The organism is Actinoplanes sp. NPDC049668 (genome assembly GCF_044465445.1).
Lineage (GTDB): Bacteria > Actinomycetota > Actinomycetes > Mycobacteriales > Micromonosporaceae > Actinoplanes.
Map to the genome: position 1 here is coordinate 957,414 of NZ_JBITLR010000003.1, position 57,671 is coordinate 1,015,084.

46 protein-coding genes (2 of these 46 cut by a window edge) are annotated in these 57,671 nt (G+C 69.2%); 21 read left to right on the top strand and 25 right to left on the bottom strand.

Annotation, left to right across the window (positions count from 1 at the left end; translation table 11 throughout):
* On the top strand, positions 1–774 hold the 3' portion of the coding sequence (locus tag ACIBSW_RS17120) for an ABC transporter ATP-binding protein (RefSeq protein ID WP_354724055.1). It extends 1,053 nt beyond the left edge of the window; only the last 774 of its 1,827 coding nucleotides appear in the window; its start codon lies beyond the left edge, outside the window; the stop codon is at positions 772–774.
* Between the two features lie 35 nt (positions 775–809).
* Here ACIBSW_RS17120 and ACIBSW_RS17125 read toward each other — a convergent pair whose 3' ends face one another.
* The 4 genes from ACIBSW_RS17125 to ACIBSW_RS17140 all read right to left on the bottom strand — a co-directional run bounded on the left by ACIBSW_RS17125 (position 810) and on the right by ACIBSW_RS17140 (position 4,196).
* Positions 810–1,607 carry a hypothetical protein gene (locus ACIBSW_RS17125; RefSeq protein ID WP_354724057.1) on the bottom strand — a complete coding sequence of 266 codons (798 nt, stop codon included), beginning with the start codon at positions 1,605–1,607 and terminating at the stop codon, positions 810–812.
* A gap of 156 nt (positions 1,608–1,763) precedes the next feature.
* A complete protein-coding gene (locus ACIBSW_RS17130; protein WP_354724059.1) occupies positions 1,764–2,321 on the bottom strand; it encodes a hypothetical protein in 558 nt (185 codons plus the stop codon).
* Between the two features lie 241 nt (positions 2,322–2,562).
* Complete coding sequence (locus tag ACIBSW_RS17135) at positions 2,563–3,702, bottom strand: hypothetical protein (protein ID WP_354724061.1); 1,140 nt, start codon at positions 3,700–3,702, stop codon at positions 2,563–2,565.
* Positions 3,699–4,196 (bottom strand): SigE family RNA polymerase sigma factor, encoded by a 498-nt coding sequence (locus tag ACIBSW_RS17140; protein WP_354724063.1) that lies wholly within the window; start codon positions 4,194–4,196, stop codon positions 3,699–3,701. The genes ACIBSW_RS17135 and ACIBSW_RS17140 overlap by 4 nt, the downstream gene beginning before the upstream one ends.
* Positions 4,197–4,534: 338 nt before the next feature.
* Here ACIBSW_RS17140 and ACIBSW_RS17145 point away from each other — a divergent pair, with 338 nt between their 5' ends.
* The 4 genes from ACIBSW_RS17145 (at position 4,535) to ACIBSW_RS17160 (ending at position 12,838) form a co-directional block, all read left to right on the top strand.
* Entirely contained in the window at positions 4,535–7,183 is a 2,649-nt protein-coding gene (locus ACIBSW_RS17145) for a LuxR C-terminal-related transcriptional regulator (RefSeq protein ID WP_354724065.1), read from the top strand.
* Positions 7,184–7,377: 194 nt separating this feature from the next.
* The gene (locus tag ACIBSW_RS17150) at positions 7,378–8,499 is read left to right on the top strand and encodes a TetR-like C-terminal domain-containing protein (protein ID WP_354724067.1); all 1,122 of its coding nucleotides are present in this window, start codon (positions 7,378–7,380) and stop codon (positions 8,497–8,499) included.
* Positions 8,500–8,708: 209 nt separating this feature from the next.
* Positions 8,709–10,823: a fibronectin type III domain-containing protein gene (locus ACIBSW_RS17155; protein WP_354724069.1), complete on the top strand. Its 2,115-nt coding sequence runs from the start codon at positions 8,709–8,711 to the stop codon at positions 10,821–10,823.
* Positions 10,824–12,499: 1,676 nt separating this feature from the next.
* Entirely contained in the window at positions 12,500–12,838 is a 339-nt protein-coding gene (locus ACIBSW_RS17160; protein ID WP_404799354.1) for a patatin-like phospholipase family protein, read from the top strand.
* Between the two features lie 98 nt (positions 12,839–12,936).
* Here the strand turns inward: ACIBSW_RS17160 and ACIBSW_RS17165 are convergent, their stop codons facing one another.
* The 10 genes from ACIBSW_RS17165 to ACIBSW_RS17210 form a co-directional block, all read right to left on the bottom strand.
* Entirely contained in the window at positions 12,937–14,238 is a 1,302-nt protein-coding gene (locus tag ACIBSW_RS17165) for a ricin-type beta-trefoil lectin domain protein (RefSeq protein WP_354724619.1), read from the bottom strand.
* Between the two features lie 758 nt (positions 14,239–14,996).
* Positions 14,997–15,470 carry a hypothetical protein gene (locus ACIBSW_RS17170; protein WP_354724620.1) on the bottom strand — a complete coding sequence of 158 codons (474 nt, stop codon included), beginning with the start codon at positions 15,468–15,470 and terminating at the stop codon, positions 14,997–14,999.
* Between the two features lie 972 nt (positions 15,471–16,442).
* Complete coding sequence (locus ACIBSW_RS17175; protein WP_354724622.1) at positions 16,443–16,658, bottom strand: hypothetical protein; 216 nt, start codon at positions 16,656–16,658, stop codon at positions 16,443–16,445.
* Between the two features lie 231 nt (positions 16,659–16,889).
* Entirely contained in the window at positions 16,890–17,606 is a 717-nt protein-coding gene (locus ACIBSW_RS17180; protein ID WP_354724624.1) for a hypothetical protein, read from the bottom strand.
* Between the two features lie 89 nt (positions 17,607–17,695).
* Complete coding sequence (locus tag ACIBSW_RS17185; RefSeq protein WP_354724626.1) at positions 17,696–18,037, bottom strand: hypothetical protein; 342 nt, start codon at positions 18,035–18,037, stop codon at positions 17,696–17,698.
* Positions 18,038–18,306: 269 nt separating this feature from the next.
* A complete protein-coding gene (locus ACIBSW_RS17190) occupies positions 18,307–18,804 on the bottom strand; it encodes an NUDIX hydrolase (protein ID WP_354724628.1) in 498 nt (165 codons plus the stop codon).
* A gap of 88 nt (positions 18,805–18,892) precedes the next feature.
* Positions 18,893–19,546, bottom strand: coding sequence for a response regulator transcription factor (locus ACIBSW_RS17195; protein WP_354724630.1), 654 nt, complete (start codon positions 19,544–19,546; stop codon positions 18,893–18,895).
* Positions 19,543–20,727, bottom strand: coding sequence for a histidine kinase (locus ACIBSW_RS17200; protein WP_354724632.1), 1,185 nt, complete (start codon positions 20,725–20,727; stop codon positions 19,543–19,545). The genes ACIBSW_RS17195 and ACIBSW_RS17200 overlap by 4 nt, the downstream gene beginning before the upstream one ends.
* Positions 20,728–20,750: 23 nt before the next feature.
* The gene (locus ACIBSW_RS17205; protein ID WP_354724634.1) at positions 20,751–21,530 is read right to left on the bottom strand and encodes a hypothetical protein; all 780 of its coding nucleotides are present in this window, start codon (positions 21,528–21,530) and stop codon (positions 20,751–20,753) included.
* Positions 21,527–22,444: an ATP-binding cassette domain-containing protein gene (locus ACIBSW_RS17210; RefSeq protein WP_354724636.1), complete on the bottom strand. Its 918-nt coding sequence runs from the start codon at positions 22,442–22,444 to the stop codon at positions 21,527–21,529. Before ACIBSW_RS17210 ends, ACIBSW_RS17205 begins: the two co-directional genes overlap by 4 nt.
* A 377-nt stretch (positions 22,445–22,821) precedes the next feature.
* Here ACIBSW_RS17210 and ACIBSW_RS17215 point away from each other — a divergent pair, with 377 nt between their 5' ends.
* The gene (locus ACIBSW_RS17215) at positions 22,822–23,292 is read left to right on the top strand and encodes an RDD family protein (protein WP_354724638.1); all 471 of its coding nucleotides are present in this window, start codon (positions 22,822–22,824) and stop codon (positions 23,290–23,292) included.
* Between the two features lie 96 nt (positions 23,293–23,388).
* Here ACIBSW_RS17215 and ACIBSW_RS17220 read toward each other — a convergent pair whose 3' ends face one another.
* The 4 genes from ACIBSW_RS17220 to ACIBSW_RS17235 all read right to left on the bottom strand — a co-directional run bounded on the left by ACIBSW_RS17220 (position 23,389) and on the right by ACIBSW_RS17235 (position 32,138).
* On the bottom strand, positions 23,389–24,594 hold the full coding sequence (locus tag ACIBSW_RS17220) for a hypothetical protein (protein ID WP_354724640.1): 1,206 nt from the start codon (positions 24,592–24,594) through the stop codon (positions 23,389–23,391).
* A gap of 101 nt (positions 24,595–24,695) precedes the next feature.
* On the bottom strand, positions 24,696–27,482 hold the full coding sequence (locus ACIBSW_RS17225) for a fibronectin type III domain-containing protein (protein ID WP_354724642.1): 2,787 nt from the start codon (positions 27,480–27,482) through the stop codon (positions 24,696–24,698).
* Between the two features lie 236 nt (positions 27,483–27,718).
* Positions 27,719–30,754, bottom strand: coding sequence for a lectin (locus ACIBSW_RS17230; RefSeq protein ID WP_354724644.1), 3,036 nt, complete (start codon positions 30,752–30,754; stop codon positions 27,719–27,721).
* A 97-nt stretch (positions 30,755–30,851) separates the two neighbouring features.
* Positions 30,852–32,138 carry a glycoside hydrolase family 76 protein gene (locus ACIBSW_RS17235; protein ID WP_354724646.1) on the bottom strand — a complete coding sequence of 429 codons (1,287 nt, stop codon included), beginning with the start codon at positions 32,136–32,138 and terminating at the stop codon, positions 30,852–30,854.
* A gap of 331 nt (positions 32,139–32,469) precedes the next feature.
* Between ACIBSW_RS17235 and ACIBSW_RS17240 the strand changes: the two genes are divergently transcribed.
* The 7 genes from ACIBSW_RS17240 to ACIBSW_RS17270 all read left to right on the top strand — a co-directional run bounded on the left by ACIBSW_RS17240 (position 32,470) and on the right by ACIBSW_RS17270 (position 40,327).
* Positions 32,470–33,681 (top strand): cysteine desulfurase-like protein, encoded by a 1,212-nt coding sequence (locus ACIBSW_RS17240; protein ID WP_354724648.1) that lies wholly within the window; start codon positions 32,470–32,472, stop codon positions 33,679–33,681.
* A 4-nt stretch (positions 33,682–33,685) separates the two neighbouring features.
* Positions 33,686–35,155, top strand: a complete 1,470-nt coding sequence (locus ACIBSW_RS17245; RefSeq protein WP_354724649.1) for an alpha/beta fold hydrolase — start codon at positions 33,686–33,688, stop codon at positions 35,153–35,155.
* Between the two features lie 140 nt (positions 35,156–35,295).
* Positions 35,296–36,132: a CPBP family intramembrane glutamic endopeptidase gene (locus tag ACIBSW_RS17250; RefSeq protein WP_354724651.1), complete on the top strand. Its 837-nt coding sequence runs from the start codon at positions 35,296–35,298 to the stop codon at positions 36,130–36,132.
* Positions 36,129–37,283: a histidine kinase gene (locus tag ACIBSW_RS17255; protein WP_354724653.1), complete on the top strand. Its 1,155-nt coding sequence runs from the start codon at positions 36,129–36,131 to the stop codon at positions 37,281–37,283. Before ACIBSW_RS17250 ends, ACIBSW_RS17255 begins: the two co-directional genes overlap by 4 nt.
* Positions 37,280–37,939, top strand: a complete 660-nt coding sequence (locus tag ACIBSW_RS17260) for a response regulator transcription factor (protein ID WP_354724655.1) — start codon at positions 37,280–37,282, stop codon at positions 37,937–37,939. The genes ACIBSW_RS17255 and ACIBSW_RS17260 overlap by 4 nt, the downstream gene beginning before the upstream one ends.
* Positions 37,940–38,061: 122 nt before the next feature.
* Positions 38,062–39,789, top strand: coding sequence for a hypothetical protein (locus ACIBSW_RS17265; protein ID WP_354724657.1), 1,728 nt, complete (start codon positions 38,062–38,064; stop codon positions 39,787–39,789).
* Positions 39,790–39,832: 43 nt separating this feature from the next.
* Complete coding sequence (locus ACIBSW_RS17270) at positions 39,833–40,327, top strand: hypothetical protein (protein WP_354724659.1); 495 nt, start codon at positions 39,833–39,835, stop codon at positions 40,325–40,327.
* A 24-nt stretch (positions 40,328–40,351) separates the two neighbouring features.
* Here ACIBSW_RS17270 and ACIBSW_RS17275 read toward each other — a convergent pair whose 3' ends face one another.
* Positions 40,352–41,014 carry a hypothetical protein gene (locus tag ACIBSW_RS17275; protein WP_354724661.1) on the bottom strand — a complete coding sequence of 221 codons (663 nt, stop codon included), beginning with the start codon at positions 41,012–41,014 and terminating at the stop codon, positions 40,352–40,354.
* Positions 41,011–41,430: a hypothetical protein gene (locus tag ACIBSW_RS17280; RefSeq protein ID WP_354724663.1), complete on the bottom strand. Its 420-nt coding sequence runs from the start codon at positions 41,428–41,430 to the stop codon at positions 41,011–41,013. Before ACIBSW_RS17280 ends, ACIBSW_RS17275 begins: the two co-directional genes overlap by 4 nt.
* A 63-nt stretch (positions 41,431–41,493) precedes the next feature.
* Between ACIBSW_RS17280 and ACIBSW_RS17285 the strand changes: the two genes are divergently transcribed.
* Positions 41,494–45,222, top strand: a complete 3,729-nt coding sequence (locus ACIBSW_RS17285) for a S8 family serine peptidase (RefSeq protein WP_404799355.1) — start codon at positions 41,494–41,496, stop codon at positions 45,220–45,222.
* Between the two features lie 79 nt (positions 45,223–45,301).
* Positions 45,302–46,264 carry a helix-turn-helix domain-containing protein gene (locus tag ACIBSW_RS17290; protein WP_354726976.1) on the top strand — a complete coding sequence of 321 codons (963 nt, stop codon included), beginning with the start codon at positions 45,302–45,304 and terminating at the stop codon, positions 46,262–46,264.
* Positions 46,265–46,299: 35 nt separating this feature from the next.
* Here the strand turns inward: ACIBSW_RS17290 and ACIBSW_RS17295 are convergent, their stop codons facing one another.
* The 3 genes from ACIBSW_RS17295 to ACIBSW_RS17305 form a co-directional block, all read right to left on the bottom strand.
* Positions 46,300–47,550, bottom strand: a complete 1,251-nt coding sequence (locus tag ACIBSW_RS17295; RefSeq protein ID WP_354726978.1) for a DUF2254 domain-containing protein — start codon at positions 47,548–47,550, stop codon at positions 46,300–46,302.
* 15 nt (positions 47,551–47,565) lie between these two features.
* Complete coding sequence (locus ACIBSW_RS17300; RefSeq protein WP_354727017.1) at positions 47,566–48,909, bottom strand: Dyp-type peroxidase; 1,344 nt, start codon at positions 48,907–48,909, stop codon at positions 47,566–47,568.
* 90 nt (positions 48,910–48,999) lie between these two features.
* Complete coding sequence (locus tag ACIBSW_RS17305) at positions 49,000–49,578, bottom strand: hypothetical protein (protein ID WP_354726980.1); 579 nt, start codon at positions 49,576–49,578, stop codon at positions 49,000–49,002.
* 242 nt (positions 49,579–49,820) lie between these two features.
* On the opposite strand from ACIBSW_RS17305, the gene ACIBSW_RS17310 reads away from it, so the two are divergent.
* From ACIBSW_RS17310 to ACIBSW_RS17320, 3 genes are all read left to right on the top strand, one after another.
* Complete coding sequence (locus ACIBSW_RS17310; RefSeq protein WP_354726982.1) at positions 49,821–50,957, top strand: catalase family protein; 1,137 nt, start codon at positions 49,821–49,823, stop codon at positions 50,955–50,957.
* A gap of 93 nt (positions 50,958–51,050) precedes the next feature.
* Positions 51,051–51,728: a GAP family protein gene (locus tag ACIBSW_RS17315; protein WP_354726983.1), complete on the top strand. Its 678-nt coding sequence runs from the start codon at positions 51,051–51,053 to the stop codon at positions 51,726–51,728.
* Between the two features lie 205 nt (positions 51,729–51,933).
* Complete coding sequence (locus ACIBSW_RS17320; RefSeq protein ID WP_354727019.1) at positions 51,934–52,731, top strand: helix-turn-helix transcriptional regulator; 798 nt, start codon at positions 51,934–51,936, stop codon at positions 52,729–52,731.
* A 15-nt stretch (positions 52,732–52,746) separates the two neighbouring features.
* Here the strand turns inward: ACIBSW_RS17320 and ACIBSW_RS17325 are convergent, their stop codons facing one another.
* Positions 52,747–52,953, bottom strand: coding sequence for a DUF397 domain-containing protein (locus ACIBSW_RS17325; protein ID WP_354726985.1), 207 nt, complete (start codon positions 52,951–52,953; stop codon positions 52,747–52,749).
* A 296-nt stretch (positions 52,954–53,249) separates the two neighbouring features.
* Between ACIBSW_RS17325 and ACIBSW_RS17330 the strand changes: the two genes are divergently transcribed.
* Positions 53,250–54,200 carry a GGDEF domain-containing protein gene (locus ACIBSW_RS17330; RefSeq protein WP_354726987.1) on the top strand — a complete coding sequence of 317 codons (951 nt, stop codon included), beginning with the start codon at positions 53,250–53,252 and terminating at the stop codon, positions 54,198–54,200.
* Positions 54,201–54,216: 16 nt separating this feature from the next.
* Here ACIBSW_RS17330 and ACIBSW_RS17335 read toward each other — a convergent pair whose 3' ends face one another.
* Complete coding sequence (locus ACIBSW_RS17335; protein WP_354726989.1) at positions 54,217–55,143, bottom strand: NADP-dependent oxidoreductase; 927 nt, start codon at positions 55,141–55,143, stop codon at positions 54,217–54,219.
* A 369-nt stretch (positions 55,144–55,512) separates the two neighbouring features.
* Here ACIBSW_RS17335 and ACIBSW_RS17340 point away from each other — a divergent pair, with 369 nt between their 5' ends.
* Positions 55,513–57,150, top strand: a complete 1,638-nt coding sequence (locus ACIBSW_RS17340) for an ATP-binding protein (protein ID WP_354726991.1) — start codon at positions 55,513–55,515, stop codon at positions 57,148–57,150.
* An 83-nt stretch (positions 57,151–57,233) separates the two neighbouring features.
* On the top strand, positions 57,234–57,671 hold the beginning of the coding sequence (locus ACIBSW_RS17345; protein ID WP_354726993.1) for an AAA domain-containing protein. 2,379 nt of this gene lie beyond the right edge of the window; the window shows 438 of its 2,817 coding nt (coding positions 1–438); it begins with the start codon at positions 57,234–57,236; the stop codon falls past the right edge of the window.

The window sequence follows — 57,671 nt, forward strand, 5'->3', positions numbered from 1 at the left end:
ACATTCGGGTACGGCGACGGCGCCGACGTGCTCCACGGGCTGAGCCTGCACCCCGTCGGCGGGGAACGGCTCGCCGTGGTCGGACCCTCCGGGGCCGGGAAGTCCACCATCGCGCGCCTGCTCGCGGGCATCGACCGCCCGCGGAGCGGGTCCGCGACACTGGGCGGCGTCCCGGTGTACGACATCGCGATCGAGAAGCTGCGCCGCCACGTCGTGCTGGTGACGCAGGAGCATTACGTGTTCACCGCGACGCTGCGCGACAACCTGATCCTGGCCGCGCCCGACGTCGACGACCGTACCCTGTTGGACGCGTTGCGACGCGTCGACGCGACGTGGGCGCTGCACGAAGGGCTCGACACGATGCTCGGCGACGAACACCGCAGATTGAGTACGGCCGAGGCACAGCAAGTCGCACTCGCTCGCGTGATCGTCGCCGACCCGGACATCGTGATCCTCGATGAGGCCACGGCCGGCATCGACCCCGCCAGCGCGGGCCACGTCGAGGCCGCCCTGGCGGCGGCCGTCGCCGGCCGCACCGTGATCTCGATCGCTCACCAGCTCCAGGCGGCGAGTTCGGCCGACCGGATCGCCGTAGTGGAAGGCGGGCGGGTCGTCGAGCAGGGCACGCACGCCGAACTGCTGGCCGCGGACGGGGTCTACGCGCGGCTCTGGCATGCGTGGCGAGGAGACGATCAAGCGGTCCGCTCGGTGCCGCTTCAGCAACTGTCTTCTCGCGATGCACTCGGTTCTCGCGCCGGAGCAGCCAACCGATAAGCCACGAAGCAGCGCCGGTGCGGTTTGCCCGGCGCTCAGCCTCGGGGCTTCGCGTCGAGCCCGAGCATCCTCCGAAACCGGGCGAAGTGCTCGAACGGGAAGCGACTGTGGTCGGTGTTGCGGTTGGAGTAGCAGCTATAGGCGCCACCGAACATCCAGCCGTGGGTGTCGGAGCGGGTCCAGGTGTAGTCGTCGTCCGGCGGCGCGATGACCATGTTCTCGGCGATCCGCCGCGCCTGCGCCGGGTCGAACACGTCCATCCGGACGAACTGCTCCGCCACCTGGGCGCGGTGCGCCTCCAGGCCCTCGGTGTCGCCGGATTCATGGCCGACGAACCGGCTCAGCAGCAGCATCGCCATGTCCGGCGAAACCGTGCACTCGTTGTCGGAATCCTCGTTCAGCTCGTAGGTCGACGGGTTGGCACGCATGTACGCCACCACTGCCTGCGCCTCCTCCCAGCGCAGGCACCACGGGTGCCACCGGGCCTGGTCCCAGTGGCCCATCTCGTACACGTAGCCGGTCCAGTCCTCCCAGGCGTCGGTGTCCTTCTCCGCGCCCTCGACCTCGTCGTCCACTTCCTCGTCGAGGTCGTCGTATTCGGCGGCGACATACAGGTTCAACTCGTGCAGGGCCACGTCGAACGACGCATCCAGCCGCAGACGGTACGGACCGGCGACCGGCATGAAGATTCGCACGCCCCCCTTGAGCTTCTTGTCAACACGCTCACCCGCCCGTTCGAAGTTGAATCCGTCCGCATCGTCGAAGGCGTACGCTCGCCAGAACCGACGCCTGGCCATCGCCGCTTCGAGCCGGTCACCAGGCTTCTTCGCCATCTCATCTCCCGAGGGGTAGCGGATTTCTCCGGGCATCATCCTGCAGCGCAGGTACGACCCGTCGGCGACGAGCAGGATCGAGGACAGCCGCCGACTACCTGGCGTTGCCAATGTGTGGCGCATGACCATCTGATGCGGGCGGCGCCGCGCGGCCCCTCAAAGGCGAGAGATCACTCTTTTGGCGAGGTCCGCCGTGAGGGCGATGTCGGCCTCGCGCTTCTGCGCGTCGGGCGCACCACCCATGTAGTTCCTCGTTATCTTGCCTACCTTGTCACCTTTGTAGAACACCACCGTGGTCTCCATCTCTTGCGAGGTGTCCGAGATCGCGCCGTCGCCGACCCCGCTCAGCGGCTTTTGATCTGGGGCTTCCTCTCGGAGCTCATCGAATTGTGTGGATCCGGACCGGCCGTCGTTCGTGACCCTCAACTCCAGCCAGGACTGGCCACCGTACGGCTTGAACCAGCAGGCCTGATCGTCAAGGAACAGTTCTGTGTGGTAGCCCTTGCCGTAGGTGTCCTTCGCCTCCACGTCCACCAGGTCGGCGGCCGTCAGGAGCTCGCATGCGCCGCCGGTTTCTCCCTCCCTCGCGGCGGCCGCGTCGGCGGCATCGGCCGCGCCGGATTCCGTCCCGGTGCCGTCCGCCGATCCGCAGCCGGTCACGACCAGCGTGGCCGTCAAGAGGGCGCTGAGAGCGGTGAGCTTGCCGTATTTCATATGCCATCTCCGATTTGTGCACGCTCAACTTCGCGGAGTGATCCATACCCGCGCGCCGACAGGTCGGCGCTGGCAGGACCCTAGGGCTGGCGACCTGCGATCGGGGATAGCGCAAATGACATATTCACCGCCCTGCGACCCGGCGATCACCCGTCGTAGCTGCCTGTGCGACTCACTTGATGGACTGTCGCACCGCCCGCATGTCCGGGCGGTGGCCGTGGTCGGCCGCTCCGGTCTGGTGCTACCACGTGGCAGGGTCATGGATCTGATCGGGGACGTACAGACCCCCGAGAATCTGCAACACTTCGGCCTGGCTGAAGGGGTTCTTTCGCGTCTCGACTTGAGCCGTGATTCGCAGTCCCTCGGCCCGCATGGTCCAGGAGAGGCCGTCGGGGCCGGCGGACACCTGGTACGGGCCGGCCTTCAGCGGCCCAGGACGGTCGGCGCCGCGCTCAGGGTACAGCTCGATGGAATTGGCCCTGATCTTCAGGCGACGTTGGCCGTCGACGACGGTCCGGGTTCCCTTCGCGAACAGACCCGGAGACTCCATGAGCTCGACATCGCAGTCCGATACGGTCCAGCCTGCCGGCAGGCTGGTGAGCCGGTACGGCAGCACGCACCGCCGCGCCTGGTGGAGATCGACCTGCTCGAGAATGTGCACCGCGCGCTGCCGACTGGCCGCTCGCACCTCGACGCGCGCCCACAGCCCCTCGACGGGTTGCCACTCGAACGCATACACCCGCTCCGGCAGGCCGTTGACCTTCTGCCCGGGTTTCGAGGTGCGCAAGGTCGCTGCGCGGCCCCCCAAGCTGATGTCGACCGGGGTGGCGGACTCCACGGTTTCAGTTCCGCTGGTCACCACCGGCGGCAGAGCCCTGAGGCTCTGCCGGGATTGTGCCAGCGCCACATACACCCGAAGGCTGGGGCTCATCAGGTGTACGGTCTCCAACCCGGGCCCGGAGGTCCAGGTGACCGCCTGCCCGGATGCTGCCGCCAGCGTGTCCACCGAGAAGTGCAGCAGCCCCGGATCGGTACCGACCAGATCGGGACCTTCGGCGGCACCGGGCTGCCCGTCCGCAGCCGGTAGTTTCGCGGGGTCGACGTCCAGAGGCCCGGACGGTGAAGGGCTCGGTGCCTGTGACGACGAAGGGTGCCGACCCGACGGCGTCGTCGACTGCTCTCGCGGCAGCCACACGGAGATGACCGCCACCCCGGCAACGGCAGCGGCTGCCAGCGCGACGGAGCCGGCGCGGCGCCGCGCCCGCAACCGCCGCCCCCTGGCCACCGCGGCGTGGAGCAACGGTTGCGGGTCGATCGGCGATCCGGCATCCGCATGCTGCCGCAGGCTCGCGGACAACGTCCGGTCGAGGTCGGCACTCATCGGCGATCTCCCATCGGCTCGTGAAACTGCGGTTGCAGACCCCGAAGCTTGTCCAGGGCGCGCTTGGCCTGGGTACGCACGGTGCCCTGCGAGCACTGCAGCAGCTCCGCAATGGTGGCGTCGTCGTAGTCCTCGTAGTAGCGCAGAATGATCACCGTGCGCTGCCGAGGCGACAGCCGATGCACCATCCGCCAGACCGCGTCGCGTTCGGCCGACTCCACGGCGCAGTCCCGGTCGTAGGCGCCGTCCGGCACGTCGGCCACGGCGACCTCCCGGCTGACCAGGCGGCGCCGCCAGGAACGATGCGCGTTGACGACCATCCGCCGCACGTAGAGGTCGGGTCGGTCCACCTTGCCGACCCGCCCCCATCGCACGTAGGCCCTGGCCAGCACCTCCTGCACCAGATCCTCGGCCCGGTGCTCGTCACCGGTCAGCAGGCGGGCAAAGCGCACCAACGCCACGCCCCGCACCAGCACGTATTCCTCGAAGGTCACGCCCTATGAAACGCACTCGCGAGGCCACCGCGTAGACACAACCACCCAACTTTTTCCGCGCCCCGCGACGCAGGAGGTCGAGAGCGAGCCTGCCCTGTCGACAAGAAGCACGACGACGTACCGCCCGGGCCAGCCAGCCCGGGAACACATCAGATCCAGAATGATCCAGATTGGAATGATTAAGGCAAGAACAGCGGCCGATGGTGATCGAGATTCAGATTCGGCGATCGAAGGGTCCGTTACCCTCCAACAGAGGATTGCGGCCGTTGTCGAGGTGATTTGGATCAGCCATGCGTGGTCGGCGGAGGCGGGTACCCCGAGGCAGGCCGGTGCTGCGGGTGGCGGACTCGCGCGGCCTGCTGGCGGCCAAGTTCGCCCGGCCGCAGATTCCGCCCGGCCTGGTCGTCCGCCAACGCCTGCTGGACCGGCTGGATGAGGCAGCTCGCGGCGAGGTCACGCTGATCGTCGCCGGGCCGGGCTACGGCAAGACCCTCCTGGTCGCGGCCTGGGCCGAGACCCGCCGCACGCCCGGGCCTGTCGCGTGGCTCTCGTTGGACCGCTACGACGACAGCCCTGCCGCCTTCTGGTCGTATTTCCTCGGTGCGTTGCGCAGCACCGGCGCCGTCCCCGATGACAACCCGCTCGCGTCGATCATTCCCGGGGTGCGCATCGACGAGGCGTTCGTGCGCCGGATCGCCCTCGGTATCGCCGAACTCCCCGACCCCGTTGTGCTCGTACTGGAAGACCTGCACGAGATCGTCAACCCGCAGGTGCTCCGGTCGCTGGCGTTCCTGCTGCGCCATCCCGTACGGCAGCTGCTGCTCGTGGTCACCACCCGCGAGGAGCATCCGACGCCGTTGCACCGGCCGCGGATCCGGCAGCGACTGGCGGAGATCCAGGCCGCGGAGCTGAGCTTCACCCTCGAAGAGGCCGCCGAGTTGCTGGCCGGACACCGCGTGCAGCTCACCGCGGCCGAGATCAGCACGCTTCTCAACCGGACCGAGGGTTGGGCGGTCGGCCTGGGACTCGCGGCGATGTTCCTGAGCCGGCGCGACGGCCAGGCCGGGCCTGACGAGTTCACCGGTACCGAGCGGACGGTCGCCGAGTACATGGCCCATGAGGTTCTGGCCGGTCAACCCGCGCAGGTGCGACGGTTCCTGCTGCTGACCTGCGTGGTCGACCGGGTGTGCGGTGACCTGGCCGACGCGCTCACCGAAGGATCACACGGCCAGCAGACCCTCGAGCGGCTGGCCGCCGAGAACGCGCTGGTGATCCGGCTGGGCTCGCAGCGCCCCTGGTTCCGCTACCACCCGCTGCTCACCGAGATGCTACGCCAGCAGCTGCTGGTGGAGGAGCCCGACCTGGTCCCGCGACTGCACGTGAAGGCGGCGCACTGGTTCGCCCAGGAGCAGGCGAGACTGTACGCGGTCAGCCACGCGGTGGCCGCCCGTGACTGGCCACTGGTCGGACACCTGGTGACGGTCGTGGCCGGCACCCGGATCCTCTCGGTCGAGCGTCGGCCGCTGATGGATCTCGTGGGCCAGGTGCCGGCCGCCCAGCTGTCCACATCTGCCGAACTTGCCCTGTGCGCCGCCTGGCTCGCTTTCGACCGCAAGGAGTTCGAGGCGATCCCGGGCCACCTGGCGCACGTACGGGCGTTACTTGTCCGGGAGGAGCCCGACCGGCGCAGGCCGACCGAGATCGTGGCGCGCACGTTCGACTCCGCGGCGGCTCGGGCGCAGGGCGACATGGTGGCGGTTGTCGAAGCCACCTCGGACGTGCTCGACCTGCTGTCGCAGGTCTCCCTCGCGCAGCTGCCGAGCGCGCCCGAGTACCGGGCGATCGCGGTCAACAACGGCGGCGTCGGGCTGTTCTGGCTTGGGCAACTCGGCCCTGCGGAGGCGCGCCTGCAGTCGGCGCTGACGCTCGCGGAGTCGGCCGCCGTGGAGCTCACCCAGCTCAACGCGATCACCCACCTGGCTCTGCTGCACGCCGAACAGGGCGACCTGCGAGACGCGGAAGACTTTGCGCAGCGCGGGCTCGACCTGGCGCACAAGCGGGGCTGGCCGTCGGCGCTCCAGCTCGTCCCGGCCTACCTGGCCCTGGCCCTGACTCACCTGGAGCGCAACGCCCTCGACGCGGCGTACACGGCAATCACGGATGGCCTCGCGGCCCAGCGGACGGAACCCGAGGCGGTCCAGTATTTCGCCTTCCGGATAGTCGAGGCACGGATTCTGCTCGCCCTTGGGCAGGCCGACGCGGCCCGGCTGATCACCAATCGGATAGGGCAGGAAATCGGCGCCCTCACAGCGGCGCCGCTCCTGCTCACCCAATGGTTGGCGATTGCGGAAGCACACATCGAGCTCGCGGCGAACAATCCCGGCGAGGTGGTCCGCCGGTTCGGTGACACCGGGAGCGAGAACCCGCACGCCCGGCTGCGGATCTGCGTAGCCCGGGCGCACCTCGCGCTCGACGACCCGAAGACCGCCGAGACCCTGCTGGCACCTCTCCACACGACGGCGCCCGACGTCGGCTCCGCAGTCGAGGCCTGGGTGGCCGCAGCTCTGGTGCAGGACGCCCTGCGGCAGAACAACCGTTCGGCCGACGCCTTCGCGCGGGCGGCAGCCCTCGCCGAACCGCAAGGCATCCGCCGACCCTTCCTCGGGGGCGAGCGCACCCGCATGCCCAATCTCATGGAACGCCATCAATGGCTTGCGCCGGAGAAGTCCGCCTTCGTCGCCGAATTGCTCGCCGACTCGACAGCGGATCCAGCCGGACCGGCCACCGCAACGGCAGAGGGCCTTACCGACCGGGAGTTGGACGTCCTGCGCTACCTCCCGACCATGCTGAGGAATCAGGACATCGCCGGCCAGCTGTACGTCTCGGTCAACACGGTGAAGGCACACCTGAGGTCGCTCTACCAGAAACTCGGCGTCACCCAGCGCCGCGAAGCCGTGGAACGAGCCCGACAACAAGGGCTCTTGTAACCCGAGATCCAAAGCCATGTCTCACTGCGCGCCGTTGCGTTGCGAGATCAGCGGACGCGATGAGCGCGACGGGTCAGTTGTCAGATCGCTTCGGTGAGTTCGGTGAACGCCGCGGCGACCCGTAGTGTCGGGCGGCATCGACTCCGAGTTCCTACGGGCCGCGGCGCAGATTCCGCCCGCTCTAGGCTGGACGCGTGGGCGATCGACCGGAAATGGACCCCGAGACCGAAGCCGCCATCGTCGAAGCAACCGCCGATGTCTTCGCCGCACTGTGGCGGCCTCAGATGTTCACGCTGTCCGACGTCGCCGAGCGGATCGGCATGGACTCCGACGAGCTCTACCGGCTCTGTCTGCGCCCGGACCTGCTGTATGCCGAGGCCGTGGGCCAGGAACGGTGGGTGAGCGAGGTTCCCGATCTCGGAGACACCAGGTCGGAGCTCTATCAGGCGTTGACCCAGTTGGTGGGCGGCTACCCGGCACAGTCCAGCTCGGCACGCACGCTGCTGCGCATGGCGCTTTCCGCCGGCAACGACCTCGACGGCATCGAGCGGATCCGGGAGCTGGGCGAACGCAAATGGCGCGGGGTCGTCATGACCGTGCTGGAGCGGGGAGTCGCCCGAGGCGATCTGCCGCCGGACACCGACGTCGAGGCAATCCTGGATGTTCTTGCCTGCGCGGTGACCTACCACAGCGTGTACAGCGTAGGACGGGAGAACTGGGCCACCATCGTGCGGATGCTGGCGGACATGGTGCTTTCCGCGGCGGCCCCAGTACGGCCGAATGAGCGATTGATGCACCAGCCGGTCACCATCTCGCCCGAGGTCGAGCGCGCGGTCCATTGGCTCAGCGAGATCCGGACGGGGGCGACGCTGAGCACTGCCGACGTGCCGCTTCACCTGATGACGCAGGCGCCGCGGAACAGGGCCATGCTCGGCGATTTCCCGGTGACCGTGGAAGCCAGTCTCCACTGTGACTTCTTTCCCAAGGTCGCCTCTGACGATCCGCTCTTCCGCGACTTCGACAATCGTGGCCGGCTGTCGGTCGGGGTACGGGTCTCGGCCGGCAAGGCGGACGTCCTGCCGCCTTCGCTGCAAGCGGACCGCGTCATATTGGTCCAGGGCGACGAGGTATGGGTGGCCTCGCTGGTCGAGCTCAGTCCGCACACCCGGACCGACCAGGAATTCTGGGCAATCGCGGAACTGGGCCCGCAGTGGGCGCCGGGTTCGCAGGTGGACGTCTGGGTTCGGCTGCGCACCGTGTACCGGGCTTTCGCCCTCGTCCGGCTGACCGACCAGGGCATCACGCACAGCGCGTAAGCCAGGTCGACCAGCCGCCGCAGGCTCGGCGTGCCTACTGATCCAGCAACGCAACAGACCCCTGCTGCCGCGCGCCCTATGGCGTCGGCCTCATTGATCACGAAAGGAGGTGCGCTTGAGCTCAACCCGAGGTTCGCCGCCGATCTACTGCCCGTACGGGAACCAACCGAGATGAGGGTTTGATGGGTGCAGGGCGGATGCTCACCAAGGTGAGCTTCGGATTGCTGGCAGGGGCGGTGACCGCTGTCGGCCTGCCCAGCGCGGCGGCGCTCGCGGCCGCGCCGGCGGCTCCGAAGAGCTTCACGGTCGCCCGCGCGGCCGACGACGTACGCAAGATCAACGTGTCGTGGAAGCCGGTCGTCGGCGCCGACCACTACGTCGTCGAGAGCACCGCCGGCAACGTCGAGTCGGTGATCAACGTGCCGGCCTCCGCGCTCAGCTACACCGTCGACGCGCCGGACACGTGCAGCTCGTACAAGATCCGCGTCGGTGCCGCCGACGCCGACGGCAACACCACCAGCACCACCTACTGGACGCTGAAGTCCCTCGCCCCGACCTACATCTCGGGCGTGACCAACGGCCGCGAGGACGACGGCACCACCGTCTGGGAGTCCTGGAAGGCGCCCTCGTGGGCCGGCGAGTCCCCGCTGACCGGCTACCACGTCGTGTTCTCCCGCGTCTCCGACGGCGTCGTGCTGTCCGACGAGATCGTCACCGACACCACCGTCCGGTTCCGCAACGTCGACCCGATGCGCTCCTACAACGTCTCCGTCACCACGGTGAACGCCTACGGCCAGTGCCTGCCGGCGAAGTCGACCGTCGAGCGGTTCCGCCCCGCCGACGTGAGCAACCTGGTCGTGCAGCGCCGCGCCGACGCCGCGAGCACCGTCGAGGTGCTGTGGACTCCGGTCACCACCGGCCCCACGCCCACCTACTACCTCATCTCCTACGGCCAGGACAAGATCACCAACTCGGTGAAGGTCGACGCCCCGGCCACCAAGGCCACCCTCAACCTCGACGTCGCCAAGTCCTGGATGATCGAGGTCAAGGCCTACAACGCCAACGGTGGCAGCAACGCCGTCAGCGCCTCCGTGCCGGTCTGGGCGTCGAGCGCGCCCGCGCCGACCGACCCGTCCGCCACGCCCGGTACCCCCGGCGAGGACTCGTCGACGACCACGACCACGGTGAACACCGGCTCGGACCGGACCCCGCCGACGATCACCACGATGCTGTCGCAGGCGTCGAAGAACGGCTGGTTCCGCGGCGCCGTCACGATCCACTTCAACTGCGCCGACAGCGGCAGCGCGATCAAGACCTGCCCGGCCGACCTGGTCGCCGACGGGGACGGCTACGGCCTGAAGTTCTCCGGCACCGCCGTCGACAACGCCGGCAACACCGCCACCATCACCCAGCCGCTGAACATCGACCAGACGGCCCCCGCGGTCACCTCCAAGGTCAACGGCGCCAAGAACGCCGACGGCTGGTACACCGCCGCGCCGTCGATCCACTACACCTGTGCCGACTCGGTCCCTGGCTACAGCGGCGTCTCCGTCAACATCTGCCCCACCGACATCACCGTCACCTCCGACGGCGCCAACCAGAAGATCACCGGCACCGCCTGGGACAAGGCCGGCAACACCGCCACCGACAGCGTGCTCGTCAACCTCGACCGGACCGCGCCGGTGATCAAGGCCTCCGTGACCGGCGGCGACACGAACGCCGACGGCTGGTACACCACCATCCCGACCATCCACTTCACCTGCACCGACACGGTCTCCGGCCTCACCACCTGCCCCGCCGACGTCAAGGTGACGACCAACGGCGCCGGCCAGAAGGTCACCGGCACCGCTGTCGACAAGGCCGGCAACGCCAGCACCGCGACGATCAGCGTCAACGTCGACCTGGCGGCCCGGGAAGACGCGGCCGTGTCGTACGACTCCACCTGCACGCTCGCCGTGGCGAAGTCCGCCAGCGCCTGCGGCGTCAAGTTCAGCGCGTCGACGGGCACCCGGATCAACCTGCCCGACGTGTTCGACGTCAAGCACGCCGAGTACCCGGAGGGCACCTACTGGTCCACGCAGGTCGCGGTGACGGTCACGAACGACACCGCCACCGCCCGGGAGTTCCGGGTGCGGTACCAGGACGTGCAGGACGGTGACCGGGTCTGGGTCGAGCGCGCCATCTTCACCGACGGACAGCCCGGCAACGTCGTCCCGGCCGGCGCCAGCCGGGTCATGGTGTTCGACGTCTGGTACAACGTCGTCTCCGACTCTTCGGACGTCCCGGACGACCTGACCCTGGACTTCGGGTACGAGTTGGCCTGACCGGAACCACCGAACCCCGCCCTCCTCGGAGGGCGGGGTTTCGCCGTTTTGCATGTAGTACAAACCTTTACAGTCCCGCAGAATTGCGGTGCGCAGGGCCGATTCTCCGGCAGCGATCACCGTAGGCGTATCCACTGTGTTGAGCTCGGACGTGTCGGCGCAGGACGTCAGCGACCGTCGCCGGGCTGGCGGCCCCAGCCGCGGATGCGAGCGTACGACAGCCCGGTTGTGCTGCAGCGTTCACCGAATTCACCCCAGCGATCCGACACCCGGCCCGGCGAGCCCCATCCCGCCCGCCGATCTCACAACGCGACAGAGCCGACCTGCCCGCGCCCTCCCAGGAGGGCCGGCCGAATGGGCTCAGATTGCTGCCGGAGGGTGCCGCATGTCCGGCGGGAAATGCGACCCGACGTTCGACGCGGCGCACTTCAACGCCTTGTTGGGCGTCACGGCAGGTGACAAGCTGGGTGAAATCACCGTTTTAGTCCCTGATGTCCGATAAATATGTACCACCGAGATCTTTAGGGCCTGCCGCTGCGACGTTGTGCGAGGCCGGCCCGCTTGCCAAGACCCAGAGGACTGAAGCATGCGCAACGTGCACGAGGACGGCGCCGCCGAGGCGCCACCACCGGACCACGACCCGAGCGCGATGTACCCGTTGGAGGACTCTCGCCGTTACCGGCTCCGGAGGAAGATCGTCCTGATCGGTGCGTTCGGGCTGTTGTCGACCCTCGGGTGGAGCGTGCTCGTAACCGAACGAATGATCGATGCCCGCGATACCACCGGCGCCTCGCGTGCCGACGGGCTGGGCGACGCCGCATCCGCGCCGAGCCCCGCGCCGTCGACCTCCCCGCACCCCCGCGCCGCGGCCGGCCCCGCGACGACCGCCGGCACGCGCCAGAGTCCCAGCGTCGCGCCAATCACGGCGGCCCGCACCGCGCCCGCGAACGGCGGCACCTGGCCGGGGGCAGGCCTTCCCGGACGTCCGGGCGCCGGGCTTGTCGAGCTCCCGGGACCAGGCCTTCCCGTACGCCCGGGCGCCGGGCTTGTCGACTTCCCGGGACCAGGCCTTCCCGTACGCCCGGGCGCCGGGCTTGTCGACTTCCCGGGACCAGGCCTTCCCGCACGCCCGGGCGCCGGGCTTGTCGACTTCCCGGGACCAGGCCTTCCCGCACGCCCGGGCGCCGGCCATTCCGACCTCCCAGGACCCGGCCGTCCCGCACATCCAAGACCCGACCGTCCCGCACACCCAAGACCCGACCGTCCCGCACATCCAAGACCCGACCGTCCGGCACACCCGAGCACCGGCCTTTCCGGACTCCCAGGACCCGACCGTCCGGCACATCCAAGACCTGACCGTCCCGCACATCCAAGACCCGACCGTCCCGCACACCCAAGACCCGACCGTCCGGCAAACCCGGGAGGACTCGGCCTTCCCGAATTCCCAAGACCCAACCCTCCCGAATTCCCAGAGCTCGACCTTCCCGAATTCCCAGAGCTCGATCTTCCCGAGTTCCCAGAAGTCGACCTTCCCGAACGCCCAGAACTCGACCTCCCCGAATTCCCACAGCTCGACCTTCCCGAGTTCCCAGAACTCGACCTTCCCGAAATCCCGGGCGCCAGCGCCCGGGCGCTGGAACACCCGCGGGACGGCCGGTGATGGTAGGCGGACGTCCATGGAGAAACGCGCGCTGGTGCTGGGCGGAGGCGGCGTCACCGGCGTCGTCTGGGAGATCGGCCTGCTGCACGGCCTCGCCGAGCGGGGCGTGGATCTCGCCATCGCCGACCTGCTCGTCGGCACCTCAGCCGGTTCGGTCGTGGCCGCCCAACTGACCGGCGAGGGCCGGCGTCGCCGAGCTCTGCGAGCACGAGCCGGCCGACGTGCCCGGCAACCGCAGCGCCGCCATCGGCGCGCCGGTGCTGCTCGGCTTCGTGCGGGCCTTCAGCGCGGGCCCGCGGCCGGGCGCGGCTGCGCCCGGCCGTGGATTTTCGGTGGCAACTCACACGGCGCATGACCCAACCCGGCGCGGGCCGTATCCCGGAACGCGCGGAAAGGGCGCGGGAGGCTGTCCGCTCCCGCGCCCTGGCCGTCAGCGTGCCCCTCGGCCGGCCGTCACGCGGCCTTCACGAAGTACTGTGCGGCCGATCCGTTGCAGTCCCAGATCTGCAGTCGCGCGCCGTCCGCTGTCGAGCCTGACGGGGAGTCCAGGCACCTGTTGGAGTTCGGGTTGCGCAACCGGTTACCTTCCTGGACCCAGCTCTGTGCGCCGCTGCCGTTACAGTCCCAGAGCTGCACCTTCGCGCCGTTGGCCGTACCCGCGTTGGTGACGTCGAGGCACCGGCCCAACGTCCGCAGGGTCTGGCCGTCCCAGCTCCACTGCTGGTCCTTCGAAAGAGAAGGCCCCTGGCACGTCCACAGCTGCACGGCCGCGCCGTTGCCGCCCGTGTCGTTTCCGGCCACGTCCACGCACTTGCCGCCCGGCCCGTTGATCTGCGTCGCGGGTCCGCCCGTTGGAGGCGGCGTCGTGCCTCCGCCGTCCTGGTAGTAGCGCACGTAGTCGATCGATGCGGTGAGCGGGAACTGACTCTGCACGGGGTTCTGTCCGGGGTACGTGCCGCCCAGCGCCAGGTTGAAGATGAGGTGGAACGGCTTACGGAACTCCTCCAGGGTCGCCGGCGTCGTGTCGATCACGTGCGTTTGCACACCGTCGACGTACCAGCGGATCTGCGCGGCCGTCCACTCGATCGCATAGATGTGGAAGGCCGCGGCGTTGTTGACGGCGGGGTTCGCGACGTAGTTGGCGTTCTGACCCGCTGTCCACGGGAACACGCCGGTCCGGAGATCCCAGAAGATGTTGTTCGTCACGGTCGCGTTCGCGTTCGCGTGTTCCATGATGTCGACCTCGCCGCAACTGGCCCAGTTCGTGGGCAGGCGGTCGTAGTAGGTCTGCGCCGGGTTGTAGGCGCTCGTGGACGACTCGTCGCACGAATCACCGAGCATCCAGAAAGCCGGCCACGACCCGGTGGCGGTCGGGAGCGCCATGCGCGCCTCGATGCGGCCGTACTGGAAGGACCTCTTGGTGTCTGTCGTCATGCGGCACGACGTCTGGTAGAAGTTGCGGCCGTTGACAGTGATGGGCGTCGTGAGCCAGTTGGCGCGCATGACGAGGTTGCCGCCGGACTGCGTGCAGTTCTCGGGGCGGTACCACTCCCACTCGCCGTTGCCCCAGCCGTCGAAGGCATTGAGGCCGGGGTTGAGGCCGTTGCCGACGTTGTAGTTCCAGTTGGCGCTGCTGGGCGCGCCGGACCCGTTGAATTCGTCTGCCCACACGAGGTTCCACGCGGCTTGTGCGGGCTGCTGCTGGACGACCGTGCTGCCGACGAGTGCAATGGCGGCCGCGGTGAGGATGACCATGAGGCGCCGACTGTGTGACAGCGCTTGGTCCGCGAAACCTGCATTCATTGTCACGGAGAACGTCCTCTCGTACGGAGTGGTCCGATCTACTGCGAGGAGCGGGACATGAGACGTCTCTGTAAACATTATTACGTAAATATTTCCAACTGTCGATGCGCTGGGCCGGACTCGCAGACCGAGCCTGGGGAAGTGCCTGGATGGTTAGCTCCGGTTTGTTGCGTTTGCGCCGGGTGAGACGAGCGCCACGGCGGGCGGCCGCTCCGCCGCTCGGGGCCGTTCGTGCGGCTGTGCACCCGGTGTCCGGCGTGCCGGGCACAACACGCCGGCACTCGGCGCGTCAGTCACCGAACTCGTCGGAGTCGACGGCCGCCTGTCGCCTCGGTCGAACGCGCTCAGGTCGGCCATCTCGGCGTCGGACAGCGCGAAGCCGAACACGTCGAGATTGCTCCGAAGGCGCTGCGGGTAGCTCGACTAGGGGATCGGCACGAGCCCTTGTTGCACGCGCCAGCGCAGCACGATCTGCGGGAGCGTCCGGCCATGCGCCGCGGCGAGCTCGGCCACGAGCGGGACCGTCGGCACGTCGACGTCACCGCCACCGAGAGGTGCCCACGACTGCGAGACGGCATTCCAGTTGAAGCGAGCGGTGAGAGTCGCGGATAGACAAAACTAGGCGTGCCTCAGCCAGGAGGCACGCCTAGTGTTTTTATATATTTCTTGAGATTTCTCGGCCGACAACTAACCGCCACACCGTCCAGGGTTCACCCGAGAGGCGAATGCTCAGTGGTGCCGGCTCTCGAGGAACCATAAGAGCGCGCCCAGCCATTGTAGGTTTCGGTGGTGCCGAAGCACACAGAAACCGACTTCGGTGCAAGCCCCGAAGAAGCGCAATAATAGTCGCCTTCGCCGACCTGGCTTGGGGGATAAGTGTCATCGAGCAGGTAAATGCTTGCCCACGTTGAAATTGCGGTCGATAGCCTGTTACGCACGATCAATGCTGCCTGCACCTTGTCGGCCAGACTGTTCGACCTGATTACGCAGGACTGGGCAGACAGACCGTTGGCATTCGATACGGTTGGGCCGCAGTGCCAGTTACTGGCGATCGGGTTGCTGCTTCCGTAAGCTCTCCAGGAGCCGACGTCGGTAGCCAAGGCGGGACTGGCGGTTACTACACCCAGTCCGATAGCGGCGGTAATGCTGGCCACCGCCGAGGCGGCCAATCGCTTGAGCTTCATTCAAGACTCCAGTCTTTTTCCGAGTGTCGAACACGCAGGTAGCCTGTTCGGCGTCACTGCCTTCCTGACCGATCTGGACCCAGCAGCCCTTGCAGCGGCATCTACATGCGCAAATGTCAAGTCCAATGCCGAAAATCGGCAAAGCTGGGCAAGATCGGGCCAAAGGGCTGTGTCGCTTGTGGATCTTAAAGAACTTCGAGCAATAGTCAAGACCTGCGAATCGGCATCGGCGCGGACCAGTCAGAACGGCCTCGACCGCGCCTGATGAGTTTCCTGGAGGGAGTAACGTCCAGCTCGGTGCCCGGGTGAGCCGCGGAACTTCTTCCGTTCCTTCGTCAAACGGATTCCGAAGGCCGGCGTGCCACGGGTCAGCGTCCATGACGTGCGCTCACTGCCGGCTGATCTCGACGTGCACCCGCGGGTGCCGGTGCAGATCCTCCGGCCTGCTGCTCGGTATGCCTCGGCGCGGAGCCCGTTGGCGTCGTCCGGTGGAAACCGTGTCCGGTGACGCAATCATCTGCCGAGTTGAGGACGTGCGTCGAAGAGATCCAGCACGATGGGCGCATGTCCTCAGGACGCTCCACCTACGTGCCCAACGAGTTGTTGGGCCGTCTCATCGGCTTTCGTCTCTACTCAGTCGAGTTCGTCATGGACTATGTACGACTGCGATTCGATGGACGTGGACTCATACCGAGCATTGCGACAGCTGAGGAGACTGGCCGTGGACTTCGGGTCGAGTTCGACGAAGGGGCGGTCTGCTTGCGCCCTGCCATCGACGACCTGTCCGGACCGGAGATAGCGCTGTTGAGGGGTTTCGAGGACCCGTCCGGGCGAGGACTCTTTCGAGGACCTCGTCTGACGTCCTCCTCTGCCGTGGATCGTGTACTGCGCGGTTGCCGGTCCGGTCGTAACATCGATCGCTGACGCCGGAATGCTGAGCGCTGACCTGGATGAGAGGTCCGGCTGGGTGGCCTAATCCGAGGCGCGGTGCCGTCCACCGCTGCTCGGCTTGGCGGCGTCTGTACCGCGTTCGGTCGGCTGCTCGCCGACGTAATCCTTATTGATCCATCCAGGCGGGTCAGCGGACACTTCGGTGCGCAGATCCGACAGCCAGTTTTCCAGATCGTCGCTTGGCCGGTCCGGACCGGCAGGCGTACGGGTCGATTCGGGATCCTCGATGGCGCTCATCGCAGCGCGTGCTCCGATCGGTCGGGTGCGGTCAGGGCGAGAGTAGCGGGCTGGCGCGAGGCGCTGATGTCCGCTTGATTTCCGTCCCGTAGGCCTGTGCGCGTGACCGGAACGCGCGTGCAGGATGCATCCGTTACCACGGCCTTATCGGCCTCGGGTCCGTTGCGTCGGCTGATCTGACGATCACAGTCAGCTGAAGCGCCGGTTGAGACCGATGGCGTCCTTCGGGGGTTAGGCCTTCTTGCCGGACAGGTCGATGATGTCCTTGGCCGCGGGTGCCTCGATGTCGGGGAAGTCGCGGCCGTACTCGGTGAAAAGGGCGCGTCCGCCGTCCACCATGCTCATCTTCTGCGGCAGCGGCTCGCCGGTCGTGGCGACATACAACTCCTTGAAGTCGCCGCCCGCGTCGAGCAGCGAGATCACCGGACGCTGGTTGATGATCCGGGTCTCGCCCTTGGTGAGCCGGCCGGCCGGCTTGAGCAGCTCGGCCACGTCGAACCACTCGGCCAGCTCCGCGTACGACTTGGTGTCCGGCTTGATCCAGGACTCGCTCAGCCGCGCGGCGACGCTCTTGGGCATCTTCGTCCCGAACGTCTCGGCCAGTGTCGCCTCGTCCAGCTTCACCAGGCGCTTGCCGTCGACGGCGAGGATCATGAGCGTCGTGCCGTCCTTGGTGATCGAGCCCAGCCTGTCCTCGCCGGCCACCTCGAGCTCGATCCGGTAGTAGTCGCCGTCCTGGTGCACCAATCCGGAAAGGCGGTAGGACTTCGCGCCGGCGAGCGCCTGCTGCGCCCTCGCGAGGATCTCGGCCGCGGGCAGCGCCGCGATGCCGTTGTCGGCCGGCTTGCTCACGACCGGGGTCGCCGCGGCCTTCGGCGTCTCGGCGGTCTTGCCGCCGCACCCGGCGAGCACCAGCGCGCCGACGCCGGCAGCGGCGGCCAACTTCATGATGTTCATGATTTCCCCGTACGCAGAGATCTTCGCGGCCGAGGCATGATCCCCCGGGTAGGCGCCGGTGGCCTACCCGGGGGTCGCAATCAGACGGTGGCGGTGGGTGCCGCCTCGGTGGCCTCGGTGGCCTCCTCGGAGCGGCGACGGGCACGCAGCACGAGCTGAGTCGCGCCGACGAGCACCAGCACGCCGCCGACCCCGGCAAGGATGTAGCTGCCGGTGGTGTCGCTCTTCTTCTGCTCGTCGTAGGAGCGCGCCGTCGTGGAGCCCCGCCGGCTCGTCTCGCAGGTGTCGCCCGGGCTCATCACCTGGCTACCGCAGGTGACCGGGCCGGTCGAGGTCGCGTTGTACAGACCGAGCGGAAGCAGCACGAGGCCGACGATCAGCGCGGCCCACCGGTTCTTGGCGATCGTGAAAAGCAGGTTCATGGTTTCCTTCCCCGTTTTGGACGGCACACCGTAGCGCCGGAAGGGCGAAACCGGAATCGCACCAAACCGCCACATCACCTCAAACGGATCTTGGTGTGACCCACTTCACATTCGTCGATCGACGGCGGCCGGCCGGCTCGCTACCGGCCAACCCTGATGCCTGAGCCGCTAGATGAGTGCCGAGGCCACGGCCGGCAGGACGTCCGCCAGATTGCACAACCGGACGTGCATCAGTGATCTCCTGATCTGCGGTCGCCGGTTCCCGACCGCTAAGGGCCGATCCCCGGCACAGGGCGGCCGTCCTCGAGATAGCGCACCCGTTTCGTCTTCCAGGCGGCGCGTACCCGACGTCGGACCGGTCCGCTGAGCAGAGGCAGCGCCGTGTCGATCGGCAGGATCCGGCTTTCGGCGATCTCGATCGGCTGGATGACCACCGTGTCCAAGACGGCGTCGTCGTACACGCCGCAGTCGAAGAGGAAGCGCATACCACCCGGACGGCCAGGCCGTGGGCGCAGGAAGTCCACGCACACAAGCCGCCCCGTGGTGACGTCGAGGCCGCACTCCTCGCTGGTCTCGCGGCGACACGCATCCCAGGGCGACTCGCCGATCTCGACGATTCCACCCGGGATCGTCCAACCGCCCTTGTACGTCGGCTTCAGGATGAGCAATCGGCCCTTGCGGCCACGGACCAGAGCTCCGGCGGAGGCCGGGATGGTCGGCAGTATGAACGCTGGCTCGGGTAGCTCACCAGCGTTGACGTCGCTCATGGAGAGCATGCTAGATCTGGCGCGACCGATCGGCATCCGCCGGGCTTGAGCATCATCCTTCGAGGCCTGGCCCGCAGTCACCTGGACGTCAGCGGGGTACGAGGCCGTTCTCGTATGCGTACACCACGATCTGCACCCGGTCCCGCAGCTCGAGCTTGCTCAGCAGCCGTCCGACGTGAGCCTTCACCGTAGCCTCGGACAGGTGCAGTCCGGCCGCGATCTCGGTGTTGGACCGGCCCCGGGCCACCAGCGCCAGCACCTGGCGTTCCCGCTCGGTCAGCCGGTCCAGGCGTTCGTCGACGGTGACCGCGCCGGGCAGGTGGGGCAGCACCGTGTCGAGCAGGCGGCGGGTGACGGCCGGCGCGACCACGGCGTGCCCGCCGGCGACCGCGTGGATCGCGCTGACCAGGTCCGCCGGCGGCACGTCCTTGAGCAGGAATCCGCTGGCCCCGGCGCGCAGCGCGGCGTAGACGTACTCGTCGAGGTCGAACGTGGTCAGCACCAGTATGCGGGCCGTGCTGCCGGAGCCGACGATCTCCCGGGTGGCCTCGATGCCGTCGAGCACCGGCATGCGTACGTCCATCAGCACCACGTCCGGCCGCAGGGCCCGGGCCATGGTGACCGCCTGGGCGCCGTTGCCCGCCTCGCCGACGACGGTGATGTCCGGCTGTGCCTCCAGGACCAGGCGGAAACCGAGCGACAGCAACGGCTGGTCGTCGGCGAGGAGCACCGAGACGGTCATGGTCGGATCACCGTTGGTTCGAAGGTCAGCCGTGCGTGCACCCGCCAGCCCGGCCCGGTGCGGGGCCCGGCGTCGACGCGCCCACCGTACGCGGCCGCGCGTTCCAGCATGCCCGCCAGCCCGTGCCTGCCGGAGGGCTCCGGTTGCCGGGCGACCTGACCTGCTCCGTCGTCCAGCACCAACACGTCCGCGCGGTCCATGAGGTAGTGCAGCGTGACGTCGGCGTTGGCCCGCGGACCGGCGTGTTTGAGCGTGTTGGTGAGGGCCTCCTGCACGATCCGGTAGACGGCCAGCCCGGCGCCCGGACCCCACGGACCCGGCGTGCCCCGGCGTCGCACGTTGACCCGTACGCCGGCCGCCCGTATGCGTTCGACCAGCGCGTCGATGTCGTCCAGGCCGGGTTGGGGCGCGCGTGCGCTCTGCGGCGTACCGGAAGTGTCGCGCAGCAGGCCCACCAGCCGGCGCATTTCGCTCAGGGCCTGGCGTCCGGTGGCGGAGACCTGGCCCATCACCCCGGCGGCGCGCTGCGGCGCGCCCGCCGCGGTCGCGGCCGCGCCGTCGGAGAGAGCGACCATGACGGCGAGGTGGTGGGCGACCACGTCATGCATCTCGCGCGCGATACGCGCCCGCTCCTCCGCGACCGCGAGACGGGCGCGCTGATCCCGTTCCTGTTCCAGCCGCCGGGCGCGATCTTCCAAGGCATCGAGGTACGCCGCACGCGTGCGCTGGTTCACGCCGATCAGGACGACGGCGATCGTCACCGCCGCCACCGCGGCGAACGCGCCCCAGGCCGGCCCCTCCGCCAACCGGTTGTCGTAGCCCGGCAGCACGGCGAGGGCAACGCCCGCCCAGGCGAACCGCGCGGGTCGGTGACGGGCGACCGCGTGCAGCGCGGTCAGCGTGGCCGCGAACGCGGCCGGCGATTGGGCGCCGAGCACCTGGGAAACCCAGAGCAGCACGGTCACCGCGCAGAAGACCAGGACGGGTGCGCGCCGGCGCCAGATCAGGGGCACCGGTACGAGTACGACCGATGCCCAGTCCAGCGCGGTCGCGGGTTCGACGGTGGCGCCGGTCCGGCCGGTCAGCACGATCCCGGTGCCGAGCGCGACAAGCCCGGCGATTCCGGCGTCGGTCACGCGTGGCCGACGCCGGGCGGCAGCCAGGAGTCCGCGCAGGCTCATCCACCAATTGTGGCCCCCGGCGGTCACGGATCGCGGCGCCACAAGGCGACGCTTCCCGCCGCCAGGGTGAGCAGCACCCAGGCGGCGATCGTCAGCCCGGCCGGGCCGGGAGCCAGCATCTTGAACGGGTTGCCGGAGTCGCCCGCATACATGGCCTGCGCCGCCGCGACCGGGACGAAACGCAGCACGTCGTCGGCGATCCGTTCCGGCAGCGCCGGCTGCAGGAGCGCCGGCAGAACCAGCATGACCAGCACGTAGACGGTGATGGCCGCGGCGGTGTGACGCACCAGGGCGCCGACGCCGAGCCCGATCAGCGCGAGAGCGACCGGCGCGGCCGCCGCGCCGAGCAGGGCGCCGCCGTCGAGGTCGCCGAGCGGGATCCGCCGGCCGGCGGGAAGGAACGCCTCGCCCGCCGCGAGGGAGGCCGCACAGACCACCAGCATCAGCGGCAGGGAAGCGGCGCCGAGCGCGGCCGCCTTCGCCCACAGCACCGGCACCCGGCGGGGAACCGCCGCGAACGTCGCCCGGACCAGGCCCGAACCGAACTCCCCGGTGATCATGAGGATGCCGAACACGCCGAGGACCAACGAGACGACGTCGACGCCGAGGAACGCCTGCGCGTTCAGGGCGTCGGGGGAGACCTCGGCGCCCGGCACCCGGTAGACGTTCCAGTTGATCGCCGCGGCCAGGCCCACGGTGATCAGGGCGATCACCGACAGGACCACCCAGGTGGAGCGCAGGGCGGTCAGCTTCCCCCACTCCGCGCGCGTCACCCGCAGAAACGTGATCCGGTACGCGTTCACGACGGCACCCCGGGCTCGTCGCGGAACCGCACCCAGCCCCGGGTCAGCTCCATGTACGCCTGTTCCAGCGAGGCGCGGTGGGGTGTCAGCTCGTACACGATCAGGCGGTGCGCCGCCGCGGCCGTGCCGATCGCCTCGGCCTCCAGGCCCTGCACCTCGAGCGATCCCGCCTCCCGGCTGGTCACGGTCGCGCCGGCCGCGACCAGCACGTCGCGCAGCCCGGCCGCGTCCGGCGAGCGGACCAGGCACCGGCTCGTGCCCGCCCGGGCGATCAGCTCCCCGATGCCGAGGTCCGCGAGCAGCCGCCCACCACCGATGATCAGCAGGTGGTCGGCGGTCACCGCCGTCTCGCTCATCAGATGGCTGGAGACCAGAACTGTCCGTCCCTGCGCCGCGAGGTCCTTGAGCAACGTCCGGACCCAGAGCACGCCGTCCGGATCCAGGCCGTTGACGGGCTCGTCGAGGATCACCACAGCCGGGTCGCCGAGGAGCGCGGACGCCACCCCGAGCCGCTGGCTCATGCCGAGCGAGTACCCGCCGGCCCGCTGCCCGGCCACCTCCGCGAGGCCGACCATGGCGAGGACCTCGGTGACCCGGCGATCCGGGATCCCGTGCGTCCGGGCCAGGCCCAACAGATGCGCCCGGGCGGTACGCCCTCGGTGCACGGCACGCCCCTCCAACAACGCGCCCACCTCGCACAGCGGCGCCGGATGGGCCCGGTAGGGCCGCCCGCCGACGGTCGCCGTCCCCGCGTCGGGCCGATCCAGCCCGATGATCATCCGCATCGTGGTCGACTTGCCGGCCCCGTTGGGTCCGAGGAAGCCGGTCACCCGCCCCGGCCGCACCGTGAACGACAGCCCGTCCACCGCGGTCGTCGCGCCGAAGCGCTTCGTCAATCCCTGCACTTCAATCATGCGGCCGACGCTATGGCCGCCGACCCGCCCCGCAGGAGCGCCCACGGTCTCGTTCCTGGCGCCACGACCGCGACCGAGGTAGGGGGCGCGGATCGAATAGGGCGTTTGCCAGATCCACAAGGCAGGCCGACGACGCTAGGTTGGCCGTCGGCGCCGGGCCGCCGGTGTCCGCGGATGTCACGCCGCTCGCAGGCGCATCCCCGTACCTATCAGAATTGGAACACAATATGGTCAGTCCCGAGCCCTTCCCGAGGTCGCGCGGCGATGAGCCGGCTCACTACGCACCTCCTGTAGCTCCGCCCCCGCCTGCCTACGGTGCTCCGCCCCCGCCGCCTGTCTACGGTGCGCCGCCGATGAGTGGCGCCGCGGGAATGCCCATGAGCGCGGTCGGCCAACCGGGCAATCTGGTCGACCGGTTCGTGGCGAGGTTCATCGACGGTGTCATCGTCGGCGTCGCGGGCGTGATCCTCAACATCGTGCTCGCGTTCGTGTCGGATTCCTGGCTGCTCACCGGGTTCATCTCCGCGGTGGCGACCGCGGCCCTGTATCTCGGCTACTTCGCCTACCTCGAGTCCAGCCGGGGCCAGACGATCGGTAAGCAGGTGATGAAGCTCAAGGTGTTCGGGCCGGGTCAGGTCGGCAACCCGACGCTGGAGCAGGCCGCCCGCCGGAACGTCTTCACGGCGTTCGGCATCGCAGGCGTAGTTCCGATTGTCGGCAGCGTCCTGGGCGGGATGGCCGGGCTGGCAGCAGTGATCTTGATCGTGGTCAACATCAACAGCGACCCGCAGCGTCAGCACTGGTTCGACAAGTTCGCCGGGGGAACCCAGGTCCTCAAGGTCGGCTGACCGGTGCCACGCTCACCGCAGTGAAACGTTAACGCCGGGAGCCACGCCGCGCGCTGTGTGCGCGGCGTGGCTGTCGTCCGCGGGTGGGGCCGCTGCTCAGGACGAGCGCAGCACGATGTTGCCGAACTGCGAGGTCTCCTGGTCCACGCCGAGAAGCCCTTGCCGGTCGATGCCGATGACCGTTATCGCGATGTCGCTGACGGGCTCGGGGAACAAGGTGGTCTGCCCGTTGCGCCAGCGGAACGGCACGGCGGTGCTCTGCGGATCCGCCCACGTGGAGCCGGCGACGTCACCGCGTTCGTTGAGGTGCGAGCCGATGGCCACGTGGCCGGGCAGGCCGATGTCGATCATCCGGCCGTCCCGCCAGACGACCGGCCGTGAGTCATGGTTGCCGAAGTTCGCGGTGCCGGTCATCATCCCGGTCTCGTTGAGGTCCGCGACCCGGCCGGCCGTGGCATGCGTACCCGCCAGCAGGTCGGTCATCCGGCCGCCCTGCCAGAGGAACGGATGGTCGTCGGACGAGCCGGCGACGGTGCTCGTGCCACTCACCTGACCGCGATCGTTGATCGCCGTCGGGCTGCTGCCGGCGCCGCCCAGGGTCCCCAGCCTGGTCATCCGGCCGTCTTGCCACAGCACCGCCTCCTCGGTGGAGGCCTCGGGCCGGGTAACCGTGCCGATGACCTGGCCCCGGTTGTTGATGCCGACGGCTCGGCTGTCCATCCCTGTGGGCGTAGGCAGCATCGTCAGGCGTCCGCGCTGCCACAGGACAGCGCGTGAGGTGCCGTCCTGGCCGGTCACGGTACTGGCGACGTCGTCGCGGTCGTTGATCGAGGGCGCCCCGAACGAGGCAGCGGCGCTTCGCTTCAGATAGGTGACCGATCCGTCGCGCCACAGGAACAGCCCGTCGTCGGCGTACCCGGTGATGTGGCCCAGTTCGTTGATCGCGACGGGTGAGGCGCCTTCGATGCCGAGAGCGGTGGGCGAACTTCGGCCGTGCCACCACACCACCGCACGGAAGTCGTCCTTGGCGTCGACGCTTGAGCCGATCAGGTCGCCGCGCTCGTTCATCCCTGTCGCGAACGAGCCCACGCCACCCAGGGAGTCCAACTGGATCAGCCGCCCCGTGTCGGCGGGCGGCGGGGCGGCGGCGGTTGCCGCCGAGGGAACGGCGACGGCCGCCATGGTGGTGGCCGCCAGAATGAACAGCTTCCGGTTCAGTACGGAACGCCGCTCATGACGTGGGGTCGCCTCCGGCGGTGCGGAGGTCGGGAACGTGCGCTGCGGTGACAACGGGTGCAACATGCCAACTCCTCGAATAGCTGCCTTGTCACCCTCTAAGTCATCGGCCGCATCGATTCCGTTCGAGCGATTCGCTGTCGCGTCCCCGACTCAGGACCTGGGGATCAGTCCGCCCGGCGGCGGCGACGCCAGAAGTACGCCGCTGCGGCTGACAGGATCACGGCCGTCACGCCCGCTGCCACAGCCGCGGAGCGCCGGCGTGACTGGCCGACCCATTCGCTGAGCTTGGCTGCCGGCGATCCTGCGGCGGCGGACCAGGAGACGACTTCGCGGGCGGCCTCGTCGGGGCCAGGCACCTGAGGCATGGGCGGATCCGACTCGCCGTTGGTCGGGGTTACCGGGGCCGAGGGTGCCGAGGGTGCCGACAGCCCCACCCGGTTCTCCGCGATGACCGTGAAGCGATAGGTCGTGCCGTTCTTGAGACCGCGGACGACGGCCTCCCGCACACCCGGCCGGGTCACCCGGGCCGACGCGCCGGATCCCGTCGCCACCACCGTGTAGGCGACGATCGGTGCGCCGCCGTCGTTACCCGGCGCGGTCCAGGCGACCTTGGCGAACCCGTCGCCGGCCGCCGCGACCACGGTCCAGGGCGCGCCGGGCCGCTTGGGCGGTGCGGTGGGAACGACCGGCTGGGTCTCGTCGCTCTGCGCGGAGCGGCCGGACTTGTTGACCGCGAACACGATGAATCGGTAGGCGGTACCCGCGGTGAGGTCGGAGAAGGTGGCCTGCCGCGTGGTGGGTGCCACCGTCATGCTCCGGCCGGATGGCCGCATGATCACGACGTAGCCGGTGAGCGGGCTTCCCCCGTCGGAGGTCGGCGCCTTCCACGACACCGCGGCGGAGTTCGTGCCGGCGACGGCCACCGGCTTGGCCGGCTGGGTCGGGACGGTGCCCGTGGGGCCCAGGATGGTGACGGCGGCGCTGGGGGCGCTGGCGGCGGAGCTGCCCGCCGCGTTCTTCGCGGTGACCGTGAAGCGGTAGCTCTTGCCGGGAACCAGGCCGTCCACCCGGGCGGACCACAGCGCGCCGTCGACGGTGACGCGGTGTGGGTCGTTCTGCGCACTGACCGTGTACGACGTGACGGCCGCTCCGCCGTCGTTCGACGGTGTCGACCAGGTGACGGTGGCGGACCTGTTCCCCGGTTGGGCGTCGACGTCGCTCGGCGCCGTCGGGGCCTTCGCCGTCGGCTGGGCCTCCTTCGTCGGGGTGGTCACGGGGCTCTCGTTGGTGGGTGCCGAGTCGCCGACCTCGTTGATCGCGACCGCTTGGAAGGTGTATTCGGCGTCGTTGATCAGGCTGTCGACCTGTACCTGCGTCTGGTCGACGCCGACCGAGGCCACCAGCCCGCCGGGGTTGGCGTACACGGCGTACCCGGTGATCGGCAGGCCGCCGTCCACGCTGGGTGCGGCCCACGAGACCGTGGCCGAGCCGTTGCCTGGCACGGCCCGCAGGTGCCGGGGCGGACCGGGCGTCGAGACCGGCGGCAGCGGGTGGTCTGCCGGCAGCGCCGTCCATCCCGCCGGGACGGTGTCGTGGGACGTGGAATGCGTGTGGCCGCCGCCCGAGGGTCCGGTGACGGCGTTGGACAGGACGCTCGGGTTACCCCAGCCGTCCGGGTTCCGCGCCTCGACCGAGACGCGCAGGCTCCAGCCGGGCACGCCGTGCATGTCGAAGTCCACGCTCGTGCTGGTCGCCGCGACGGTGCGCTGCGCGATCGGCGTCATCTCGGTGGGATGTCCTGGCTCGGCACCGAAAACGCTGACCCGGTACAGGTCCACGGCCCCGGCCGTGCCCGGCCGGGACGGCGGCTGCCAAGTCGCCGTCATCGTCTCGCCGGCGGCGCGCGGGGCCACTCCCGCCGGCGGGAACGGCAGGTTGCTGTGGTTGCCCGGGATGGGCTGCCCGACCGGGACCGGCTTCGCCGCGGTCGTGGGCACCGGTACGGCCGGAGTGCCCGGCGTACGACGGCACGACTCGCGTCCGGTGTCGGTGAACCGTCCGGTGGTGGTACGGAACTCCCAGGCGTACCCGGACGGGTTCAGCTTCAGGAACAGCACACCGAACTCCTTGTCGGTGCCCGTCTCGAAACCGGCGTGGCGCATCGGGTCCAGCGCGTAGAAGCGGTGGTGGTTGATGCCGCCGCTGCCGACGATGAAGAACCGGTAGCCGTTGTCGGCGTCGACGGTGCTCTCCGGGGTGATCCGCGCCCACCGCTGATAGTTGTGGTCGTGGGCGTTGACGATCACGTCCACGCCGGCGTCATGCAGCAGGTGCGCCATCTTCGGCATGGTGACGTTGTCGCCGAACTGGCCCACCGACTGGATGGGGTGGTGCCAGTAGGCCAGCTGACACTGGTCAGGTGACTGGCCGGCGAGTTCCTTCTTCAGCCACTCGTAGTTGTCTCCGCCGGGCGAGCATGACGAGCTGCTGCAGGAGGAGCTGAGCGCGTAGATCTTCCAGCCGCCGACCTCGAAGCTGTAGTTGCTCTTGCGCTCGGGGTGTGCGCGCTCACCCCAGTATCGGAAGTAGTCGGGGGCTCCCGCGATCGAGTACTCGTGGCTGCCCGGCACCGGGTGCGTCTTGGCCTTCAGCCGGCCCCAGGTGGGGTCGTACGAGGCCTGGATGTCGTCCCACTCGCCGTGCTCGTACTGGAGGTCGCCGACCGCCAGCACCGAGTCCACGGCGTCCCCGGCGGCGAGGATGAGGTCCGAGGTCCGCTCCATGGCGCATCCGCCGGCGGAGCCCTTGCGGTGGTTGTAGGCCGGGCTCTGCGGCGAGCACGCGAGGTTACCGGCGACGGCGACGAGGGAGCCCGGCTGGTCCTGCATCGGCACCGGGGCGTACGCGGTCGCCGACCCGGCGGCCGCCTCGCCCGGTTGGGAGGCACCCATCACCGCCAGCGCTCCGAGCAGAAGCAGAAAGCCGAGGAGGCCGAGTCGAGCACGAATGCTGTAATCGCCGTGCGACATCGATCTCACTCATCTCGCCGTGGCAGTCGTCCCCCTGACTGTCGGCAGCTGCGGGGTCACCTGAACCACCCGCATGCGATTGAGACCTACGCGACCCTCAGCCCGGCGGTGGCTCCCGTACGAAGCGACAGCGATCCGGAACAGATCTCTGCTGGAGTTCAGGCCCCAGGAGTCCACCGCTGGGCGGGGCTGCCGTTGCACCCGAAGAGTTGAAGTTGTGTGCCATCGGTGGTCGCCGCGTTGGGTACATCGAGGCAGCGCCCGGACTGCGGGTTGATCAATGCTTGTGTCGTTGCGTTGCGGGTCCATTGCTGTGCCGTTGACCCGGTGCAGTCGTTGAGGACGATCGGGGTGTTGTCGGCGGTGCCGTTGCCGGCGGCTCCTATGCATTTGCCTAGGATGCGCAGGGTCCCGTCGGCCGCGGCGGTTATCTGCTGTGCGGTGCTGGAGTTACAGCTCCACAGCTGGATCTTGTTGCCGTTCGCGGTGCTGCCAAAACTGTCATCGATACATTTGCCGGCGAGGCCGGATTTGAAGATTGAGGTCTTTGTGACTGCTGGGAGTGCCCAGCGTTGTGCGGTGCTGCCGTTGCAGTCGAAGATGGCGAGTTGTGTGCCGTCGGTGGTGCTGCTCTTCGGGTCATCGAGGCACCGACCGGAGGCGGGATTGCGCAGGGCGCCGGTGGCTGTCTGGTAGGCCCACTGCTGGGCGCCGGTGCCGTTGCAGGCGACGAGTTGCACCTTGGTGTCGTTCGCGGTGCCGGCGCCGGCGACGTCGAGGCATTTACCCAGCGCTCGGATCGTGCCGTCGCCGACGACTGTCCAGGTCTGGGCGGTCGAGTTGTTGCAGCTCCAGATCTGGACCTTGGTGCCGTCGGCGGTGCCGGCGTGGTCGACGTCGGCGCATTTGCCGGCGATCCCGGAGGTCAGAGGTCCGGAAGCCGGTAGTGGCGAGGTGTCGGTTCCGGCGTAGGAGGGAGGTGCGGATGCCGGGCTGGTCGCCCAGCTGGGGTTGGCGGATGCGGCGAGAGTCAGGTTGAGGGTGCCGCCGGTGGTGGCGAAGCTGGAGGGTAGGTAGGCGTTGTTCCAAGCGCTGCCGTTCAACGTTGCCGACTGCACGTAGGGGGCGTTCGTCGCGGCCTGCGGAGCGTTGATGGTCATGGTCGAGCCGTTGCCCAGGGTCACGGTCACGTTGGTGAACAAAGGGCTGCCGAGGGCGAGATCGGCGGTTCCGGGGGTCATCGGATAGAGGCCCATGGCCGACCATACGTACCAGGCGCTCATGGTGCCGAGGTCGTCATTGCCGACTCCCCAGCGGGCGGGGTCATTGAGCCACAGCTGGTTCTGGACCTGGCGGACGATCTGTTGTGTGCGCCAGGGTTGACCGACGTAGTTGTATTCCCAGGGCAGCGCGAAGGAGGGTTCGTTACCCATGTCGGCGTAGCTGCTGTTGTTGCTGGATCCGTGGAAGTCGGACAGGACGTGGTCGAGGTAGGCGATCATCTTCGCGTTGCCGCCCATGGCGTCGGCCAGGCCACGCAGGTTGAACGGCACCATGCCGGTGTACTGCCATGAGGTTCCTTCGACCATGTCCTGGCTGCTGGTGGGGTCGAAGTTCGGCTTCCAGGTGCCGTTCGCCAGGCGGGGCGCCATGAAACCGGCGGCGGGGTTGAAGACGTTACGCCAGGTCTGGGCGCGGTTGACGAACTGTTGCTGCGTGGCGGTGTCGCCGAGACGGCCGGCGAATGCCGAGATGGCGAAGTCCGAGGTGGCGTATTCCAGCTGGGTGGCCACCGAGCCGTAGAAGCCCTTCTCGTAGGTGCCGTCTGAGGGCAGGTAGCCGAGTTCGGCGATGTAGTGCTGTCCCTTGCGGATGTTGTTGGTGCTGTTCGCCTGCTTGACCATGGCGTTCTTCGCCGCGGTGGTGTCGAAGCCGGTGGCGCCGAACGCGGCGTAGTCGGCGATGATGATCGGTGCGGGATCGCCGTTCATGACGTCGGTGTCAGCCTGGTTCAGCGCCCACTTCGGCAGGTAGCCGCTCTGCGCGTAGTTGTTGACCAGCGATTGCGCGCTGTCGCTTGCCTGTTGTGGGGCGACGAGGGCTTCGAGCTGGGCTTGCGTGCGGTAGATGTCCCACCCGGAGAAGGTGGCGTACTGGACCTTCTGCGTGCCGGCGACGGAGTGAATCTGCTTGTCGAACCCGGTGTACTGCCCGTTGACATCGCTGTAGGTGTTCGGGTGTAGCAGCGAGTGGTACAACGCCGTGTAGAACACCACTTGCTGGTCGTGGGTTCCTCCGGTCACGCTTACTCGGCCGAGGACGGCGTTCCAGGCGTTGTGCGCCGCGCTGCGGGCGCCGTCGAAATCCCAGTTCGGCACCTCGGTACTGCGATTCAGCTTCGCATTGCTGTCCGAGACGTACGAGACGCCGACCTTGGCCTGGACGACGCGGTTGCTGGAGGCGTCGAAGGTGACCGCGTTGCCGCCGGAGAACGTTGCGGTGGAACTCATCGGGCGGTCGAACACCATGTTGAAGTGCAGGGTGTAGGTGGGGCTGTCGGCGCAGAAATGTCCCGATCGGATCCAGCCACTGATCTCGGTGTCACTCACCTTGGTGAAACTCTGCGCATCGGTCGTCGTTGCTGCCGACTGCAGCTTGAACAGCAGGTTCGCTCTGCTGGTGGCGGGAAAAGTGAATCGGGCTACGCCGGTGCGTAGCGCGGCGGTCAGCTCCGTTCTGACGCCGTTGCCCAGCGTGACCGAGTACGCGCCGGCGCGGGCAACCTCATCGGCGTGGGAGAACGATGAGGTTGCGGTGCCGTTGATGTCACCGGTGGTGGGCATGATCGGTACGTCGGCGGTGGCGTTACAGCCGGGCCCGGAGAGGTGGTTGAGGCTGAAGCCGGTGATCGTGCTGTCGGTGTAGGAGTAGTTACCTCCGGCGGGGCGCGAGGGGGTGTCGGGACTCCACTGCACCATGCCGAACGGTACGTCGGCGCCGGGGAAGGTGTTGCCGGCGTTGGAAGTACCCAGCAAGGGATTGACCAGGGATGCGGGATCGGTGACTGCCGATGCCTGCGTAGGAGTGCCTACGGTCAGGCCGGCGGTCATCAACGCGGCGGACAGAAGCGCCAGCCCGCATTTGCGGATCGACAGGGTTGGCAACTGTCGGCGAGCGGAAGGCTGCTGTGACATAGGGGAACTCCGATGCTGCGGGAGGCGAGCCGGTGAGACGCCGGAGGAGACATGTCACCGGTGGAGAGACGGTGTGTCATTCACGCGGGCATGAGGGCTATGGGGCGGCGTTAAGCAAGTCGAGAGCGCTGTGCTGGCAGCCGTGGCTCGTGCCCCCGAACGGGCCCGTCCAGTGCGAGCCGTACATGTCGAGGCTGTCGCGGTCATGGGCATAGGCGCTGTCGGCGTTGCGGGTCAGATACGTGTTGTAGACCCCGCCAACGGCCGTGTTCAGCACACCCAGACCGCGAATCGCCGCGCCCTTGAAGGAATCCCCGTCTCCACCACAGGTGTCAGGCTCGTTCGGCTCTCGCAGAATCCCGTTCGGTGACAGGTAGCTGCTGGTCGTCATCGCGTCGCCGATCCTGCGGGCGACTGCCAATGCGTTCGCGTCGCCGGTCAGTCTGTTGAGCTGGACCAGGCCGTTGATCAGTACGCCCTGGTTGTACGTCCAGGTGGTGTCGCCGTTGTTCTTGCAGGTGCTCAGGTTGATGCCGTCGTTGACCAGGTTCGCGGCGTTGACCAGGCCGGTGCTCTGGAACCATGACCATCCTGCCTGTGCCCGGTTCTTGTACGTGGTGTCGCCGGCGATGCGCCGGCTGAGCATGGCATTGAGCTGGATGTACAAGCTGTTCTCAATGGCGTTCTTGCTCTTCTTGTCGGTCTTCCACCAGACGCCGCCACCGCAGGTGGTGTCCCAATAGCTGTGCATCCAGTCGGCGTCGGCGCGGGCGGTGTTCAGGTAGCGACTGTCTCCGGTGACGTCGTAGGCGGCCACCCAGGCCAGGCCCCACCATCCGGTGTCGTCCAGGAACTCGTTGCGGAACTGTCCTTGCCGGGCGTTGATGTTCTTGTCGTAGGTGGTCGCGATCGCGTACTCGTAGCTGCGCATGCCGCTGCGTTCGATGTTGCCGATCACCGCGGTCAGTGCGTTGGCGCCGGTCCACCAGCCGCTGCTGTCGAATAGCCCGCTGCTGCGATCGAACCGCATCATCAGCGCGGTGGCCGCGGCGGTGCGCCGGTCCCACGCGTTCCAGGTGCTGCGGGCCCAGGACGTGCAGCTGATCTCGCCGCGGTCTCCGGCTTTACCGCAGGCGCGCAGCGCTCCGACACCGTTGTTGTTCCAGTCGTCGACGTTGTACTGGGCCGTGCGCGACCCTGTGGAGCCGGCCGGGATGGTCGTGTCGCCGAGCCTGCTGTTGTCCGACCACGTGCGGCCACCGTCGAACGAACGGTCGATCCACACCTCGTCGGCCGTCTGGCCACCCTCGACCGTTGCCCAGGCCATCGCATCGCTGTCGTCGACGTGCAGCTTGAACGTGCGTCCGTAGAGGGTGCTGGTCACCGCGACACGGTCAGCCGCGGCCAAGGCCGCGTCACGGCCGTCGCAATGACGATTGCAGACAGTCTGAAGGGCTGCGGCTGAGGCCGCGTGCGCCGGGATCAGTGTGACTGACAAGGTCACCAGCGCCGTCGCAGTTGCCATGGTCCGTGATCTCGGGAACGCATACACGGGGAGAAGTCCTCCCTTGTCGCGGGGGATGGGGAACGTGCCGACGCTCAGCTCATGGGGATGGCCGCGGCGCCTTGGAGAGCGCTCTCCAATGACGGACGTTAATATTTGATGACATCGTTGTCAACATGTGTCGCCGGCCCGGGGGCTTAATCTGGCGCTCATGGCCATCGACCTGACCGCCCTGAGGGCGCACTTCCCCGCCCTCGACCACGGCCTCGCCTTCTTCGACGGCCCGGGTGGGACGCAGACCCCGCGCTCGGTCGCCGACGCCATCGCCGCGACGCTGACCGGCCCCCTGTCCAACCGCGGAGCGGTCAGCACCTCCGAGCTCAACGCGGAACGTGCCGTCACGAGGTTCCGGGCCACCTACGCCGACCTACTCAACGTGCCCGCCGACGGCGTCGTCCACGGCCGCAGCGCGACCCAGCTGACGTACGACTTCTCCCGCCACCTGGCCAAGAACTGGCAGGCCGGCGACGAGATCGTGCTCAGCCGTCTGGATCACGACTGCAACGTGCGCCCCTGGATCCAAGCGGCCGAGCGCATGAGCGTGATCGTGCGCTGGATCGAGATCGACGACAAGACCACCGAGCTGGACCTCGATTCGTACGCGCGGGCGCTCTCCCCTCGGACGCGGCTGGTCGCGGTCACCGCCGCCTCGAACGTGCTGGGCACCAAGCCGCCGGTCCGCCGGATCGCCGACCTGGCGCACGAGTGCGGTGCCCTGGTGTTCGTGGACGGCGTGCACTACGCCGCCCACGACCTGGTGGATGTGCCCGCGATGGGCGCGGACCTGTTCGTCTGCTCGCCCTACAAGTTCCTCGGACCGCACTGCGGTGTGCTCGCGGCGGCGCCGGAGCTCCTGGAGACCATCCAGCCGGACAAGTTGCTCCCCTCCTCCAACGCCGTGCCCGAGCGCTTCGAGTACGGCACCCTGCCCTACGAGATGCTGGCGGGCGCCTCCGCCGCCGTGGACTTCCTCGCCGCGATGGACCCGGGCCCGCAGCCCGGCCGCCGGGAGAGGCTCGCGCACTCGCTGAACTCCCTGCATGACCACGAGCGGGTACTGCGCGCGAGGCTGGAGGAAGGCCTGCGAACTCTCGGCGACGCCGTCACCCTGCACTCCAGGGCTGCCGACCGCACCCCGACGCTGCTGATGACCCTCGACGGTCGCGATGCCCGCCAGGCCCAACTCCACCTGGCCGCCCGCGACGTCCTGGCCCCGGCCGGGTCCTTCTACGCTTACGAGCCCTTCACCGCGTTGAAGCTGCCCGACGCCGCGCTGCGGGTCGGCCTGGCGCCCTACAACACCGACGACGAAGTGGACCGGTTCCTCGACGGTCTCACCTCCTTCGTCGGCATCCAGCGGTAGCCCTGTGGCACGTACGCTGCTTCTCCTGCTCGTCCTCGCGGTAGGCGGCGGCTGGCTGGTCCTCGGGGCCGGTCACGAACTGCGCCGGGAGCACGTCGCCTCCGCCGGGGTCCCGCTCGAGGAGGTGCATCCGCCGGCGAGCGCGAGCGCGCCCCACCCGGGCGTCGTCGTCGCGCACGGCTTCTCCGGATCCGCGAAGCTGATGGCCCCGTTCGGCGACACCCTGGCGGCCCGCGGCTATGTGGTCGTCCTGCTCGACTTCACCGGCCACGGCGCCAACCCGCAACCGCTACCGGACGATGCCGCGGGCTCGTCCGGCTCCACCTCGGCGCTCCAGCGTGACCTGGACGTGGCGGTGGCGCACCTGCGCTCGCTGCCGGACGTCGACCCGTCCCGCATCGCACTGGTCGGGCACTCGATGGGCGCAGGCGCCGTCACCCGGTACGCGGCCGCCCACCCCGAGGTGACCGCCACCGTGGCGATCTCCCTGCCGGACTCGTCCGTCGCCTCCGCCGAGAGCCCCGCCCGGCTGCTCACCATGGTGGGCGCTCTCGAGTTCCCGGCCTTCCACTCGGCCGCCGCCGGCGTCGCCGCCCAGCGCGGCGACCGCGCCGTCCACGTCGTCCGCGGCACGGAACACATCACCGTCCTGTACGCCCCCGAGACCCACCGGGAGACGGTCGCGTGGCTCGACCGCGCGTTCGGCGGGCCACGCAACGACAGCGCGATCCCGTTCCCCGGACGGCGCCTGATCGGCGCGGCGCTGCTGGTGCTGGCGTTTCTGCTCGCCTTCGCTCCGATCGCGGCCAGGCTCGCCGGCTCGGGCGACAACCCGTGGCCACGTTTCGCAAGGCCGAAGGTGCCACCGTGGACGGCGACGATCCGGATCGCGGCGGTGACGGCAGCGGCCGCGGTGGCCGGGGCGGTGACGGCCCTGTTCCTGCCCACGACCCGGCTACCGCTGGCGATCGCCGGCTACGTCATCGGATACGCGGCGGTCACCGGGGCGCTGCTTCTCGCGTACGCATACCGGCGCCCCGCGCAAGGACCCACGATCAGCCGTCCCCGTCTCCTGCTGGCCGTACCGTATGCGGCGGTCGCGATCGCCGTACCGGTGCACCTGGGATTGACCCACGCCCGGCCGGTCGGTGACCGGTGGTGGCTCCTGCTGGTGGTCTGGGCGGCCTTTGCCCTGTTGGCCTACGCCACCGAACGCGTCGCCGGTGGCGTCGCGCTGCATCTGCTGCTGATCGCGGCGATCTTCGTGATCGTCCTGGCGGCCGCCGCGGTCACCGGGCTGACCCACGGCTTCGTGACCCTGGTGCTGTTCCCGCTGATCGGCCTGATGCTCTGGCAGGCGGTGTGGAGCATATTCCTCAACCGGTTCGCCGTGTCCCCGTGGGTGATCGCCCTGACCGGTTCCGTCGTCGTGGCCTGGCCGCTGACGGTCACCCTGCCCCTGGCCGGCCACTGAAGCGCACGATCGCGGGGGTGCTTGTCCCCCGTGCGAGCTACCCGCAAGTGTCCACCGCGCGGTGACGATTCCAGGCCGGCGAATCCATAGCTTTCTCGGTAGCCGCGGCGCCTCGGTCGCGGACCTACAGAGGAGTCATCATGCGACTGATCAAACAGTTTCTGGCCGTTGCGGCGGTCGCCTTCGTCGGCGGTCAGGCCGTCGCCGCGGTGCAGGGCAACGCCTGGCTCAGCCTGGCCCTCGGCCTTCTGACCGCCGCACTCGCGGTCCTCGGCTACGCGTGGGTGGTACGGCGTACCGAACACCGCGTACCCACGGAGGTGGCCCGGGCCGGAGCAGCCGGCCGGATCGTCCGAGGGGCGCTCCTCGGGGTCGGCATGTTCGCGGCCGTCATCGTGAACATCGCCTTCCTCGGCGATTTCCACGTCGACGGGCTGGGCTCGGTGACGGGCGCGGTGGGGCTGTTCGGGGCCATGGCCGCCGTGGCGGTGACCGAGGAGCTGCTGTTCCGCGGCGTGCTGTTCCGCATCATCGAGGAACGCACCGGCACCTGGATCGCGCTGCTGCTCACCGGCGTGCTGTTCGGCCTGATGCACCTGCTCAACCCGGACGCCTCCTGGTGGGGTGCGATCGCGATCGCGATCGAGGCCGGCTTCATGCTCGCCGCCTGTTACGCCGCCACCCGCAACCTGTGGGTGCCGATCGGCCTGCACTTCGGCTGGAACTTCGCCGCCGCCGGCATCTTCAGCGTGGTGGTCTCCGGCAACGGCGAATCGAAGGGTCTGCTGGAGTCCATGACGTCAGGCCCGGCCCTGGTCACCGGCGGCGACTTCGGACCCGAGGGAAGCCTGTACGCGGTCGCGGCCGGCACGGCGCTGACCCTGGTGTTCCTGTGGCTGGCCCGCCGCCGAGGTCACCTCGTCCCGCGCCGCCGTCGCACGGACGGCGTGCAGCCGACCGTTACAGTTTCCCGGTGATCGACCTCCGGCGGGCCTCGGAGCTGTGGCGGCAGAGCCCCGTCACGGTCCGGGATCTCCCGTTGGCACTCGTGTTCGCCGTCGCATCGGTGACGCCGGCGCTGGACAGCCACCGAACGCAGCTCGGTGACCTGCCGAACCGGCCCTTCGACGCGCTGACCGTCATGGTGGTCGGTCTCGAGTGCCTCCCGCTCGCCGTCCGCCGGCGCTGGCCGGCCGTGTGCCTCGGCCTGGTGTCGCTCGGCTTCGCGATCGACCAGCTTCGCGGCTATCACACCGTCTCCGGCACCGCACTGGCCGTCGCGCTGCTCAGCGCCGGCGCCTATGTGGAACGTCACCGTCGGCTGGTCCTGCTGCTGGCCTGCACGGCGTACGTGATGCTGGCCCTCGCCCTCGACCGGCTCGGATCGGGCGAGGGGGTGGCCGGGTTCACGACGTTCTTCCTGCTTCTGGCCATCGCCTGGGGCGCCGGGTCCTGGCTGCGCCAAACCCGTGCGGCCGAGGCGGAGCGGCGGCTGCGGCTGGCCGAGAGCACCCGCGCCGCCGAACGTTCCCGCATCGCCCGCGAGCTGCACGACGTCGTGACCCACCACGTGACGGCGATGGTGGTGCAGACCGAGGCGGCACGCTACCTGACCGCCGCGCCCGACCGGCTCGAGCAGACCCTGACCGCGATCACCGACACCGGCCGGCGGGCCATCGCGGACCTGCGGCAGATGCTCGACCTGCTCAACCCGGACCACAGCACCGAGATCCGTACCCCGTCCGTCGGCGAACTCGGCACCCTAGTCGAACAGACCCGGCGCGCCGGCCAGCCGGTGGAGTTCACCGAGAACGGCCGGCCGCAGGATTCGGCGGGCAGCGCCGAGGTCACCGCCTACCGGGTCGTGCAGGAAGCACTGACGAACGCCCTCAAGTACGACCACGGCGCCCGCACCCTGGTCCACGTCCAGTACGGCGCGAGGGAGATCAGCGTGGAGGTCAACAGTGCGGGCTCGGGGTCACGCACCGCATCCCCCGGCGGGAGCGGGCGAGGCCTTGCCGGGCTCCGCGAGCGGGTCGGGGTGCTCGGCGGCGAGTTCACCGCTGGACCACGCGCGGGCGGCGACTTCGTCGTGCAGGCCCGCATCCCCACCGGGCCCGTCGCGTGACCGCGCCGATACGCGTACTGATCTGCGACGACCAGGCACTGATCCGCACCGGGTTCACGACAATCATCGACGCCCAGCCCGACCTCGAGGCGGTGGGGGAGTGCGGCGACGGTCGCACCGCGGTCGACCTCGCCGCCCGGCTGCACCCGGACGTCGTGGTGATGGACGTACGGATGCCGGTACTCGACGGCATCGCGGCAACCCGCCTGCTCGCCGGCGCCGGCGTCGCCGATCCCGTCAAGGTGCTCGTGGTGACGACGTTCAACCTCGACGAATACGTGTACGAGGCGCTGCGCGCGGGAGCGAGCGGATTCCTGCTCAAGGACGCCCCACCGGCGCAGCTGCTGCACGGCATCCGCACGGTCGCGACCGGCGCCGCACTGCTGGCACCCGAGGTGACCCGGCAGCTCGTGGGCAGACACGCGGCCCGGATCCGCCCCGCCGAGGAGAAGCCGGCGAACGTCGCGCTGACCCCACGCGAACTGGAGGTCCTACGCCTGATCGCCGGCGGCCTGTCCAACGGCGAGATCGCTGTCGCGCTGGTGATCAGCCAGGAGACCGTCAAGACCTACGTGTCCCGCATCCTCACCAAGCTCGACCTCCGCGACCGCGTGCAGGCCGTGATCTACGCCTACCGCAGCGGCCTGGTCACCTGAGCGCGTCACGTTGCGGGTGCGGGCATGGGCAGTCACTTGAGCGCAGCGTGTCGAGCCGTACACTCCGCCGGAGAACACCGAGGACGTCTGGCCGTTGCGTGTCCTCGCGGGGAGGAGATCATATGCAGCACCCTTCCGACTCGACGGAGATCGCCGAGCCTGAGGAGAACGGCCAGGGCAGTACCGCCGACTCGACCGCCGTGGACGATCCGGCGCCGGACTCGGACTTCGACGCGACGGTGCTGGCGGAAGTTCTCCCGGGGATCGCTGTCGTCTTCGGCGCGGTCCCGGCGGAGCTCAAACTCGATCTGCTCGATTTCGGGCTCGTGCCGGCCGCTGACCGCCAGCAGATCTCCGCGGTTCTCGCCTCGATCGGGAGCGTAGCGACCGTGGCAGGCAACTTCGGCAAGACGTTCGCCAGCGTGCAGGGGCTCTACCGGATCAGCGACGCGACCCGGGCGTTCCTGCAGGCCGGCGGAACACTTGCCGTCAAGGATGGTGCGAACCTGGGAACGGTTCTCGCTCAGGGCCGCATCGTCCATGCTGCGCGCTTCATCCCGGTGACCGCGGTGAGTGCGGCGGAGACGGCGGCCGCTCTCGGGCCGGCGCTGGCCATGGTTGCCCTTCAGATGGAGCTGAGTGAGATCACCGGCCTGGTCCGGACCAACATCGCACTGACCAGCCAGACGCTCACTGTCATCCGCAACGAGCAGTGGGCCGAGCTGACCGGCCTGGTCGCCAGCATCGACCGGGCGGTCGACCACGCACGAGAAATCGAATCGGTCCCGGCCACCCTGTGGCAGAAGGTCGCGGAAAAGGAAGCGGACCTGGGCAAGCAGCTGGAGTTGTACCGGTTGAACGTCCGCGACCACGTCCGGCAGATACGCGCACTCGACGCGCGTGGCCGCCGCGAGTACCTGCAGACGAACGCCGCGGCGATCTTCTTCGACGCCAATGCCTTGCTGTCCTCCCTCAAGGCTTGGACCGGACATCAGGCGCTGCACGCCGCGCGGGCGCGAGCCGCCGGACCGGACGACGCTGACGAGGCCCGGCTCGTCGGCATCATCGCGCGCGACACTCGCGACCAGTTCGACTCTGCTCTGAGCGAGGCGAAGGGCCTGGTCAACTCGCTGACGCGGGAGCTGCGAATCATCGCCGAGCTGCCCGGACGCGACACGCTGCCCCTGACGGGGAAGCGGCGGGACTCGAACGCGGCACGCTTGTCCTCCGCCCAGCTCCTACAGGCACTTGAGCCGCTTGCCGATGCTCTGCATCCACCGGTCCCGCCGATCGAGGCTCCGGGCGTCATTTGCGCACCTGAGTCCCTGGATCCCGGGCCGTACCTCCGCATCCTGCGATGGTTCCTGGAGGAGGGAGAGACCCTTCGCGTTCTCGGCGTCTCCGACCAGCTTGATGGTTCCGATTCCCTTGCTTCGCTCCTCGGCGGAGCGAAGGAACTGCTGGGAAGAACGCGAGACAGAGCGGCCGGCAAGATCCTGGTCGCCGTCACGGATCGTCGCATCCTCACTGCAAAGACGAACGCCCTGCTCGAGCAGGGCGAGATCAGTCAGGACATCCCCATCGGCCACGTGCGATACGTCCGAGCGGCGACCCGGCAGGGCGAGGGCGGGCGTGTGGCGGTCGACCTCATCACCCGCGACGAGAACCTCCGGTGGCTCTTTCCCGCCGACATCGACAACGTTCAGGTGGACGCGCTCGCTGCCGTGCTCGCCGAGTCGATGACGATCCCGGACGCCGAACGCGACGAACTCCAACGGCGCGGCTCCGCCGTCATCGGAGCGTCTGCGGCGGCCCCCGGATCCGAACCCACGACCGAGGACGCCGCATAGTCGTCAAGCCGATGCGACGTTGCCGGCCCCCTCGGCCGGCACGATGACCGCCACCGCCGGTTACGCAAACCGTCACTATGATCGTGTGGTGAACGATCATGCGGCCGGGCTCGTGGAGCGGTTGATCGAGGCGTTGGCGGCGCAGATCGGGGCTTCAGGGACTCCCGCTCTCGCGCCGGGCGCCGCGGCAGCGCTGTCCGAGTTGAGCCGGGACGAAGCTAGGTTGGTCTTCGGCCATGCGGGCCACCTCGTCCACTACGGCGCGGACACGGCAGGTCTGGAAACGCTCGTACGGCTGATCTCCGAAGTACAACGCGATGAGGCCGACGCAGGCGACCCGATCTTGCCGGGTGACGAGGTGCGGCTGGTGGGTGAGTTGCCGTCGAATCTCGCGGACTATGACGCGAACTGGCTGAGGGAGGCCACCTTCGTCGTCCGCTATGTGAATGCGGACGGGACGATCGATGTGCAGCCGGCCTTTACAGAAGACTTTGTGATCGAGACAGTACCGATGGCCGTCGTTCAGCTCACGCGCTGAAACCTCGCCTCGTTTGTCCCGCGCTCAAGGCCCCAGGTGACGATCGAGCTGGTCGGCGAGGGGCAGGACTGCGGCGGCATGGTCGCGGATCTGGTTCGGGTTGAGGCGGCCGGGCTGGTGGCAGAGCAGTTCGGTGCCCTGCACGCTCCATGACGGCGGGACCTGCCTGGTCAGATGTGCGGTGATCAGCGGTGCGGTGAACCAGTGGTGCAGGGTGGCCGGGTCGTTCGTGTGGATGCGGAATTCGCGGTCGAAGTCGGGGTTGCCGGTGGCGGTGTCGCCTGGGCCGAGGATTCGGTTCTTCAGTCGGGATGTCCGGCCGCGGGGTTCGACCTGGGTCGGCGGGAGCGGGCGGCTCAACCGGGCCACGGTGACCACGTGGTGGTGGGTGTTCGTGGTGGTGCCGTCGCTTGCGTCGGTCACCGAGTACTCCGCCACGCTGACCGGGCGGCCGTCCAGGATCGCGGAGAACGTAGGGCCGACGCCGTGTCTGTTGCCGCCGGGCAGCCGTCGGCCCCAGTCGACGTCGGGACGCAGGGTGAGGGTCCACCCGTTGCGGTCGGCCCACTGTTGCAATCGGGCTTTGCGGCGGCGCTCGCGGCGGACGCTGTAGACCGCGATGACCGCGATCAGCGCGGCGAACACGATGCAGAGTGCGGCGGCGGCGCCGGCCAGCGGTTCATTCATGACGGGTGCGGCGTGCCGCCACGCGCGCGATGAGACAGGGTGGCGGCGGCCTCGAAGACGACGATGGCGGCTCCGAACGTCGGCAGCGCGCCGGCGATCGCGGAGATCCCGATCGTGATCGTGAACAGGGTGGTGATCACCGCCGCCAGGCGGAGCCAGGCCAGGTCGCCGTCAGCCAGGACGAGGATCCCGGTCAGCGCTGCCAGGCCCGCGCTTCCCCGGCGTACCGTCGGCGGGTTGTCATGTTTTATGCCTTTGCGGCCGGGGCCAGTGGCCGTTGTGGAAGCCGGAGTTGTCGGCGAGTTTATCCCGCACCCGCCGCTATGAACGGGCCGGCCGGCAATCCGACGATCGTCGCGGTGGGGCCAGCGCGCCGATGATTCCGACGACCAGTGCCGTTGGCTGATCGCTGCCATGGCAGCGTTCGGCCAGGATGAATGTCTTTCAGTGGTGCCGGGTGACCAGGTAGGACTCTCGGCATGCCCTCGCTCATCCTTGATCAGCGGCGTTCTCGCCGGGCCATCCCCGGGGTGGCCGCTGCTCTCACCGTGCTGTCGATGCTGGTCGTTCCGGCCGGTCCGGCGGTCGCCGGACCGGCCGCGACGCGCCCGGCCGCGTCGGCGACCTCGGTCACCCTGATCACCGGCCACCAGGTGCAGGTCACTGACCTCGGCGGCGGCCGGTACGCCACCGAGGTGCGGCGTCCCGGCGGCGCCATCGGTGGCGTGCATGCCCAGACGGTCGGCAAGGACCTCTACGTCATCCCCGACGAGGCGTTGCCGTACCTGGCCGAGAAGCGCATCGACAGGCGGCTGTTCGATGTGACCGCGCTGATCCGGGACGGCTACGACGACGGGCGCAGCGACGGCCTCCCGTTGATCGTCAGCTACACCGACCAAGCCGCGGCCCGTAGGGCGGTGCCGGACGGCACCACCAAGGTCCGCTCCCTGGCCAGTGTCCGCGGCACCGCGGTGCGGGCGAGCAAGCGGCAGGCCCGCAAGACCTGGGAGGCGGTCACCGAGCGAACTGCCGGCCCGCGCGCGGCCGAGTCGGAGCCCGGCCTGCTCGCCGACGGCATCTCGGCCGTCTGGCTCGACGGCAAGGTGCACGCCGACCTCGCCGAGAGCACCGCGCAGATCGGCGCGCCCGCCGCGTGGGCCGCCGGGCTGGACGGCGCCGGTGTGCCGGTCGCCGTCCTGGACACCGGTGCCGACATCGACCACCCCGACCTGGCCGGCCGGATCAGTGCCGCGGTCAGCTTCGTGCCGGGCGAGGAGGTCGAGGACCGGCACGGCCACGGCACGCACGTCGCCTCGACCGTCGGCGGTAGCGGAGCGGCGTCCAACGGCGCCGAGCGCGGCGTCGCGCCCAAAGCCAACCTGCTCATCGGCAAGGTGCTGTCCGACTCCGGCTCGGGCGCCGACTCCGGCGTGATCGCCGGGATGGAGTGGGCCGCCGCGCAGGGCGCCCGGGTGATCAGCATGAGCCTCGGCGGCAACGAGGCGAGTGACGGCACCGACCCGCTGAGCGCCGCCGTGAACCGCCTGACCGAGCAGACCGGCGCGCTCTTCGTGATCGCCTCCGGCAACAACGGGGCGGAAGGGGCGATCAGCGCCCCGGGTGCCGCTGACGCGGCCCTGACCGTCGCCGCGGTCGACTCCGCGGATCACCCGGCCTCGTTCTCCAGCGTCGGCCCGCGGTTGGGCGACTACGGGCTGAAGCCGGACGTCGTCGCCCCCGGCGTGGAGGTTCTCGCCGCCAAGGCCGGCGGCAGCGCCCAGGACGGCTGGTACCAGTCGATGAGCGGCACCTCGATGGCCACCCCGCACGTCGCCGGCGCCGCCGCGATCCTGGCACAGCAGCACCCGCACTGGCGGGCCGCCGACTTGAAGAACGCGCTGATGAGCTCCGCCGTGGAGGTGGCGGAGAGCGACGCCTACCAGGTCGGCGCGGGCCGGGTGGACCTGGCCGCGGCGACGACGGCGTCGGTGACCGCCACCGGGTCGGCGTACTTCGGGTTCGTCGGCTGGCCGCACCCGGACCCGGCCGCGGTGGACCGGACCCTGACCTACACCAACACCGGCGACGAGGCCGTGACTCTGGATCTCGCCGTGTCCGGCGAGATCGCGGGTGGGCCGTACGACGTCGATCCGCGGGCCGACGCGGGCACCCCGGCTCCGGACATGTTCACCCTCGCCACGAATCATGTCGTGGTGCCGGCGCACGGGACCGCGTCGGTCACCGCCACCGCCCATCCGAAGGCGGCCACGGACGGCCGGCGCTACCTCGGCGAGGTGACCGCGAGCCGGGACGGGCAGGTGCGGGCGCGTACCCAGGTGGGCCTGTACGCCGAGGATCAGCGGCACGAGCTGACCATCACGATCCGTGACCGGGCCGGTGAGAACGGCGAAGGCTACCTGCTGCTCCAGAAGTTCGGTGAGGTGGATCCGTACGTGATCCCGTACGGCACGTCCGGGCCGATCGAGCTGCGACTGCGCCCCGGCACCTACAGCGCGTTCACCTACCTGGACGTGCCGGGCAGCCACGGGCCGGACTCGATCGGCACGGCATTGCTCGGCAACCCGGAGATCGTCCTGGACCGGGACCGCGCGGTCGTGCTGGACGCCCGAAAGGCCGTCGAGGCCACCGCCACCGTGCCCGGGAAGACCCAGGACCGGGCGCTGTACCTCAACTGGTATCGCAGCGACGGAGCGAGCAGCGTCCTCGCCGACCAGTACCAGCTGCCGCCCTGGATCGACACCCTGTACGCGCTGCCCACCGCTGAGGTGACCCGCGGCGAGTTCGAGTTCGAGACCCGCTGGCGCAAGACCCAGCCGTTGCTCACCGTCACCGCCGACGGCCGGCCGATCGACTTCCTCGGCCAGCCCGGATCGGCACTGTACGACGGCCGGACCCGGCTTCCGCTGGTCCACCTGCCGACCGGCGACTACTCCGGCCAGGATGTCCGGGGCAAGGCGGTGGTCGTCACGCGTACGCCGGCACTGACAGGCAGTCAGCGTGCGCAAGCCGCCGCCGAGGCCGGCGCCGCGCTGCTGATCGTCGTCAACGACGGCCCGGGCAAGCTGAACGAGTGGGTCGGCGCCGACGACGGCACCCAGGTGCCGTTCCCGGTCCTCGGCGTGACGGCCGCGACCGGGCAGGCGCTGAGCCGCGCGACGAGCCTGGCCGTGACCGGCTCGATCAACTCGCCGTTCGCCTACGACCTGGTGGATCCGCATCCGGGCCGGATCCCGGCGTCGCTGGCCTACCGTCCGCGGCCGAAGGATCTGGCCACGGTGGACATGAAGTTCTACGGGGATGCGGTTCGCGACGGCGGCGAGTTCCGGCGGGACTACCGGCCGTACCGTACCTACTCGCTCGGCTCTGAGCTGGCCATCCGGTTCCCATCGACGCGGGTCGACCACCTGTCGGCGCAGCCCGGCACGGCCTGGTCCGAGGCCGCGGTCGGCGGCGTGAACTTCGAACTCGTCTCGATCGGCGAGACGAAGTCCTATCGGCCGGGCAGCCGGAGCACGGTGCGGTTCTTCGGGCCGGTGGTGCGGCCCCGCAACAACAGCTCGTTCTGGTCGTCCACCCGCCACGGCACCTACGTCGAGTTCAACGTGCAGCCATGGGCGGACAGCGGCTCCGGGCATGCCGGATACATGCAGACCGGTGACACCCTGCACATGGCGATCTCCCGGAACGGCGAACTGGTCAAGGAGTCGGCCTGGGCGTCCGGGACCCTGGAGGAGAGCCCGCCCGGTAAGAGCAGGTACACGCTGGACCTGCACGCGAGCCGTGACTCGTACCGGCTTTCCCCGGCCACCCACACGGTGTGGGAGGTGATCTCCCGGCCGGTCGCCCACCCCGACGACCTCGACCTGATGCCGGTGCTTCAGATCGACTACGGCATCGACACCGACCTGGCCGGCGACGCTCGCGGCGGCCGTCAGCAGCTCAGGATCACCCCGTCGCACCTGCCCGGTGCGGTCGACGCCGGCAAGATCAGCAAGGTGGCGCTCGCCGTCTCGTTCGACGACGGCGAGTCCTGGCAGGCCGTGCCGGTGACCCGCGCCGGAACCGGGTGGCTCGCCACCTTCGCGGCCCCCCGGGGCGGGTTCGTCTCGCTGTCGGCGACCGCCCGGGACACGGCCGGCAATTCGATCCGCCAGGAGATCTCCCGCGCCTACGGTTTGCGCCCGTAGTCGCCGGGCGTGGGGCGGTCCGGAGAACCCTCGCGGGGCCGCCCCTCGGCGCTATCCTCACTCCCGGGGTGAGGCGCCGATGCTGGAATCGATCGGTCTGGACGCCGCCGAGGAGGACGTCTACCGGCAGTTGGTGGCCCGGCGGCTGGCACGGGCGGAGGATTTGGCCGAGGCTACCGGCCGGTGCGTCGCCGAGGTCGGTGATGTCCTGGCGACGCTGATCGAGCGCGGACTGGCCTCCGGCGGCGACCCGCTCTTCGTGCCCGCCCCGCCGGCGGTCTCCCTCGGCGCGCTGCTTCGCCGGCGGCAGGCCGACCTGCGCGACGCGGAGTTCGCCGTCGCCGCGCTCGCCGAGGAATACCGCACGTCCGGGCTCCCCAGCGACGTCATCGAGATCCTTACCGACGTTGAGGCCGTACGCCGCCGGTTCTTCCAGATCCAGGAGGCCGCGCGCGACGAGGTGCGCTCGATGGTCGTACCCGATCTGCAGGTTGTTCCGCACCGCAAGAACACGGCGGAGCGGGCCGCGATCGGCCGCGGCGTGCGATATCGCGCACTGCTGGACCGGCGCGCGCTCTCCGGCCCGGACATGGCCGACGACGTACGCGCCAGCCTCGCCGCCGGCCAGCAGATCCGGGTGATCGACACCGTGCCGATCAAGATGATGATCGTGGACGGCGAGACGGCGCTGCTTCCGCTGTACAGCGACCGGCGGGAATCCCCGGCATCCATCCTGATCCACCGCAGCGGCCTGCTGTCGGTGCTGATCTCCTACTTCGAGGCCGAGTGGGAGCGCGGCTACCCGCTGCGCGCCGGCACCGGCCCGTCGCAACTGGTCGAGACCCACCCGGACGACCTCGACGAGCTGGATAGGCAGGTGTTGTCCTTGCTGCTGTCCGGCCTGACCGACCAGGCGATCGCCGGTCAGCTGGGGCTGTCCCTGCGTACCCTGCACCGCCGGATCCGCCAGCTGATGGGCAAGGCCGGCGTGGACAGCCGGGTCCAACTGGGGTGGGTGGCCGCCCGCAGACAGTGGGCCTGACGTGCCCCGCGGCGTCTCGGACCCGCGGGAACAGGTCAGCGCCCGTCGCTACCGCCGCCGATGCCCTGACGGTCCGCGGTCCGTGCGAACTCCCTCGCGGCACGGTCCGGCCAGGCCTGCTCAACGGCGAGATCGAGCAGCCGCCGCTGTGCATCGATCGTCTCCCGCTGTGCCGCCGTCACATCGGCATGAAGGTCCTCGAGCAGCGCCCGCAGACGCCGGCAGACCTGAACTGAGCTCGCGCCGAATTGGATGATCTCGGTGGTCGCGAGGGCGACGTACTCCGTCCAGCCCGGGGTCGGTACCGTCAGCCGACCTGCTGCGGGTCTGCCAGCGGCGGCAAGCGCCCGGAGCAGCTCCTCGGTGTAGTCGATCGTCTGCACGGCCGTGGTGGGGTCGTTGACGGCCGGCGACAACGCCCGGATCGCGATGTCCACCAGCACCCGCAGGGCGAAGGCCGGATCCTGGTCGATCGTCCGCTCCCGGCCGACCGCCACCCAGCCGAGCAGCCGGTCCGCGGCGACGGATGCCCCGTCCTCGCCGTACACCTCGATGAGCGGCGCGTTCTGCGGTACGAAATCGCCGACGCCGTACGTCATCACGAGGTGACACCCGTGCCGGCGCGCTACCGCTGTCAAACGGCTGACGTGTATCGCCTGGATGACGCCGGAACGGCGGGCTCGCACCGCGACCACCGCGGGCCCGCGCGGTCGGACCTCGAGGTCGTCGCCCGACGAGGCGTCCCGGCCCGGCGTCCCGATGACCTGCCGTCCCGCCCGCGCGACGGCGGCCGCGACGGCGACGGGACGCAGATTGTGGGTGAACCGGTCCAGGTAGAGCAGGAGCAGGACCAGGTTGCCGACCGTCAGCACACCGGCGACGAAGATCCCGAGATTGGGTACGTCGTTCGGCTCCACCCGGCTCAGCAGCGAATAGGCGTAGGTGAAGGTGCCGACGAAACCCGCCAGCACCACCTTCTGCATGCGGTCGCGGTACCACAGGCGCATGAAACGCGGCGACAGGGTTCCGGTCGCCATCTGTACTACCAGGACGCCGATCGTCACGACGAAACCGAGCAGGCCGATCATCGCCGCGACGATCGCAGTCAGCACGCCGGTGGCGGTGGCCGCGGAATAGCGCATCGACTCGGGCAGGTTCAGGACGCCGTCGAGTCGCCACACGACGTACCCGATGATCGGGCCGAGCAGCGCGCCGAACAGGGGAATCACCCAGAGGCTGCCCTTGAGGTACTGCCGGATCCGGAAGCGGACGGCCCACGACGTCATCGTCCGTTCCGGTCCTCAGTCCTGCAGGTCGGCGATCCAGCGCAGGGCGCGCAGGCCTGGCAGGAAGCAGTACTCGCCGCCGCGGGTGGTCACGAAGCTGGGCAGGTTCTTCAGGCGGCGGCGGATCGGCTTGTCGGGGATGGTGACGGTGCCGGTTCCGTTGTGGTGTCCGGCGACCGGGTCCTGCTCGCCGGGGTATCCGATGAAGTTGCCGTCGTTGACCCACTCGGCCTTGATGAATTCGAACTGCCGGTCGAGGTGTGCCCCGGTGAAGACGCCGATCAGGCCCCGGTCGGCGCCGTCGTCCTCCAGGACGCCGTCCGGCAGCGGCGGGCCGTAGGTGGTGCCGCGCCGGATGAGGCGGTGCATCCGGGCGTCGCCGATGATGTCGGCGTCGCGGGGGTTGACCCGGCGGATGTGCGCGCCGGCGGGGCACCGCAGGCCGCGGTCGTCGTTCTCCCGGTAGAGGAAGTCGTTGTTGCGGTGCGGATCGGCGCCGAGCTCCGGGTCGTCGTGCTCGGGGGTCAGGGTGAGCGGCGCTCCGCTGGGCCAGCGCCCGACCATCTTCGCCGCCAGGAGCGCCTCGCCCTGTTCGCCGGTGCTGTTCGCGCGCAGGTACTGGCGCCAGGCCGCGACCTTGGTGTGGATCTTGCGGACGGCGACGTACGTGCCGTTGTGACCCAGCACGTCGGGGCTGGGCATGGGCGGCAGATTGCCGGTCTCGTCGGGGTAACCGAGGATGAACTCGCCGGCTTTGATGGGTGCTTCACGCGGGTTTGAGCCGGGCAGACCGACGCCTTCGATGTTCGGGTGGCTGATGCCGTCGCGGAAGCCGAGGGTGGTGCGCCCGGTCGGGAGCTGGCGCACCTCCTGTTGCCAGATCACCTGCACACCGGGGGTTTCCGCGAATGCCTGATGTGCCCGTTCCAGGGCCTTGTGGAGCCGGGCCGCGTCGGGCGAGAGCGCGCTCACCGCGATGTGCACCTCACCGGTTCCGAACGGCGGCTCCCAGTTGGCCGGGGCGCTCTCGCCCACATCGCCGATCCGGGCCGCGCGCGCGGCCATGCCCTGGCGAAACGCCTCCGGAAAGCTGTCCAGCGACTCCTGGGGTACCCCGAGGGCCCGCAGTCCCGGGTGGGTGAACGCGACCGCCACCCAGGCGTCCTGGCTGGGGTCGGGGCTGGGCCAACCGCCGTCGATGGCCGGGAGTAGCCGCCGCAGGAGGGCCCGCCCGGCGTGACGGTCGTCGACGCGCAGGAAGGCGAACTTTCCCACGTACGGCACTGGCCGCGGACGCAGGGCCGCGCTCTGGATGTCGTCGATCTCGATGTCCACGCCGGCCCTGCTGCTGCCTGTCACCGCGGTCAAGTTCGCCTGCCCCTCCTCATCGGTCCTACCTGGACAAACCTGCGGCGGCCACCCAGGTCCGCCGTGGGGTAACCGGAGCCCCTAGGATTCCGCTTCCGTCATCAGCTTCTGGAACTCCGGCGTGGCCTTCAGCTCCGCGATGGCCGGGCTGTCCAGCAGCTCGCGGAATTCCGGGGTGTCCAGCAGCGCCTGGAACGCCTCGTTGACGTGCTGGTCCTTCCAGATCTGCTGAACGGTCAGATCGGGATAGGAGCTGATGAACACCGCCGCGGGCGCCTGGCGCTCGATGAACCAGTTCTTGACCTCCGGATCCGTGATGCCGGGGAAGTCTTCGCAGTGCTGGAAGACCTGTCCGAAGCGCTCGCCGACCACGGTCTTGGCGAAGTCGTCGATGTAGGCGTCCCAGGTGCCGTCGAAGACGCTGGCGAACATGACCTGGGTGTCGTTGTCGAACATCACGTGACGCGCGTCGTGCAGGGTGCCGATCTCGCGCACCGCATTGTGGGTATTGGCGTCTGCCGCCGGGCTGGCCATCTTGGCGAGAGTCTTACGCAGCGCATCCGCATGACCCGGCTTGATCTTGGCAAAGACGGTGAACTCGGTGCTCATCCCGTCCTTCGCGCCCTTGCGCTCGAGCTGGACTGTCGACTTTCCGGCCATGGTGAGTCTCTCCTGCCGCGGATTCGTCTGAGGGTGGCCCGGTGCTCAGGGGTGAGGCGCCATCGCCCTCGTCACCGATTCTGGCCGCGCCGCCGACGCCGGACGGCGGGATTACGGAAAGACGGACCAGAAACAAAGCCGGACTGAAATCGGGAGATCTGCGACATTGAGCTCGACTAGAGTTCACCACGAAGTCGCCCTTTAGCCCCTAATGTCGGACACAAGCGGAAGCCGGTCGAGCCGTGGCATCGAAGTTTGTTCCTTACGCTCCGGACGTCGAGGTCGTCGATCCCCACTTCGACAAGCACGCCCAGACGGTGATCGGAAAGACCCAGCGGTTCATCACCGGGTCGGTCGAGTCCGAGGGCACCGGGCAGGCGGTGCGTGACGCACACGCCAAGGGGTACGGACTCATCAGAGGCGAGGTCGAGATCCTCGACGGCCTGCCCGCCGAGTACGCGCAGGGCATCTACGCCACGCCCGGCCGCCATGACGCCCTCATCCGCTTCTCCAACGGCTCCCCGCACGCCGGCGCCGACGCGCGGCTCGGCAAGGCGACCGGACTGGCACTGAAGATCTTCGACATCGACGGGAAGACGCTGCTCGAGGACGAGCCCGACAGCCGCACCTTCGACTACACCAACATCAACGCCCCGATCTTCTTCTGCAACAGCGTCGAGCACTACCTGTTCATCCAGGAACTCTTCCTGGACGCACCGGAGTACTTCGCCCAGGGCCGCCCGGGGCAGCACCGGTTCTACCGGGACTTCATCACCGGCAAGGGAACGCTGAGCGAGGAAGACTGGGCGTGGGACGAGTTTCTGGCCTTCCTCGTCGTCGCGCAACGGCCCCTGGTGAACCTCCTGCTGTCGACGTACTGGTCGATGGGCGCGGTCCGGCACGGGGACTACATCGCCAAGATCCGCTTCGCGCCCGACCCCGCCTCCGCCTCGGCGGTGGTCCAGCGCAACATCGACCCGTCGTCCGCGGAGGACGTCTTCCGGCCCGCCCTGGCCGCCGAGCTCCGCGACCGGCCCTACACGTTCGACATCCAGGTCCAGCTCTGCGCCGACCTGGAACGGATGCCTGTCAACGACCTCACCGTCGACTGGCCGGAGCGGCTGTCGCCGTTCGTCACGGTCGCCAAGCTGCGCCTGCCGCAGCAGGACATCTCCGACGACGACAACCTCAAGAAGATGGACGCACTCTCCTTCACCCCATGGCGGGTCACCGCCGAACACGCACCGCTGGGCGAGCTGATGCGCACCCGCAAGGAGGTCTACCGCCAGTCGTCCATCCTGCGTCATCAGCTCAACCACCAGGAACGCCGCGAGCCACGCAGCGCGGACGAAGTGCTGCCGTCGGCGAAAGCCCTTTGAGGTCTACGAAAGAGTCTCGCGCCGGGTGTGTTCCGACGGATTGGCAGCTGACCCCGTCGGTCCGGCCGCGACGACCGCGGTCAGGAGGCCGGTGTGGGTGCAGTTCTCGGCGATGAGCTGGGATTCGCGGCTGGTGTGATGATCAGTCCGCTCCCGATCATCGCGATGATTCTCATCCTGGCGACACCGCGCGGGCGAATGAGCGGACTGGTGTTCGCCGCCGGCTGGCTGGTCGGGCTCTCGGCGCTCGGCGCGATCACCCTGGCGATCTCAGGCGGGGCCGGCGCCTCCGAGAACGGGCAGCCCGCCACCTGGGTGGGCGTTCTCAAACTCGTCATCGGGTTACTGCTCCTCGTGCTGGCACTCCAGCAGTGGCGTCACCGCCCCGCGGACGCCTCGCAGGCGGAACTGCCCAAGTGGATGGCCGCGATCGACCACTTCACCCCGGTGAAGATCGCCGGACTTTCGCTCGTGCTGTCCGCGGCCAACGCCAAGAACGCCGGACTGACCATCGCCGCCGCCGCCGCGATCAGCTCCTCCGGGATTCCCAACGACCAGCAGATCGCGGTCCTGGCGATGTTCGTGCTCATCGGCTCCCTGGGGATCCTGATTCCGCTGGTGGTGTTCCTGATCGCGGGAGAACGCGCCAGAAACACCCTCTCCAGCTGGAAGACCTGGGCCGCGCTGCACAACGCCGCCATCATGACGGTCCTGTTCACCGTGCTCGGCATGAAGCTGCTCGGCGACGGCATCGGGATCCTCGTCTCCTGACACCCGCTGCGGCGCCGCCGGCCGCCCGTACGCCTGGACATGGCTCATGCAGTGGGCGAATACGGGCGGGTCGCCCCCGTACGTTCGGTTGGCAACGACGGGTTGCCTGTTGACAACGCGACGTTGCGGGTACGGTGGTCGGCGGCACCGTCCACACGGGTTGGCGAGGCGGAGGTAAGGCGTGCCGGTCACAGGCCAACGCGTCGTGCGGCGGGCGTTGGGGCGGCGAATGACGCGACTCCGCACCGCGTCCGGGATGAGCCGGCGTGATGTGGCGCAAGCGCGGCTGGGCATCTCGGAGCCGACGCTGCACCGGATCGAGACCGGCAAGGTTCCGGTCACCGGGGCCAGCGTGCGCGCGCTCTGCTGGCTCTACGGTGCGGACCAGAGCATCACCGACGCGCTCGCCGAGCTCGCCCTCGGCACGTCGCAGCAGGAGTGGTGGGACGCCAGTCCGGTGATTCCCGAGTGGTTCAAGCTGTACGTCGGGCTGGAGGCGTCGGCGTCCCGCATGTTCGGGTACGACGGCGAGATCATTCCCGGCGAGCTGCAGACCCCGGAGTACGCGCGAGCCGTCTTCGGCGCCGAGCAGCCGGTCGACACGGAAGCCGCCGAGCGCCACATCAAGCTCCGGATACAGCGGCAGAAGACGCTGTTCGCCCGCAATCCACCGATTCGCATCGTGACGGTGCTCGGCGAGGGAGCATTGACCCGGTCGGTCGGCGGCGAACAGGTGTTCAAGGGGCAGATCGATCATCTGCGGCGACTGTCCGGAGAGGACATGTTCGACATCCGGGTGCTGCCGTTCTCGGTCGGAGCGCACGCGGCGATGGCCGGCGCCTTCCGGATCCTGGAGTTCGACGACCCGGAGGATCCCGACGTGGTCTACCTGGAATCCCACGTCGGCGCGCTCTACCTGGAGGAGCAGGCCGAGGTCGCCGAGTACCGGCGGATCTTCGACCTCATCAGCAAGGATGCCGTGCCGGTCGTGGAGTTCCGGTGACGATCCGGGCCGCGATCAGTCGGTCAGGAGCCGGTCGAACTCGCCGCGCTTGGCTCCGAACAGGAACGAGTCCCACTCCTCGATCGTGAACACCACGGCGCCGGCCTCCCGCGCCTTGCTGTTGCGGACCTCGATGAGGCCGTCCTGACGGCGGGCCTCGACGCAACTGCCGCCGTTGCCCGTCGACCTACTGGAAATGATCCAGCCGGTTTCGCTACTCATCAGTGCCCCCTCACTCTGGAGTTGCTGTGGGTAACCGACTGCCACCGGACCAGTGGTCGGGTGTGTCGCCCGATGTCCGTCTGAAGTGCAGAATCAGCAATTCACGTCCTTGCATGATTCTTTCACCACGAAAGTGGCACGCACCTAGAGTAGCTGAAACCGGCTCGGGATGCATGGTGTCATCGTGACAGTTGTCGACGTGAAATCTTGCACGCATCTCGGCTGACTGTCATGATTCCACTGTGGCGCGAGGCGACAGCTGCCGCTGGTCCGCCGCAGTCTTGAGAGGACGGCCGATGCGGATCCTCGATCCTGCCGCCGCCGACAAGGGCGGTGCGCCGCCGGACAGTGCACAGCTGCGGACCGGCGCCGAGGAAGCCCACCTCCAGGCTCGTATCGATCAACTGTCGGCGCACGTCCATCAGCTGGAGCAGGAGCGCGCCTCGCTGCGATGGATGGCCGGCCACGACGAGCTCACCGGCCTCGCCAACCGCCGCCTCTTCCACGCGCTCGCCCCGGCGCTGCTGCGCGGCGACGACTCCTCGTCGGCCGTCCTGATCCTCGACCTCAACGGCTTCAAGCCGATCAACGACACGTACGGGCACGATGCCGGCGATGAGGTCCTCTGCGTTGTCGCCCGCCGCATGGCCGCCTGCCTCGACGACCATCTTGTGGCCCGGTTCGGCGGTGACGAGTTCGCGGCGCTGCCGCGCCTCCCGCGCGCGGACGCCCCGGCGGAGTGGTGGCACGAGGTGGCCGGCGCGCTGAGCGCTGCGATCGCGCCCCCGATGGACGTGCGGGGCCACACGCTGTCCGTGACCGCCTCGATCGGCGTCGTGCCGGCCGGGCGCTCCGCAGGCCTTCCCGACCTACTGCGCCGCGCGGACCAGGCGATGTTCAACGCCAAGCGGCACGCGCGCACCACCGACAAGGCCGGTATCACCTGGGTCGTGGCCACCGAGAACGGCGACCACACCGAGACGTACGAGCCGGCTCCCGCCCCCACGTCCCCGCCGACCGCCTCGGCACCCGCAGTGGCGCCCCAGCCGGGCGACCCGGTGTGGGTGCACCGCAACGGCGCCCGCCGCGCGGGAGTGGTCGAGAGCGCCTGCGAATGGGCGGCCCTGGTCCGCTACCGATGCCCGAACGGCGCGGGCACGATGGTCGACACGATGCCCACGAGCTGCCTCACGATCCGAGACGAAGCCGATCCGCACCTGGACCGGGGATCCTCCACCCATCAGTGATCGCCCGAGCCATAGCTCAGCCCGCCGTCAGCACGAGCTTTCCGCGCAGGCCACCGGCCAATACCCGCCGGTGGGCGTCGGCCGCCTCGGTCAACGGCATCGTGGCCGCCACGCGCGTGCGCAGCCGTCCCGCCGCCACCTGACCCACCAGGTCGGCCAGCAGCTCGCGGTCGAGCCGGATGAGTTGCAGCTCCTGGCGCACACCACGTGCCGGAACGATGGCCGGCGTGGGCCGGGTGGCGACGACGACTCCCCGGTCCTCCACGGCCGCGGCCGCCGCCTCGCCGACGGGGACCGCGTCGAACACCGCTGCCACCGGCCCCACCTTGGCCAGATCGGCGGAGCGGGAAACCACCTCGTCAGCGCCGAGACCGTGCACCCACTGCTCATCCCCGTCGCCGGCCTGTGCCAGGACACGGTAGCCGCCCTGAGCGGCAAGCTGGGCGGCGAAGCCGCCGACACCGCCGCTGGCACCGGTGACCAGAATGCTGCTGCCGGCCGGCAGCATGGCCAATGACACCAGCGACAGCCCCTGGTGCGCGGTCTGGGCGTTGAGCGGCACCGTGGCCGCGGACGCGAAGTCCAGCTCGTCCGGCAACGGCACCAACCAGCCCGCGTCGGCGGCCACGAACTCGGCATAGCCGCCGGGTGCACCCCGGGTCAGGTACCACGGAATCATCCCGACGACGCGATCACCCACCCGGAAGTCCGTCGTGTCGGGGCCGACCGATGCCACCTCGCCGGCGATGTCCCACCCGGGCAGGAACGGCGGCGGCACCGGCCCGCGAGGGATCTCTCCGGTGGTGGCGGCGACGTCAGCCGGGTGCACACAGACCGCGCGGGTCCGGACGACCACCTGCCCAGGCCCCGCCGCAGGCTCGGGCAGTTCAGTCACCTGCAACACCTCAGGACCGCCAAGCGCGGCCGCGATGACTCCCAGCATTTGTCCACTATAGAGGTCGATCCGGATTCGTAAGCCCCGCTGCCTGCTTCGTAGCTCCCCGTAGGCCGGCGGGCACGGGATGTCGAAGGGAAGAAACCGACCGAAGCGCGCTCTGGTGCCTCTCGGGCGGTTACCGGACAGAAGGACGGAACCGATCACCGCGTACGCGGATCAGGTGTGCCGTCCTACCGATTCTCCGGACTGCGTGCGGGCCGGTAGGTCGATACTGGGGTGGTAACGGGCCCATCGGGCCGTGCCGCGAGGCGGAAGCAGACCGCATCGCAGGCTGGCAAGACCTACAGGGCACCCCTCGCTCGCACTCGCCGGTTGTGTGACCCACGCCGGGCGTGAGCACGTAGGAGAAGTGGGATGCGCAAATCCGCTGGGCCATCGGTCAGTTGTGACCACAGCGTGCTGGACGAGCCGCAGGCGGTGCTGGCCGCCGCGCTGGAGGCCTACGTCGCCGTCGACACCGACGGGCGTGTGGTCGGCTGGAATCCCGCTGCCGAGGCGTTGTTCGGCTACCCCCATGCGCAGATATGCGGTGAACCGGTCATAGACCTCGTCTTCCCCGACCGGCACCGCGACGCTCACCGCGCCGGACTGGCCCAGCTCGCCGCCGGTGAATCCGGCCAGGTACTCGGACAGCGGCTGCGGATGCCCGTACAGGACGCCGGCGGCCACGAGTTCCAGATCGAGCTGACGGTCGTCGCGACCACCGGGCCGAGGGGCCGGGTCTTCCACGCCTTCTGCCACGACATCACCGCGGCGCACCGCGCGAGCCGTTTCGCCTCCGTGGAGTCCGCCGTCTCCCGCGGTCTTGCCGAGGCCGGCTCCAGCGACACGGCCGTCGAACGTGTCGTGCAGGTACTCGGGACCACGATGGGCTGGCCCATGGCCGAGGTCTGGCTGGCCGCCGAGTCCCGGTCATCGCTGTGCTGTGCCGCCCGGCACACCGCGCCCGCCCGTGAGCTGGGCGAATTCGAGATTCCCGCCGTCGAGCCGGGTGCCGGCCTACCCGGACAGGTCTACGCCCAGGGTCAACCCCGGTGGATCCCGGACCTGGCCGAGGACATCAGCCTGCCGCGTGACGGCCGCGCCGCCGCCCGCGTCGGCCTGCATGTCGCCGTCGGAGTGCCGATCTGCGTCGGTAACGACGCGATCGGCGCGCTGTGTGTCTACGGCGACCGGGCCGAGGACCCCGAGGACACGTTGACCGTGTTCCTCCTGGGCATCGCCGCCCAGATCGGGCAGTACTGGGAACGTCGCCGCGCCGAGGAGCTGGCCGTCGAGCTCGCCCAGACCAAGGAGGAGTTCCTTGCGCTGGTCACCCACGAGCTACGCAACCCTCTGGCGATCATCACCAGCACCGCCGAGTCGTTCGACAAGGACCTCGACACCCTCACCCTCGACGATCAGCGCGGATACCTGGACATCATCTCCCGCAGCGCGAACCGGCTCGCCGTTCTCGCCGACGATCTGCTCGACCTGAGCCGACTCGAATCGGGGAACCTCGCGATCCGGCTCACCGACACCGAGCTGAGCGGCATCATCGGCGCCGCGGTCGACGCCGTGCGTCCGGACTCCGCCCAGAAACGCCTGACCGTCATCGTGGACCTTCCGTCCGGCCGTCTGCCGCTGCGCGCCGATCCCGACCGGCTACGCCAGGTCGCCGACAACCTGCTGACCAACGCCGTCAAGTACACCCCGCCCGGCGGCACGGTGACGGTCTGCGCAACCGTCGGCGACGACGGCTGGATCCGCTGGACGGTCTCCGACACCGGCATCGGCATCCCGCCGGCCGAGCGATCCCAGTTGTTCCGCCGCTTCCACCGCGCCTCCACCGCCATCGACAACCGCATCCCCGGCGTCGGCCTCGGCCTGGTCATCACTCGCGCCATCGTCGAGCGCCACCACGGCAGCGTCACGTTCGGCGACCACGACGGACCAGGCACGACCTTCGTCGTCCGCATACCCACCGAGGCACCCACCCGCGAGAGGACCTGACGGTACGGGACGCGGGGCGCGCCGTCGGTGCTCGACGACGCTGAGTTGCTGGTGGGGGTGACCGCGGGCGGTAGTCTCGCGCGATGCAGCCGCGGACCGTGCTCGCCGTGCTCGCCGAGTTGGCCCCGGCCGCCGCCGAGCGCATCCTGGACGTCACCCGGGGCTCGCAGCCGATGGTGTGGCTGGAGGTCGCGGAGAAGGCGCCGCGGGAGAAGACGGTCGAGCGTCTCGCCGCCCTCGACGCGCTGCACCGTGAGGAGCGCATCCTCCACCGGGGCTGGGGCTTCCTGGCCGGCCGCGCCGAGATCGAGGGCAAGCCCCGCAAGATCCGGTTGCCGTTGCTCAGCCAGCCGGTGCGCCTGGAGCGCTCACTGCTCGGCTACCGGGTCGTCCCGGCCGGCGACGTCGAGGTGACCCCGCTGGTCGCCGACCCCGAGCTGGCCGCCGCGTTCGAGGCCGCGCCCGGCCTGGCCACGCCGGGCTGGCTGGAGGCGATCGGCAGCGGCGCGTGGCTGAGATCG

What these genes read in the sequence shown, in the direction of transcription:
- ACIBSW_RS17125 (WP_354724057.1), bottom strand. Translation starts at nt 1,607, where the DNA reads ATGGCGAAGAAGCCTGGTGACCGGCTCGAAGCGGCGATGGCCAGGCGT.
- ACIBSW_RS17130 (WP_354724059.1), bottom strand. Translation starts at nt 2,321, where the DNA reads ATGAAATACGGCAAGCTCACCGCTCTCAGCGCCCTCTTGACGGCCACG.
- ACIBSW_RS17135 (WP_354724061.1), bottom strand. Translation starts at nt 3,702, where the DNA reads ATGAGTGCCGACCTCGACCGGACGTTGTCCGCGAGCCTGCGGCAGCAT.
- ACIBSW_RS17160 (WP_404799354.1), top strand. Translation starts at nt 12,500, where the DNA reads ATGGAGAAACGCGCGCTGGTGCTGGGCGGAGGCGGCGTCACCGGCGTC.
- ACIBSW_RS17165 (WP_354724619.1), bottom strand. Translation starts at nt 14,238, where the DNA reads ATGGTCATCCTCACCGCGGCCGCCATTGCACTCGTCGGCAGCACGGTC.
- ACIBSW_RS17170 (WP_354724620.1), bottom strand. Translation starts at nt 15,470, where the DNA reads ATGAAGCTCAAGCGATTGGCCGCCTCGGCGGTGGCCAGCATTACCGCC.
- ACIBSW_RS17175 (WP_354724622.1), bottom strand. Translation starts at nt 16,658, where the DNA reads ATGAGCGCCATCGAGGATCCCGAATCGACCCGTACGCCTGCCGGTCCG.
- ACIBSW_RS17180 (WP_354724624.1), bottom strand. Translation starts at nt 17,606, where the DNA reads ATGAAGTTGGCCGCCGCTGCCGGCGTCGGCGCGCTGGTGCTCGCCGGG.
- ACIBSW_RS17185 (WP_354724626.1), bottom strand. Translation starts at nt 18,037, where the DNA reads ATGAACCTGCTTTTCACGATCGCCAAGAACCGGTGGGCCGCGCTGATC.
- ACIBSW_RS17190 (WP_354724628.1), bottom strand. Translation starts at nt 18,804, where the DNA reads ATGAGCGACGTCAACGCTGGTGAGCTACCCGAGCCAGCGTTCATACTG.
- ACIBSW_RS17195 (WP_354724630.1), bottom strand. Translation starts at nt 19,546, where the DNA reads ATGACCGTCTCGGTGCTCCTCGCCGACGACCAGCCGTTGCTGTCGCTC.
- ACIBSW_RS17200 (WP_354724632.1), bottom strand. Translation starts at nt 20,727, where the DNA reads ATGAGCCTGCGCGGACTCCTGGCTGCCGCCCGGCGTCGGCCACGCGTG.
- ACIBSW_RS17210 (WP_354724636.1), bottom strand. Translation starts at nt 22,444, where the DNA reads ATGATTGAAGTGCAGGGATTGACGAAGCGCTTCGGCGCGACGACCGCG.
- ACIBSW_RS17215 (WP_354724638.1), top strand. Translation starts at nt 22,822, where the DNA reads ATGAGCGCGGTCGGCCAACCGGGCAATCTGGTCGACCGGTTCGTGGCG.
- ACIBSW_RS17220 (WP_354724640.1), bottom strand. Translation starts at nt 24,594, where the DNA reads ATGTTGCACCCGTTGTCACCGCAGCGCACGTTCCCGACCTCCGCACCG.
- ACIBSW_RS17225 (WP_354724642.1), bottom strand. Translation starts at nt 27,482, where the DNA reads ATGGGTGCCTCCCAACCGGGCGAGGCGGCCGCCGGGTCGGCGACCGCG.
- ACIBSW_RS17230 (WP_354724644.1), bottom strand. Translation starts at nt 30,754, where the DNA reads ATGTCACAGCAGCCTTCCGCTCGCCGACAGTTGCCAACCCTGTCGATC.
- ACIBSW_RS17240 (WP_354724648.1), top strand. Translation starts at nt 32,470, where the DNA reads ATGGCCATCGACCTGACCGCCCTGAGGGCGCACTTCCCCGCCCTCGAC.
- ACIBSW_RS17250 (WP_354724651.1), top strand. Translation starts at nt 35,296, where the DNA reads ATGCGACTGATCAAACAGTTTCTGGCCGTTGCGGCGGTCGCCTTCGTC.
- ACIBSW_RS17265 (WP_354724657.1), top strand. Translation starts at nt 38,062, where the DNA reads ATGCAGCACCCTTCCGACTCGACGGAGATCGCCGAGCCTGAGGAGAAC.
- ACIBSW_RS17270 (WP_354724659.1), top strand. Translation starts at nt 39,833, where the DNA reads ATGACCGCCACCGCCGGTTACGCAAACCGTCACTATGATCGTGTGGTG.
- ACIBSW_RS17275 (WP_354724661.1), bottom strand. Translation starts at nt 41,014, where the DNA reads ATGAATGAACCGCTGGCCGGCGCCGCCGCCGCACTCTGCATCGTGTTC.
- ACIBSW_RS17280 (WP_354724663.1), bottom strand. Translation starts at nt 41,430, where the DNA reads ATGGCAGCGATCAGCCAACGGCACTGGTCGTCGGAATCATCGGCGCGC.
- ACIBSW_RS17285 (WP_404799355.1), top strand. Translation starts at nt 41,494, where the DNA reads ATGCCCTCGCTCATCCTTGATCAGCGGCGTTCTCGCCGGGCCATCCCC.
- ACIBSW_RS17290 (WP_354726976.1), top strand. Translation starts at nt 45,302, where the DNA reads ATGCTGGAATCGATCGGTCTGGACGCCGCCGAGGAGGACGTCTACCGG.
- ACIBSW_RS17295 (WP_354726978.1), bottom strand. Translation starts at nt 47,550, where the DNA reads ATGACGTCGTGGGCCGTCCGCTTCCGGATCCGGCAGTACCTCAAGGGC.
- ACIBSW_RS17305 (WP_354726980.1), bottom strand. Translation starts at nt 49,578, where the DNA reads ATGGCCGGAAAGTCGACAGTCCAGCTCGAGCGCAAGGGCGCGAAGGAC.
- ACIBSW_RS17325 (WP_354726985.1), bottom strand. Translation starts at nt 52,953, where the DNA reads ATGAGTAGCGAAACCGGCTGGATCATTTCCAGTAGGTCGACGGGCAAC.
- ACIBSW_RS17330 (WP_354726987.1), top strand. Translation starts at nt 53,250, where the DNA reads ATGCGGATCCTCGATCCTGCCGCCGCCGACAAGGGCGGTGCGCCGCCG.
- ACIBSW_RS17335 (WP_354726989.1), bottom strand. Translation starts at nt 55,143, where the DNA reads ATGCTGGGAGTCATCGCGGCCGCGCTTGGCGGTCCTGAGGTGTTGCAG.
- ACIBSW_RS17340 (WP_354726991.1), top strand. Translation starts at nt 55,513, where the DNA reads ATGCGCAAATCCGCTGGGCCATCGGTCAGTTGTGACCACAGCGTGCTG.